Origin of the sequence: Streptomyces sp. NPDC017993, from assembly GCF_044328065.1 — a bacterium.
Taxonomy (GTDB): domain Bacteria; phylum Actinomycetota; class Actinomycetes; order Streptomycetales; family Streptomycetaceae; genus Streptomyces.
This window is the reverse complement of the sequence record NZ_JBIRGO010000023.1, coordinates 65,894-117,086: the sequence shown is the minus strand read 5'-3', so window position 1 is coordinate 117,086 and position 51,193 is coordinate 65,894. Positions and strand designations below refer to the sequence as shown.

Below are 51,193 nucleotides of genomic sequence, written 5' to 3'. Positions count from 1 at the left end.
GGGGGTTGTGGGGGGGGGGGGCCCCCCGGGGGGCCCCCGGGGGGGGGGGCGCCCCCCCCGCGCGGGGGGGGGGGGGGGGGGGGGGGGGGGGGGGGGGGGGGCCGGCGGGGGGGGGGGGGGGGGGGGGGGGGCCGCGCCCCCCCCCCGCGGCCCCCCCCCCCCCCCCCCCCGCGCCGCAACCATTCGGCGTGGCCGGATGTCTCACTCACCAAAGCCCGGTTCCTGCGCAGAAGCGTTCTTGATGGCGACAAGCCCGGTTGATGGGCTAATAACCGATTCATGCGCGCACCCGCCGGAAGCCCTGACGCGTTTTGACGCCTGAAGTTGAGGACAGCAGATGCTCCGTACCGCTTCGCGTAACGCCGCCGTCGCCGCCTGTGCCGCCGTGTTCGGCCTGACCCTGACCGCCGCTGCCGCCGCACCCGCGGCCGCCACCCCGGCCCCCGCCCACCAGCGGGCGGCTGCCGACACCGTCCGAAGCGACCCCAACGGCCGGCACACCGCCACCGAGATCCGCCGCTTCCTGACCACGTTCTACGGCCACCACGGCCCCAGCGCCTGGGCACGCGAGCACCAGATCTCGGACCACCTCAAGGAACGCATCGCCCAGACCGAGGGCTACGACCTGCTGCTCTGCGCGCAGAACACGCCGCGGGAGATCGCCATCGGCAAGGTGACCACCGCGCAGTCGGCGGGCGTCGGCTGGGCGACGGTCACCACCATCTGGGACGGTGCGAACCGCGGCACCTTCACCGCCTACGTCGACCTGGACTCGCACCCCATCGAGCTGCAGGACGTCGACTGCGGGCCGTGACCCGCACCACCGGCGCGCGCCACCCGGTGCCGGCCGCTCCCGGGGCGGCCGGCACCGGCCGCGCGTTTCATGCCGGCGACCGGCACCGACGACCCGTAACGGGCACGAAAGACCGTGCACCACCCCTTCCGGAAGGCCCGGCTCCGGACCGTATTCTCTGGCCATGACGTGGTCGCGTGCGCTGAAGCAGACGGCCCGCTCCGGGCTGACCATCGAACGGATCAAGCTCACCCCGCTGATCGCCATCCGCGGCTCGGTCGGCGTCGCCATCGTCATCGCCCTGTGCCTGTGGCTGGGCGATCCGACCCTCGCCGTCTCCTCCGCCTTCGGCGCGTTCTCCTCCGGCATCGTCACCTTCCAGCGAAGCATGCGGCCGCGCCCGGTCCTCGCGCTCGCCGCCGCCGGGGCCCTCGCCGTCTCCACCTTCTTCGGCTATCTTGCCGCCGACCATGTCCTGGCGTTCGTCCTGCTGCTGGCCGGCTGGACGCTCCTCGCCGGGATGGCCTGGGCGATCGGCCCGGTCGCCGGACTCACCGGTACCCAGACCGTCGCGGTCATGCTGATCACCGTCACCCTGCCGACCTCCACCCTCGGCGCCCTGCAGCACGCCGCCCTGATCGCGTTCGGCGGCCTCGTCCAGGCCCTCCTCATCGTCGTCTTCCCGGTCCGCCCCTGGGGGATACAGCGCGACGCGCTCGCCGACGCACTGGCCGCCGAAGCCGACTACGCCCGCCGGCTGCGCCAGGACCCCGTCGCCCCCTTCGACCCCGCCCCGCTGATGGACGCCCGGCTCGCCTCCGCCGTCACCCCACGCCAGGCCAGGCGCCGCCCCGTCCAACTCCACGGCCCCCGCGGCCTCGCCGAACAGCTCAGGCCCGTCCTCGCCTCGCTCGCCGACCCGGTCGTCGGCGCCCCCGTGCACGGCCCGCAACGCGACCGGGTCCTCGACCTCCTGCACGCCGCCGCCACCGTCCTGGACGCCGTCGCGCACGCCGTCCGGCACGGCAAGCCCGTCCGGCTGCCGCCCGAGGCCATGGCCACCCTCGAAGTCCCCGAGAGCGGGCCGATGCTGACGGGCGCCGCCCGCCGCTCCGCCTACCGCCTGATCTCCCTGCTCGCCGACGCCGTCGAACTCACCGACGAACCGGTCCAGGCCACCCGCCCCACCACCGAAGCGGAACGCGGCCACCTGCTGCGCCCCAGCGTGCCCCGACTCGTCCCCGCCGCGCTCCGCGCCCTGCACCGGGAAGCCCGCTGGTCCTCGCACATCTTCCGGCACGCCCTGCGCGTCTGTGCCGTCGCCGCGGCCGGCTACCTGCTGGGCACCGCGCTCGCGTTCGGCCACGGCTACTGGGCCCCGCTCACCTCCGTCATGGTCATGCGCCCCGACTTCGCCCAGACCTACTCCCGCGGTGTCGCCCGCTTCAGCGGCACCCTCGTCGGTGTCGCCGTCGCCGGCGGGCTGATGGCCCTGACCCACCCCGGCATCCACGTCAGCGCCGGACTCGCCGTCGTCAGCGTGGCGTTCATGTATCTGCTGATGCGCACCGGCTTCGCCGTGACGTCCGCCTGCGTGGCCGCCTATGTCATCTTCCTGCTCGGCATCGCGGGGGAGGGATGGGAGCAGACCGTTCAGGAACGCATCGTCCTCACCCTCATCGGCGGGCTCCTCGCAATGCTGTCCTACGCCCTGTTCCCCGCCTGGGAGACCCCCAGGCTGCGCGACCGCCTCGCCGAGTGGCTGGAGGCCAACGGGCGCTACGCACTGGCGGTGTACGGCCTCTACGCCCGCCCCGCGGAACGCCGCCCGCGGCAGGTCCGCGAGTCCCTGCTGGACGCCCGCGCGGCCCGCGCCGCCTGGGAGGAGACCGAGGCCCGCGCGGAGAAGGAACCCGTACGCCACCGTGGCCTCTCCCGTACCGCGGCGACCACCGCCGGCTCCGCGCTGGCCACGATGGGCCGGGTCACCATGATCCTGGAGGCGCACCTGCCCGCCAAGGACGCCGAACCTTCCCCCGGCGCCGACGCGTTCGCCGCCGCACTGCGTCCCGCGCTGGAACGCGCGGCGCACGCCGTCCGCGAGCGGGAGGAGCTGGACTGGAGCGCGCTGCGCGCCGCGTGGGAGGAGTGGAATGCCGGGAGTGACGGCCAAGGCGTCGCCCTGCGCGCCGCCGACCTGCTCCTCGACGCCCTCGACGACCTCGCCGGCGCCCTCTCCCGCGGGCCGGGCGGCCACAACCGGGCGGCGCGGGGGAGCCGGGGCAACACCTGAGGAGGTGCGACGCCCTACGCCGGCGCGGAGCGCGAACCCAGCGATCTCCACCGGCGGGGGCCCGCATGCAGGAACCATTCGGCGTCGCCAGTAGTCTAGATAATTGCCCGCAATTGCCGCCTTTCGTGACCATGGAGCCGCCCGGACGACGAGGTCCCCAACTCCCGCCCCGGAAGCCCCGGTCCGGCTGCCCACCGCCAACCCTCAACCTTGCCCACCCCACCGCCCCTCCCCGCCCGCGACACCGACCGCCCGAGACACCCACCGCCCGGGCACCCACCGACCAAGCGACCGAGAAAGCACCCAAACTCCCCATGGCGTCCAGCACTTCGTCCGGTACGTACGACATCGGCATCGACCTCGGCACGGCCAACACCCTGGTGTACGCGCGCGGCAAAGGCGTGGTGCTGAACGAGCCGTCCGTCGTCGCCGTCAACGCCGCGGGCGAAGTCATCGCCGTCGGTGCGGACGCCAAGCGCACCATCGGCCGCACCCCCTCCGGCATCACCGCCATGCGCCCGCTGCGCGAAGGCGTCATCGCCGACTTCGACGCCGCCGAACAGATGCTGCGCGCCCTGATGAAGAAGGCCCTGCCCGGCAGCCGTCGCCTGTCCCGCCCCCGGGTCGTCATCTGCGTCCCCTCCGGCATCACCGGCGTCGAACGGCGTGCCGTCGTCGAGTCCGCCCGCGGCGCCGGAGCCCGCGAGGTGCACCTCATCGAGGAACCCATGGCCGCGGCCATCGGCGCCGGCCTCCCGGTGGACGAGCCGGTCGGCTGCATGGTGGTGGACATCGGCGGCGGGACGACCGAGGTGGCCGTGGTCTCGATGGGCGGCATCGTCACCGCCCAGTCCCTGCGCGTCGCGGGTGACGCCCTCGACGCCGCGATCACCACGTACATCAAGAAAGAGCACTCGCTGGCCATCGGCGAGCGCACCGCCGAAGAGATCAAGATCGCGATCGGCTCCGCGGCCTGGACTCCCCTCGACACTGACGAGGAGGGCGTCCCCACCCGCCGCACCTCCTTCACCGTCCGGGGCCGCGACCACATCAGCGGGCTGCCGCGCATCCAGGAGATCACCGAGGAGGAGATCCGCGACGCCCTCACCGAACCGGTCGACGCGATCGTCCGCGCCGTGCACCGCACCCTCGACGCCTGCCCGCCGGAACTCTCCGGCGACATCATCGAACGCGGCATCGCGCTCACCGGCGGCGGCGCCCTGCTCCGCGGCCTGGCGGAGCGGCTGGGCGAGGAGACCGGCGTACCGGTCGTCGTGGCCGACCAGCCCCTGGACTGCGTGGTCAACGGCACGGCCAAGTGCGTCGACGAATTTGCCTCCCTGCATGGCCTGCTGACGGGAGCGAAGCAGCAGCCCCGCAAAGCGGTCCGGCTGTGAGGGCGACTCCTCAGACGGCCTCCCGCCCCCGGCAGTGGTGCGCGGGAGGCCGTCCCTCGCTGCGCTCCTCGGGGCCGCCCGCGGTGTGACGTCACACGGCCAGCGGCCGGTCCCGCGGCGAGATGGGGGCCGGGAGCGCGGTGGAGCCGGTCAGATAGCGGTGCGTGGCCGCCGCGGCGGCCCGCCCCTCCGCGATGGCCCACACGACGAGGGACTGGCCGCGTCCTGCGTCGCCCGCGACAAAAACCCCTTCCACCGGGGTACGGGCGTCCCGCCCGGCCTGCCCCGCCCTCTCGTCGCCCTCCACCCTCTCGGCCGAGAAGTCGCCGTCGCGCGCGAAGTTTCCCCGCTCGTCCAGGCCGAGCCCGAGCTGCCGCATCAGCCCCGTTCCCCGCTCCGGGCCGGAGAAGCCGAGAGCCAGCACCACCAGCTCCGCCGGGATCCACCGCTCGGTACCCGGCCGCGGGCTCCTGGCCCCGGGCTCCACCTCCGTCAGACACAGCGCGCGCACGTCGCCTGCCGCGCTCCCCACGAAGCGGAGGGTGGCCGAGGAGAAGACCCGCGGATCGCTCCCCTCCCGGCCACGGGCCTCCTCATGGGCATGGGAGATCCGGTAGACCGTCGGATACGTGGGCCAGGGCTCGGCATCCGGCCGGACGCCACCCGGCTCCGGGTTGATGTCCAGTTGCAGCACGGAGACGGCGCCCTGACGCAGGACCGTGCCCAGGCAGTCCGAGCCGGTGTCCCCGCCACCCACGATCACCACATGCTTTCCCTCGGCGGTGACAGGCGGCGAGGCGTAATCGCCCTCCGTGACCCGGTTGGCGAATGTCAGGTAGTCCATGGCCTGGTGTATGCCGCCCAGCTCGCGGCCGGGGACGGGGAGCTCGCGCCGCTCCCCGGCGCCGACGGCGACGACCACGGCGTCGTGACACCCTCTGAGCTCGGCGGCATCGAGATCCCGGCCGATGTCCGCCCCGGTGCGGAACGTGGTGCCCTCCGCCCGCATCTGTTCGAGGCGCCGGTCCAGGTGCCTCTTCTCCAGCTTGAACGCGGGGATCCCGTAGCGCAGCAGCCCGCCGATGCGGTCGGCGCGCTCGTAGACGGCGACGCGGTGTCCGATACGCGTGAGCTGTTGCGCCGCCGCCAGCCCGGCGGGCCCGGAGCCGATGACGGCAACGCTCTGCCCGCTGAGCCGCTTCGGCGGATGCGGTGACGCATACCCGCGCTCCCAGATCTGGTCGGCGATGGCCTGCTCGACGTTCTTGATCGTCACCGGGTCCGCGTTGATGGTCAGGACGCAGGCGTCCTCACACGGCGCCGGGCACAGCCGCCCGGTGAACTCGGGGAAGTTGTTCGTGGCGTGCAACCGCTCGGCCGCCGCCCGCCAGTCGCCGTGCGCCGCGTACACATTCCACTCGGGGATGAGATTCCCCAGCGGACACCCGCTGTGGCAGAACGGTATGCCGCAGTCCATACAGCGCCCCGCCTGCTCGGACACCAGCGGAAGCAGCGCCTGCCCCGCGTAGACCTCGCACCAGTCGCCCAGCCGTTCCTCCACCGGGCGCGGGGGCACGGGACGGCGCGGGCTCTTGAGAAAGCCGTGAGGATCGGCCATACGCCGCCTCCGTCGCTCACCGGCGCTGCAATGGGGCGTTCTCACCAGACTACGTCTGTCTCTTGGTGATTGTTCCTCTTGCATGGCTTTGCATGGAAACGACCATGAATCAACGAGGGCCCCGACCAAGATCGACCGCCATGCCGACCAGGCCGGCCACCTCGCCGAGTATCTCCCGGCGGGTCTCGGTCGCGGAGAGCTCGGCCATGAGTCCGCAGAGCACGGATCGGCGAGTCCGCGGCGACGGCCTGCCGCCTGCTCCAGCGGGTGTCCGCGCTGTGCGGCTACGTCAGCCTCCGGGATCCACGCGCAGAAAACTTGCGCGATGCCGGGTGACGCGGCATCACGCACCCACGTACGTCACGGAATCGGGTCGTCGCGAACTCCTCGCACGAACTACGCACCCCGCTCGCGATCAACCGCACCCTGCTTGAGGTGCAGATGTCCGACCCGGAGGTCTCTCCGGAGCTGGCTCAGTTGGGGAAAACCCTTCTGGCCACCGACGAACGCAGCGAGCAACTCGTGGAAGGACTGTTGCTTCTGGCGCGTAGCGAGAATGAGATTGCTGAACGAAAGCCTGTTGATCTGGCCGAGGTGGCCTCTCTGTCAGTCGACCAGGCCCGCATCGAGGCAGAGGCGACCGGCGTGGGGTTGCGCGGTGTACATCAATCCGCGTACGCCCAAGGCAATGGCGTTCTACTTGAGCGGGCCGCACTGAATCCGGTGCAGAACGCAGTCCGCTACAACCGGGCGCCTTGTACCTGCGTACGAGGTGGACAACCTCTTTGAACCGTTCAGGCGACTGCGTACGGAGCGCACAGGCAGTGACAAAGGCGTGGGGCTGGGCTTGTCCATCGTCCGCTCCGTGACGCGCGCACGGCGGATTCGTGAAAGCCGTACCGCGTGAGGGCGGCGGCCTGGAGGTACACGTCAGGCTGCCGCGGCGTTGAAGATTCGGTTCCTGGCCGGAATCAACATCCCTGCGTCAGCAGTGATTGAACCCACGAAAGGTCCCCCAGGAGTGCGCAAGTCACCGGCGTCGTTGCAGCACGATTTCTGAGCTTCATCGAATTCCCCCCAAGGAAGCATCTTGATCATCACATAATCGCCCTGCCGCTCCTTCAATGGATTATTTTGCCGGGGGAGTCCAAAAAGTCGTTGCGTCTCTGTTGTGTGTTCGTGCGGTGTCGTCAAATGTGCCGACTGATCAGGCGTGGGCTTTGGTCGAACCGCTGCTTCCGAGTTCGCGGATGAGCCGTCCGGCTTGGCCGGCCGGGGGCTGTGCCGAAGTGGCGCGCACCTGCCCGGCGGTGCGGACGCAGCGGCGACAGGCCAAGTGCTGCCCGCCCGGCATGGGCCTCTGCTGGGGGGCGCCGAAGCAGGCGGCAGAAGCTTCGACACGTACTCGACGCGGCCACTCGTGGAAGCCCGGCGCGAGCCGGGCACAGCCGGCCCCTCCCCGTGCTCCCCGTGATCATCAGGGGAGGGACCGGCTGCTTTGCGTGTGTGCCCGCACCTGCCCTGGCCAGCAAAAAGACCCTCCCTAAGGGAGGGTCTTGGAAAGCGCCCCCGGCAGGACTCGAACCTGCGGCCAAGTGCTTAGAAGGCACCTGCTCTATCCACTGAGCTACGGGGGCCGGGCTGTGGACGTGGATCACGGACCGCGGACAAGGATAGAGGCCCGGGTGCCTTGTCCCGGTTGCTTCACCTCCGTGGCACGTTGTGGAGGTTCCGTGAAGCGGTCCAAGAATCGCAGGCAGGTACGAATCCTGCACCGGTTTTGGCGTCCCGCGCGCCGGGTGTTGTGCACTCGTTATGCCTGCGTCTCAATTGTCGCGTACGCCTCATGCGTCACTTATCCCGTTCTGTAGGGGTTCTTGCGGGGCACACGAGGGGTTATACGCTTCAAAAAGCCAACGAAATTGGGCATTCTGCACATGTGGCGACCTTGGACGTACGACCGCGACTGATCGAGGCACTGTCCGTACTGCGCGACCGTGTCGACGCCGCACGCTTTCCGCTGCCACTACGGGGCGCCGCCCGCGCCCGGCGGAGCCGGGCCGAGCTGCTCGCCCAACTCGACGACTATGTGATTCCCCGCCTGCGCGCTCCTCAGGCGCCCCTCCTCGCGGTGATCGGCGGATCCACCGGAGCGGGCAAGTCCACACTGGTCAATTCGCTGGTGGGGCGGCGTGTCTCCGAGGCGGGGGTGCTGCGCCCGACGACGCGTACGCCGGTGCTCGTCTGTCATCCGGACGATCAGCACTGGTTCGCGGGCCGGCGGGTGCTGCCCCGCCTCACCCGGGTGTGGGTGCCGGAGCAGGAAGGCGGTGACGGCCCGGACGCCGCCGGCCCGCCCTACGGGCCCGGCGCGCAGCGGGAGCCGGCGTTCGGGGACGGGTTCGGCCACGGGACGGGCGACGGCCGCGATCACGGGTCCGGCCGGGGACTCCGGAACGACGGGGTCCGGAACGACGGGCACGGGCTGGGGCATGCCTACAGCGGATCGGGCTCCGGGTACGGCCCCCGTGACGGATACGGCGTGGGCGCAGGCGCCGACTCCGGATTGCCGACGGTGCGGATCGAGACAGATCCGGCGCTGCCCAGCGGGCTGGCGCTCCTCGACGCCCCGGACATCGACTCCCTGGTCGCCGGCAACCGGGAACTGGCCGCCGAGCTGATCTGCGCCGCGGACGTATGGGTGCTGGTCACCACCGCCGCCCGCTACGCCGACGCGGTGCCCTGGCATCTGCTGCGTACCGCCAAGGAATACGACGTCACGCTGGTGACCGTGCTGGACCGGGTGCCGCACCAGATCGCCACCGACATCTCCGGGCGGTACGCCGAACTGCTCCAGCGTGCCGGGCTCGGCCACGTGCCGCGCTTCACCATCCCCGAACTTCCCGAGTCGGCAGGCGGCGGCAGCGGACTGCTGCCCGCGACGGCCGTCGCCGCCTTGCGCGCCTGGCTGGAACAGCACGCCCAGGACCCCGTGGCCCGCGCGGCCGCCGGGGACCGCACCACCGCCGGCGTCATCGCCTCCCTGCGCAGCAGAGTGCCCGCCCTGGCCGGAGCAGCCGCCGCCCAGCACGCCGCGGCTCTGCGGCTGGCCTGCCGCGTGGAAGAGGCGTACGAGGACGCCGGGGAGCGCGTACGCCGGGAAGTCGCGGCCGGTGAGGTGCTGGCCGGCGACGCGCGCGCCCACTGGCACGACCACGAGCTGGGCGGTCGGCCCGACGAACTGCTGGACGCGCTGACCAGCGGGCTCACGTCCCTGCTGGCCTGCGCAGTCGAGGAGGCCGACGAGCGGGCCGCCGACGCCTGGCGGCGCGATCCCGCGGCGGCCGAGGTCGTGCGGTCGGCCGCCGTCGGCGCCGCGGGCGCGGGCGAACGCCTCGGTGTACTCGCCCGCCGCTGGCGCCGCTGCCTGGAGGAGTTGGCCGACGAGGAGACCCGCGAGGCACGCGGGGGCCAGGCCGGCGAACGGCCCGGCTCGGTCGAGCCCGAGGAGTCGGCTGCCCTGCTGGCCACCTCGCTGCTCGGTGGCCGCCGCGCCCGTACGGCGGGTGAGAACCTCGCCGATCTGCTGGGGGCCCAGAGCGCGCTCAGCCTGTGCGACCGGGGCAGCCACCTGCTGACGACGTATGTGGACTGCGCGTTGGACGCCGAGCGAGAGCGGCGGCTGGCACCACTGGACCAGCTGGCCGTGCCACCGGATCAGCAGGCCGAGTTGATCGCCGCGCTGTCCGTATTGCAGAAGGAGAAGGTGTCGGGGTGACCGCTTCTACGGAGCACGCGGGGCAGGCAGGGCAGGACCATCGGGCGGAGGGCGAGGGCGAGGGCGAGGGCGGTGGCGGGGAGCGCGGCAGCGGCGGCGAGCAGGTGGCGGACGGCCGCGAGCCGATCGCGCCGACGAGCGGAGGGCGTGAGGGGGGCGCGGCTGACGCTGCGGGTGGCGACGTGGCGGGTGCCGGTGTCCCGGCCGCTGCTGGGAACGCTCCGGTAGCTCCGGGCGTACCGGCTCCGACCGCTCCGACCGCTCCGACCGCTCCGACCGCTCCGACCGCTCCGACCGCTCCGACCGCTCCGACCGCTCCGACCGCTCCGACCGCTCCGGGCGTTCCGGGCGTTCCAGGGCTGGGCGGGCCCAGTGACCCGACTGCGAGTGAGCCCCTTCCGAGCGCTCCGGGGCCGCGTACCCCGGGTGACGTCGATGGTGCGGAAGGCGCGGGTATCGGGGACAGCGGACTCGGCGGTGTGGCCGATAGTGGGCCGTCGGATGGGCCGCCCGACGGGCCGTTGGCTGGGCCGTCGGATGTGCGCGGCGGGCCCTGGGACGACGGGTTGATCGCGCGCCGGGCACGGGTGGGGGAGTTCCCGCGGCCGGGAGGACGGCGGCGAGCGCTGGAGGCCGCGGGCGAGTCCCGGACGGCGGCGACGGGGGACGCGGCGGCCAAGGAGCAGCTCCTTACCGCGAGCGTGCAGTGCGCCTCCGGTGTGGGCACGTGCAGCAACACACGTGCGGGCGTCGGCGGGGATGTGGCCGTCGACCTGGCCGCGGCCATGGAGGATGCCGTGGACGAGGACCTCAGGTCGGGCGGCGGGACGGTGGGGCTCGGCGGGCAGGTGGCCCGGGGCGGCCGGGTGGCCGCGAGAAACGGATCGCCCAGGGGCAGCGGGGAGGGCGCGGCGACGGGCCGGCCCGGCCCGTACGGGCGGGGGGCGGACCGCGAACCGCGCACCGTGGGTGAGGAGCTGCGGCCTCGGCTGGACGCGTTGCGTGAGCTGATCGCGCTCTCCCGCACCCGGCTGGACGCCGAGACGCTGGAGGACGCGGGCCGGGTGCTGGAGGCGGCGAACGAGCGCTACCGGCTCTCCGGCGAGTACACCGTCGTCGCCATCGCCGGTGCGACCGGCAGCGGGAAGTCCTCGCTGTTCAACGCGCTGGCGGGGGCGAGCCGTTCGCAGGTGGGTGCACGGCGGCCGACGACCTGCCAGCCGGTGGCCTGCGTCTGGTCGGACGGCCGGCCCGGCGCGGAGGGGCTGCTGGACCGGCTGGGCGTGCCGGCGCATCGCCGCCACACCCCGGCGGACGAAGCCCCCGAGCTCCGCGGGCTCATTCTGCTCGACCTGCCCGACCACGATTCGGCGGCCACCGAGAACCGGACGCAGGTCGACCGGATGCTGGAGCTGGTGGACGCGGTGATCTGGGTCGTCGACCCCGAGAAGTACGCCGACGCGGTGCTGCACGAGCGGTATCTGCGGCCGTTGGCGGGCTACGCCGAGGTCACGTTCGTCGTGCTCAACCAGGTGGACCGGCTGCCCGGCGACGCCACGGACCAGGTGGTGGACGACCTGCGCCGGCTGCTGGACGAGGACGGACTGGCGCTCGGCGAGCACGGTGAGCCAGGAGCGGTGGTGCTGGCCCTCTCCGCCGCTACCGGTGAGGGTGTGGTGGAACTGCGCGAGACGCTGGGCCAGTTCGTCGCGGAACGGGGCGCGGCGAGCCGGCGGCTGATGGCGGACGTGGACGCGGCGGCCGAGCGGCTGCGGTCGGTGTATGTGGCGGAGCGCCGCATCGGGCTGACGGAACGGGCCCGCGAGGAGTTCGACGACCGGCTGGCCGAGGCGGTCGGCGCGGTGGCGACCGGGCGCGCGGCGGAACGCGACTGGCTGCGGCACGCCTACCGCGCCTACGGCTCCCCGTGGTCGCGGCTCAACGGCTGGCGGCGCGGACGCCGGGCGGAGGAAGGCCATACCGGGAGCGGACTGACCGGGGCCGGGCCGGCCGGGAGCGGACCGCCCGGCGCGGCTCGCACCGGGGCCGCCGGTATCGGTGCGCGCGTCGGGAACCCGCATGCCGGGCCGGCGCATGCGGGGCCCGGGGCGGTCGGCCGGCAGGGGCAGTACGGGCAGACGAGCGCGGCGACCGGCGTACCAGGGTCCGGGGGCGGCGAGGGCGCGTTGGACGTCCGGGCGGCGGCCCGTCCGGTGGTGGAGCAGGCCGTACGGGCCGTGGCAGGCGACGCCGCGCGTGGCTTGCCGGCGCCCTGGGCCCAGGCCGTGCGCGAGGCGGCGAGTCGGGGCGCGGCGGGGCTGCCGGGTGCCCTGGACAAGGTGGCGGCCGACGCCGAGGAATCCCTCAGGGGAGGGCCGGTGGTGAAGCCGCGCTGGTGGACGGTGGCTGCCGCGTTGCAGGGCCTGCTGTTCGCCCTGCAAGTGGTGGGCGTGTTGTGGCTGCTGGGGGCGATTGTGGGGCTGACCGACACAACGGCATGGCTCCCCGCACTGCTGCCCGCGGCCATCGGTTCGGTGGGCGGCCCGGTGCTGGCCTGGATCTGCCGGATCGCGGCGCGCGGCCCGGCCCGCCGGTACGGGCAGGAAGCCGAGCGGCGCCTGAGGAGCGCGGCGGCGGGCTGCGGACGGGCAAGGGTCCTGGAGCCGGTCGCGGCCGAGTTGTTGCGCTACCGCGAGGTACGCGAGCAGTACGCGGTGGCCTCGGGGGCCTGATCGGGGAGTGCGTCGTGTGCGCCGGGCGGGCGGGCCCGGCACTGCGTGCGAGGCGGGTGGGGCGGCCAGGTAATCGGCCGCCCCTTCTGCATGCCACGCTCGTCGGCCGTCCGCCAAGCCTGTCGGCCATCCGCCACGCTCGTCGGCCGTACGCCGTGCTCGTGCTTCGAGGCTCGCCCCTGCTGCCACCGTCCCTCCCGGGTGGCGGAGTTATCCCCAGCCTGGAGGTCGTCCACAGGTCTCTGCGGCGCGCGGCGATTCCGTGCAGCATCAATCGCAGGCAGATCGCAACGCGGTCACGCACCCGAGCAAGCTCGGGGAGAGCGAACGGGGGAGTGGGTTCGATGAGCGAGACGATGGTGACCTTGGTGGGAAACGCCGCGACGGCGGTGGAGCACCGGCAGACGCCAACGGGGGTGCCGGTCGCCAGGTTCCGGCTGGCGGCGACGTCCCGGCGCTGGGACAGGACCCGGGAGTGCTGGACCGACGGGGACACGAGTTTCTACACGGTGCGCTCGTGGCGAACGCTCGCCGACAACGTCGCGGCGTCGGTAGCGGTGGGCGAACCCCTGATCGTCCAGGGCAGGTTGCGGCTCAGGGAAGGGGAGAAGCCACCGGAGCAGGGCGGGCAGCGCTGGTTCTCGGCGGAAGTGGACGCCGTCGCGGTCGGCCACGACCTGTCCCGGGGCACCGCCGCTTTCCGCCGGGCTTCGAGGCCGCGTATGGACGTGGTCCCGGCGCAGCCCGGTACGCCCGGCCCCGACCCCTGGGCAGCCGGCACCGGCACCGGCCCTGGCACCGCTCCCGGCACGCGAACAACGACGGCAACAGCAACAGAGACAGCAGAAACAGCAACCGGAGCAACAGCCAGAGCGGCGACGGCGAGCGCGACAACACCTGCGCCCGGCTCAGGCGCGGCGCAGGCGGGCGAGAGAGCTTCGGCATGGGAGGTTGGCATCAAGGCCGAAGGCGACGGAACTCAAGTGGAGGGCGCGCGAGGCGAGGGAGCTCAAGTTGAGCGCGCTCCCGTCGAGGAGGCCGGCGCCCAGGCGGAGTACGTCGACGCTTCGACCTCACAGGCAGCCACCCCGCCCGAGCCTCCCAGCCGCCCTTCGCCTCCCGCCCGCCCCGTACGGCTACCACCGTCACCGACTCCGCAGCCTGCGCCGTCTCTCTTGCCGCAGGCTCAACTTCCCGCGGGCGCAGTGCGCCTGAGAAGGCGTCAGTGCCCTGAAAAGTCCCGTTGATTTGTCGATAATGCCAGGTCAGGGTGCTCGCCATCGATAACGATTGCGATTCGGATCGGTTATGGAATGCCATTCCCGGGGACCCTGATGCGCCTGCTCCATAGGATCCGTCGAGTACTCACGGGGGCTGACTTTGTTCGGCTGTTGAGTTCTTCAGATCTTTCCGGCGAGGCACCCTCCCCATTCGACCGCCTCGCCCAGAGGGGAAATCATGCTTTCGATGAAGAGGCGGGGCGCAGCCCGCCTTGCTGCCGCGGTTGTGGCCTCCGGCCTGGTCGCGGCGGGTGCGATAGCCACCGCGGGAACTGCCGCGGCGGATGAGACGACTCCCACGCACGGGGGTGCCACCGCGACGCTCGGTGGTCTGAAGACCTTCGACCAGGCGATCGTGCACGCCGACGGCCAGGACCAGCGCGTCGGCGCCGGCCTGTTCGAGATGGCGGTCGACAACGGCGGCACGCTCCAGACGTACTGCATCGACATCCACAACCCGACGCAGCAGCAGGCGAAGTACCAGGAAGTGCCCTGGAGCGCCTCGTCGCTGCACAACAACGGGGACGCGGGCAAGATCCGCTGGATTCTGCAGAACTCCTACCCGCAGGTGAACGACCTGGCGGCGCTCGCCTCCAAGGCCGACGCCGGCAACCTGACCGAGAAGACCGCCGCGGCCGGCACCCAGGTCGCGATCTGGCGCTTCTCCGACCACGTCAAGGTCGACGCGGTCGACCCGGCGGCCGAGAAGCTCGCCGACTTCCTCGAGAAGAGCGCGCAGAACCTCGCCGAGCCCAAGGCGTCGCTGACGCTGGACCCGCCGGCCGTCTCCGGCAAGTCCGGCAGCCGTCTCGGCCCGGTCACCGTGCACACCAACGCCGACAGCGTCACGGTCTCGCCGGCCGCCGACGTGCCGGCCGGTGTCAAGGTCGTGGGCAAGGACGGCAAGCCCGTCACCAGCGCCGCCGACGGCACCCAGCTCTTCTTCGACGTCCCCGCGGGTGCCGCGGACGGCAGCACCTCGCTGACCGCCCAGGCCGCGACCAAGGTCCCGGTGGGCCGTGCCTTCACCGGTATCGGCGAGCACGCCAAGAGCCAGACGCAGATCCTGGCCGGCTCCAGCGAGTCCACCGTCTCCGCGGCGGCCACGGTCTCCTGGAAGAAGCAGGGCGCCATCCCGGCGATCACCGCCGAGAAGAACTGCGCCAAGGGTGGTGTGGACGTCACCGCCAGCAACAAGGGCGATGAGGCGTTCCGCTTCCAGCTCTCCGGCAAGGAATACGAAATCGCCCCGGGCAAGTCGCAGACCGTGACGGTGCCGGTGGCCGAGGACCAGCCCTACTCGATCACGATCAAGGGTGAGGGCGGCTTCAAGAAGTCCTTCTCCGGCGTCCTGGACTGCAAGACCGCGGGTAGCGGTGGCGGCAAGCCGTCCTCGCAGCCCAGCCCGGCCACGGCCGGCGGCACCGCTGGTGGCGACACCGGCGGTGACCTCGCCGAGACGGGTTCCAGCAACGCCACCCCGATGATCGCGGGCGTCGCGGTTCTTCTCGTGCTGGTCGGCGGCGGCGCGGTGTTCTTCCTTCGCAAGAAGAAGGCCGGCACCCCCGCTCAGTGACCGCGTCACCGAGCGACCGGCCGCCCGGCCGGCCAACGGTCACCGCCCCCGGTGAAGCAACCGGACGGTGACCGAGTGGTGACAGGCCGCCGCTCGCTCGTCGACGGACGGTGAAAGACCTCGTGGCCCCGGAGTGCACCAGCGCTCCGGGGCCACGGGCGTCCTCCGCACCTTGCCCGCAGCTCCCCCGTCGCGAGCGCAAGGGGGGAGCCGTGGCGCTCTCCCGCCCGCCATACCGGGGCCTGTCCGCTGTCCGCTCAGTGGCACCCGTTTCCCCCGGGGGATGGACGTACGGCAAGATGGGGTGTATCTGCCCTCGCGCGGCCACGCCGCACCATGGCCCAGGCGGCGGAGCCGCACACAGACCTGATAGATCCAAACCTGCTGGACGGTTTCTCTTGGCTGAGTACATCTACACGATGCGCAAGACGCGCAAGGCGCACGGCGACAAGGTCATCCTCGATGACGTGACGCAGAGCTTCCTGCCTGGCGCGAAGATCGGTGTCGTGGGTCCCAACGGCGCCGGTAAGTCCACGGTGCTGAAGATCATGGCCGGTCTTGAGCAGCCGTCGAACGGTGACGCGTTCCTCTCCCCGGGCTACACCGTCGGCATGCTCCTCCAGGAGCCGCCGCTGGACGAGTCCAAGACCGTGCTGCAGAACGTGCAGGACGGCGCCTCCGAGATCATGGGCAAGCTCCACCGCTTCAACGAGGTCGCCGAACTGATGGCGACCGACTACTCCGACGCGCTGATGGAGGAGATGGGTAAGCTCCAGGAGGACCTCGACCACGCCAACGCGTGGGACCTGGACACCCAGCTGGAGCAGGCCATGGACGCCCTGGGCTGCCCGCCCGGCGACTGGCCGGTTAACAACCTCTCCGGTGGTGAGAAGCGCCGCGTCGCGCTCTGCAAGCTGCTCCTCGAGGCTCCCGACCTGCTGCTCCTCGACGAGCCCACCAACCACCTGGACGCCGAGTCCGTGCAGTGGCTGGAGCAGCACCTCGCCAAGTACCCCGGCACCGTCGTCGCCGTCACCCACGACCGGTACTTCCTCGACCACGTCGCCCAGTGGATCTGCGAGGTCGACCGCGGCCGCCTGCACGGCTACGAGGGCAACTACTCCAAGTACCTGGAGACCAAGCAGACCCGCCTCAAGGTCGAGGGCCAGAAGGACGTCAAGCGCGCGAAGCGTCTGAAGGACGAGCTGGAGTGGGTGCGCTCCAACGCCAAGGGGCGGCAGGCCAAGTCCAAGGCCCGTCTGGCGCGTTACGAGGAAATGGCCGCCGAGGCCGACAAGATGCGGAAGCTGGACTTCGAGGAGATCCAGATCCCGCCGGGCCCGCGCCTGGGCAACATCGTCGTTGAGGTCGAGAACCTCAGCAAGGCCTTCGGCGACAAGGTCCTCATCGACGACCTGTCGTTCACGCTGCCGCGCAACGGCATTGTCGGCATCATCGGCCCGAACGGCGCCGGCAAGACCACGCTGTTCAAGATGCTGCAGGGTCTGGAGACCCCGGACTCCGGCTCGATCAAGATCGGTGACACGGTCAAGGTCAGCTACGTCGACCAGAGCCGCGCCAACATCGACCCCAAGAAGACCCTGTGGGCCGTGGTGTCGGACGAGCTCGACTACATCAACGTCGGCCAGGTCGAGATGCCCTCGCGGGCGTACGTCTCGGCGTTCGGCTTCAAGGGCCCGGACCAGCAGAAGCCGGCCGGTGTGCTGTCCGGTGGTGAGCGCAACCGCCTCAACCTGGCGCTGACCCTCAAGGAGGGCGGCAACCTGCTCCTCCTCGACGAGCCCACCAACGACCTCGACGTCGAGACCCTGTCGTCGCTGGAGAACGCGCTGCTGGAGTTCCCCGGCGCGGCCGTGGTCATCTCCCACGACCGCTGGTTCCTGGACCGCGTGGCGACGCACATCCTCGCCTACGAGGGTGACTCCAAGTGGTACTGGTTCGAGGGCAACTTCGAGTCGTACGAGAAGAACAAGATCGAGCGCCTCGGCCCGGACGCGGCCCGTCCGCACCGCGCCACGTACAAGAAGCTGACCCGGGGCTGAGCAGCGTGCGACACCTCTACTCCTGCCCCCTGCGCTGGTCCGACATGGACGCCTTCGGCCATGTCAACAACGCGGTGTTCGTCCGCTACCTCGAAGAGGCGCGGATCGACTTCATGCGCCGACTGGCGCCGGGGAACGGCAGCCCGTCGTTCACGGGCGGCTCCGTCGTGGCGCGGCACGAGATCGACTACGTGCGGCCCCTGGTGCACCGGCACGCCCCGGTGTCCATCGAGCTGTGGGTGACGAAGGTCAGCGCCGCGTCCATGACGATCGCGTACGAGGTCAAGGACGAGGCGACCCTCTACCTCAGGGCCTCGACCATCGTCGTCCCGTACAACTTCACCGAGGAGCGTCCCCGCCGCATCACCGCGGAGGAGAAGTCCTTCCTGAAGGAGTACATGGACGACGCGTCGCACCAGGAGGGGGCCGTCGCCGTATGACGGCGCTGCGCCTGGCCGATGCCGGGGAGGCGGCGGACCTCGCCGCCTTCCTGGCCCGGCTGATCCACTACGACCGTGCCGCCGCGGTACGGCTCCAGGCCGGCGGCGGGGTACTCGCCGTCTTCGGCCGCCCGCCGTCCTTCGAGGTCCTGGCGATCCGTACGGCCCGCCTCGCCGACGACGACCTCACCCTGGACGTCACCGTCTCGGCGGGCGAACTCCTCGAAGGCGTCGAGGAGTCGGCGGACACCGTCACCGTGCCCGCCGCGGTCACCGGGCCGCCGTGGGCCGGGCTGCTGCCGCCGCGCGGCGGCTGGCGACGGGTGCCGGGCCTGCCCACCCCCGACGCCCTCGTCCGCGCCGTGGCCGGCGCGGTCGCCGAATTCCGCGCCCGCGACGAGGCGTTGCCGCCGCAGCACCGCACCCGCACCGAACGGGACCGTATCGGCCGGGACATCTGGTCGCGCACCCTCGGCGACACCCACCTCCCGCTGCGCGCCGCACACGCCGCCCACTCGCTGGGCTTCCTGCGCCCCGCGCGCGCCAACGCCCTCGCGGTCGGCGGCACTTCACCCGCTGCCGCCGAGAACGCCACCCCCGGCGCCATGGACGGCGCCGAGGCGAGTGCCGCCCATCCCGGTTCCGCACCTCAGCCGCAGGCGCCGACACTGCTCGCCGCGGGCGGCTGGCTACGGTTGAGCACCGCCTACGGCTCGATCGCGGTACGGACGGGCGGCCCGGCGGGACTCAAGGGACTCTCGGGCCTGTCGGTCACACCGACGTGACGACAGGGCGGCCGTGACGACGGGCAGGTAGTAGCCGTTATCGACGACGGTCGGGACGTCGGCTCCTGGGGCGTCGGTGGTCTGCTGAGGTCGCTCTGACGGGCGGCCTTCGGCTGCGGGCCGCCTCAACGCCCGGCCGTCTTCCGGCGTCCGTCTCCAGGCTGTGCAGTCGTCGGTCCGGCGGTCCGGCGGGCCTGCTCACCCCTTGCGGCGCCCCTCTGTGGCGTCCCATGCCCGCACGAGCCGCCACAGGCGCAGACGGCCTGTTGCCTCGCCGGAGCTTCTCAGCGTCGCTGGACGTCTCAGGCCCCTGCTGTGTTCTCTGCGGTCTCTGCGGTCTTCTGTGTTCTCTGCGTTCTCGCTCCGCCGCGGCGGAGTAGGCGCTTGTGGTGCCTGTGGGATACGCCCGGCCCGCGTGGGAGCCGCCGGCCGCTTCGTTCGTCCCGCGCCGGTCGCCGGTCGCCGGTCGCCGGTCGCTGCTCGCAGTTCCGCAGGCGGCCTGGCGGGGCGGGACGGGGCGCGGCAGGGCTCTCAGTCCGCGGTGTTGACCATCGACGCGGCCGCGTACGTCAGGTAGTTCCACAGGGTCGTCTCGTGTTCCTCGGACAGTTCGAGGGAGTCCACGGCGTCCCGCATGTGCCGCAGCCACGCGTCGTGCGCCGCACGGTCGACGGTGAACGGGGCATGGCGCATCCGGAGCCGGGGGTGCCCGCGGCCGTCGCTGTACGTACGGGGGCCGCCCCAGTACTGCATGAGGAAGAGCGCGAGCCGCTCCTCGGCCGGACCCAGGTCCTCCTCCGGGTACATCGGCCGCAGCAGCGGGTCCTCGGCGACTCCCTGGTAGAAGCGGTGCACCAGGCGGCGGAAGGTCTCCTCGCCACCGACCTGTTCGTAGAAGGTCTGCTCCTGAAGCGTGCCGCGCGGAATCTTGTTCACCCGTCCATGGTGTCAGACGCACAGTCCTAGGTCTTCGGGCGGAGGACGGAGACGGGGACCGGCGGGAGGGACCTCTGGGAGAGAGTCGCGGGGAGAGCGCCGGGGGACGCTCGGGCCATAACGGCGTTCGGGGCGTGATCGGTTGATCACGCCCCGAACATGGGTCGCTTCCGTTCGGAGGGCCCGCCGCTCTTGAGGGCGGGGCTCCGGGCGCGGACCTCCCCGGTGTCAGCCTCGGCGGACGGTCAGCGTCGTCCAGGCGCCGACGTGCACCCGGTCACCCTCGTGGAGCGGCACCGGCACGTAGGGCTGGATCGGGTCCTCGGCGAGGTTGATCGTCGTGCCGTTGGTGGAGTTCTGGTCGACCACCGCCCAGCTGCCGTCCTGCTGCTGCACCAGCAGCGCGTGCTGGTGCGAGACGCCCGGGTCCTCCGGCGAGCGGCCCAGGTCGACGTCCGGGGCCTCGCCGGTGCTGTTCCGGCGGCGGCCGACGGCGATCTGACCGTTGGCGAGCGGAAGCACCTGCTCGGGGGAGTACGCGGGGAGGTTGAGCCCCGCTGCCTCCGGCCCGCTGCGGCCCATCATCGCCATGAAGTACTCGCGGTCCGGTGCTATGGCCACCACCCAGCCCGCGCCGACGACCGGCGGCGGGCCCTGCGGCGGGGCGGCAGGGCCCTGGCCGGGTCCGCCGTTCCACTGCTGGTCGGGCTGCTGCTGCGGGGGGCCCTGCTGTTGCGGGGGCCCCTGCTGCTGGTGGTGCTGGGAGTCGTACGGGCCGGGCTGCTGCTGCTCGTACGGCGCCGGAGGCTGCTGCTCGTACATGCCGGGCTGCTGCTGCGGCTGCTGCTCGTAGGGGCCGGGCTGCTGCGGCGGGAACGGCGCGGGTGGCTGCTGCTGCTCGAACGGGGCCTGTGGGCCCGGCTGCGCGGGGGCCATCGGCGGCGCGGCACTCTGCGCGCCCGGCGGATTCAGGGTCCAGTCATCGCCCTGCTGCTGGTGCTGCTGGTGCTGCTGAGGCGGCGGGCCGGGCATGCCGGGGCCGGGCATGCCGGGCGGCGGGCCGGGCTGACCGGGATAGCCGCCGGGGCCGGGCTGGCCGGGGGGCGGGCCCTGCTGCGGCTGCTGAGGTTGTTGGTGCTGTTGCTGCGGCGGCGGGAATCCGTAGCCGCCCTGGCTGTCCTGGGGGCCCGGACCGGGCGCGGGGGGCGCCGGAAAGCCGTAGCCGCCTTGGCCGCCGGGGGGCGGGCCGGGCTGCTGGCCGGGCGGCGGGGCGTAGGACGTGGGGGAGTGCGTGAGGAAGTTGTAGCGGCACCCCTCACAGAACGGAGCCATCGCCTGACGCGGCGTACCGCACTGCGGGCACAGCTCGGCCTGCGCGGACGGATCGGGGCCGGGCGCAGGGGCGGGCGGGGGAAAGCCGTAGCCACCCTGATCGCCCTGGGGGCCGGGGCCGGGCGCGGGGGGCGGGAAGCCATAGCCACCCTGACCACCCTGACCGCCTTGGGTGCCGGGGCCTGGGCCTCCGGGCGGCGGTCCGGGCTGGCCGGTCGGCTGGCTGGGCGGCGCGTTCAGGAACCCCGCAGGCAGGGAGGGCGGCGGGGGGACAGCACCCGCCATCCGGTGGCCGCACACCTCGCACCAGTCTTCGGCCACCGACTGGTGGCCGTTCGGGCAGGTCGGCATGTCGGTTCTTCCCCCTCCGTACCGTTTCTTCGGTGGTACTTCTCGTCGTTACTTCTTCACGCGAACGGTCTTCGTCGAGCGCGTTTCGAGCGTCATCTCGTCCGCCTCGGCGACCTTCGCCTTGAGTCGCACAGTACCGGTCGCCGCATCGACGACGTCCACCACCTTCGCAAGCAGTTTCGCAGTGTCCACGTTCCCCGAGGCGTTCGCCAACTGCACCGCCCGGCCCAGTTTCGCGGTGGCGTCGTCCACCTTGCCCGACTTGCGGGCATCGAGCCCCTGCTGGATGGCTTGTGCCAGTTCCGCCTGTCCTGTGTAGTGCGCGACCTGTGGGTTGATCGATGTGGAAGCGGCCGTGTCATCGGTCCACACCGCCCGTACGAGCCCCTGCGCAAGGGGCCGCGCGGGGGAGCCGTCCGGCGCCGAGATGATCAATGAGACGCGCGCGGCCAGCATCTCCTGGCCGACACCTGCGTCCGGCACGCGTACGCAGAGGTGATAGTCGCGGGACTCATCGCCCCAGGAGCCGGTCGGATAGTCCCCCGACCGCGGACTGGACGTGGTGCGCCGGCCGGTCAGATCGGCCACGGTGGGCGCCACTTGTTTGACGAAGGTGACCTCCGCGCCCAGCGGCGTCCACAGCCGCAGGCCGACATCGGCGACCTCCTTGCCCATCGCCGCCTCCATCATCCGCGTGAAGTCGGCGGTCAATTCGGCTGGATCGGCGACGATATCGGCACTGCCGAGCAGCGCCGCGGCGATGCCGGTGACCTCCTTGACCTCCCAGTCCGTTCCCACGCCGCGGGCATCGCAGGTGAAGCGCCCGGCGCAGGCGTCCAGCGTGGCCCGCAGATCCTGCGGCGATTCGTGCTCGTTGCGGCCGTCGGTCAGCAGGATGCCGTGCCGGATGTCCACCTCGGCGGACGACAGCAGCCGGTCGGCCAGCCGCAGCCAGGTGCCGATGGCGGTGCCCCCGCCCGCGCTCAGCTTCCGCAGGGCGTCCCTGGCCTCGGCGCGGGTGGCCGGGGCGGCGACGGCCAGCCGGCCGCCGCCGGGGTAGACCTCGGTTGCCTGGTGGGTGCCGGCCACCACCGCGAAGGCGACGCCGTCGCGCACCGTGTCGATGGCGGCTGCGGTCGCCTCGCGGGCCCCGCGCATCTTCGTGGGCGGGTAGTCCATCGACCCGGAGCAGTCGACCATGATCACCACGCCCGCGTCCGGGACGTCGGACAGGCCGGCGAACACCGGCCGGCCACCGGTCGTGCCGCCGCCTGTCGCGGTGACCGTGACGATGGCGTTCACCTCGCGCCCGCCCTCGGGGAGGTAGGGGTTCTGATACACCTCGGCGGAGAAGCGCGGCACACGCGACTTGGCGAAATTGGCCATCAGTTCCGCTCCTTGAGACTCCGTGCCGGTCGATCGGCAAGAGGGGCAAAGGGGGCGGACGGAAGTCCTGCTGTACTTCCCCCCGTCGGCGCGGCCCGCGCCGTACTCGTCGCTCGGTGGTGCGGGCGTGCCTGTGTGTGCGTGCCTGTGTGTGCGTGGCTCGTCGGTCTGTGGCGGGTGGCGGGTGGCGGGTGGCGGGTGTGGCTGTGTGGGTGCGGTCCCGCTTCCCCTGCTTTCCCGCGCCCCTTCCCCCGGTTCCCGTCCCCCTTCTCCCCTCGACCGTTCTCCGTTCCCCGATCCCCTTTTCCGGCCCCCGGTTCGGGGCCCGTCCCCGAACCCCCACTGCCATCCGGCCCGCCGGCCCCCGTCCCCACCGTCTCCCTGCCCCACCGGCTCTCAGCGGCCGAGGCCGGGGCGGGAGGTCATGGAGTCATAGGGGCAGGGGGGTCAGGGGGCCAGGGTTGACCGTGTCCGGCGTGTTCGTTTTTCGGCCGGTCAGGCCGATCCTGCCCCTATTAGTGGTGCGGGGAACGGGACCAGCGCCACTGTTACGTTGTCGTGGCCCCCGCTGTCGAGGGCGTGGCTGACCAGCGTCCGGGCGGCGTTCAGCGGCCGCGTGGGCGCGTCGAAGGGCAGGACCGCGGCCATGCGGTCCGCGGACTCCGCGTAATTCCACAGGCCGTCCGTGCACACCACCACGACACCCGGGCCGTCCGGTTTGAACGTTGCGGTGTGCGGCTCGACTTCGTACGCGTCCGCCCCGAGCCAGCCCGTGATGGCGTGCGCGCGCTCGTCGGCGTTGGCTTCGGCTTCCGTCATCAGGTTGTTGGCGACCATCTGGGCCGCCCAGGAGTCGTCCTCGGTGAGCCGGGCGGGCGGCGCCGTGCGGTCGTTGGGGATCCAGTACGCCCGGCTGTCGCCGACCCAGCCGACGGTCAGCAGCCCGCCACCCACCACAGCACCGACGAACGTGCAGGCGGGAGCGTTCTGCTGGCGGTGTTCGTCGTGCGCCGCGCCGGGCTCGTCGGCCAGCGCGTCGACGGCCGACGAGGCCGCCATGATCGCGTCGTGCATGGCCTGCTGCGGATGCGTGCCCTGCGGCAGGGCGGCCAGCAGTGCCGCGCCCGCGGCCTCGGACGCCGCTTGGGAAGCCTCGTCCGGCCGGGTCGCCGAGGAGACGCCGTCGCAGACCACTGCCACGACGGCGGGCGTGCCGTCCGGCAGGGCGGCTGCCCGGAGGGCGAAGAAGTCCTCGTTGCGGTGGTGTCGGTGGCCACGGTCGCTGACCGCCGCGATACCGGCCAACTCACGCTCCATGTGGTCCCGTTCCCGCGGCTGGGCGTGGCCGCACTGCTCGCAGTAGCCGTCGGAGTCGACGGCGCCCGCCCGGCAGGCCCCGCAGACGCGGGTGCCCTGCGCGGGAGTGGGGTGCGGGCCGGCGGCCCCGTCATGGGGGCCGGTCTCGGCGGGCGTGCCGCCATCGGTTACCGGCCCGGGGCCCGCTTCGCTGCCGGCTGCCGTGGGCGCGGCGGCTGCCGGCGTCCCGGCCGGGGCACCGGCAGCCCGTCCAGCAGTGCTCGGGGCTTGCGGCGCCGCGCCCGCTCCCGCCGCTGCGGCGTCGGCGACGACCTCGTAACCGGCGACGCGAGGGTCGGCGACCGGGGGGCCGAGGCCCTCCCCTGCCGGGTGCGGCTCGTCGGCCGCCTGAGTGCCTGCGTGCTCTGCTGCTACGCCGATGCCCGCCGTCGGCGCGTGGCCGGGCATCGGCGGGGCGTTGACAGCGCCGTACGGGAGGCGGGCCTGCGGGTCGGGAGGAGGCGGGCCGGCCGGAGCCTGGGGCGAGGGGGCTTGCTGAGGTACGCGCCCCTGCGGCGAAGGCGGCGTCTCGGGTGCGCGCGACGCCTCGGGCCAGGGCGACGCCTGCGGGGCGCGGGGCGCCTGTGCGGCCTGTGGCGCGTGCGGCCCCTCCGGCGGGAGCGGCGCGTGCGAGCCCTGCGGTGCCTGTGCGCCCTGGAGCGTGTGCGAGCCCTGCGGTGTCTGCGTGCCCTGCGAGCCATGGGGTGGCTGCGGTACCTGCGTTGCCTGCTGCGCGTCCGTGACGTGTGCGGGCCGCGGCGCGGGCGCCGGCGGACCCACCGGCGGTTTCAGCGGAGATGCGGGCCGCGGAGGCGCCGACGCCTCGGGGGCGTACGCGGGTGGCGGAGGGGGGCCGTACGCAGGGGCGCCGGCCGCGCCGTTCACCGTGGGCGTCGGTTGCCCGCCCGGCCGCTCGGCAGGCGCCACGAGGCCGGCGCCGCACCGCCCGCAGAAATTGTCTCCCGCGTCGAGCGGCTCATCGCAGCTCGGACACCGGGACAGCCCAGTCACACCCATGTCACACCCACGTCCTGGGGCGGAAGCGGTTGGCCCGTTCCACCAGTTCGATCCTTTCCTCGCCACGCTGCGCCAACCGCGCGAGCATGCGGTACGACCGTTCCAGCCCGAACCGCAGGCCCCGCTCGTCCAGCGCGCTGCCGAGCAGCGACGGCCGCCCGTGCGTGGTCCGCCCGCCGTCCGGTCCGCCACCGTGGCTCCCGGAGAGTACCCAGTCCAGGGCGCTGCCCAATACTTCGGTGGCGAGTTGTTCCCGGCGTTCGGCGTCCAGGCCGAAGTCCGCGAGGGCTTCGACCTGTTCGGCGGCGGCGCGCAGGTCCGGCAGCAGCGCGTCGCGGGCGGAACGCTGCCGCAGCCGGGCGCGGGTCGCAGCGATGCGCGCCGCGGTGAAATGAATGGATGACTCCGGTACGGATTCCAGCGTTTCGACCGCGCCCGTCCGGTCGCCGGTCGCCAGCCGCACCCGGGCGAGGCCGAACGCGGCACTGACATAGCTGTGGTCGGTCGTCCACACCATGCGGTAGTACTCCGCGGCGTTGTCCAACTGCCCCAACAGCTCAGCGCAGATGCCCAGGGCCAGCTTCGGTGCGGGCTCCCCGGGGAAGGCGTCGTAGATCGCGTCAAACGCCAGCGCGGCGGTCTCGCGGTCCTGCGTCGCCAGCGACACCAGGCCGCGGTTCCACACCACCCGCCAGTCGGCGTTCCACTCCCCGGCCGGATCCGACTCGATCGCCTCCAGGGCCTCAAGCGCCGCGGCACCCTCGCCCATCTCCAGGCGCGCCCGCAGGCCCCGCAGCCGCCCCTCCAGGGAATCGGCGGGTGCCGAGCGCAGCGCGGCGATCAGCTCGGCGGGCGCGGCGGCCATCAGCCCCGCGAGGAAACCGGCGTTGGGATCGGCCGGGTCCACCCGCGGCACCGGCAGCGCGAGCACCGCGACACCGGGGTCCAAGGGCCGCAGAACGGGTCCCGCGGCGGAAACTCCGCCCGGCGCGGTCGACTGGGGGGCCGCCCCGCCGCCCGCGCCACTCGTTACCCCGCTCGCCCGGCCGCCCGTCGCGGCTGTACCGGCTGCGCCGTCCGCAGCGGCCGTACTGCTCATCGGGCCGCTGCCGTCCGGCGGTTCGATCTCGTACGCCGTCTGCGCCGGGATCACCGGCGGGCCGGCCGCCGAAGCCGCCCGCCCCGCCTTCCTGCCCGCCCGCCGGCCGCGGCCAGGCGCCACCTCGCGCGCGCCCAGCAGTGAACTGTCGCCCCGCGGCGCCGCCATCAACTCCGTGTCCACCACTCGCAGTTCCGGCCCGAACTGCTTCGACACCGACGGCCGCTGCTCGCCCGACTGGAGCGCCACGACCTCCCGCAGCACACCCGTCAGCTGCTCGGCCATCTCCTCCGCCGAAGCGAACCTGCGGGCCCGCTCCGGGTCCGTGGCGCGCACCAGCAGCCGGTAGAAGGACTCGTACGTCCGGAAGACGTCGATGTGCTCCGGATCCGGCAGGGAGTCGACGAAGACATTCGTATAGCCCTGGAAGTCGAAGGTGAGGACGGCGAGGCTGCGCGCGACGGTGTAGAGATCGGAGGCGACCGAAGGACCCAGCGCGGCCACCTCCGGCGCCTGATAGCCGATCGTGCCGTAGATGGGGCTCTCGTCGTCGTCCATCCGGCGCACCGCGCCCATGTCGATCAGCTTGAGCTGGTCGTTCTGCTGGATGGCGTTGTCGACCTTGAAATCGCAGTACAACAGGTTGCGGCTGTGCAGATGGCCGAGCGCCTCCAGCGCCTCGATGCCGTACGCACATGCCTGCTCCACCGGCAGCGGATCGCGCCGCCCGTTGGCGGCACGCCGGTCGTTGGCGATGTCCTTGAGGGACTTCCCGCCGACGTACTCCATCACGATGTAGCCGTCGAGACTGCCCGCGGACCGGTCGAGATGCTCCACGAAGTTGTAGATGCGCACGATGTTGGCGTGCTCGATCTCGGCGAGGAACCGCCGCTCGGACACCGCCACCGCCAGCGCCTCCTCGTCGCCGGTGTCCAGCAGGCCCTTGAGCACCACCCACCGGTCGGAGACCGCCCGGTCGACCGCGAGATAGATCCAGCCCAGCCCGCCGTGCGCCAGGCACCCCACGACCTCGTACTGGCCGTGCACGACCTCACCGGCCCGCAGCTTGGGCACAAAGCTGTAAGGGTGCCCGCACTTCGTGCAGAACCCCTCCGTACGCCCCTCATGCTCACCGCGCGACCGGCCCACCGGCGCCCCGCAGTCACCACGACTGCAAAACCGCTTCCGCTCAGGAACCTCGGGGTTCTCCAGCACCGCCGTCCGCGGATCGGGCCGCGGCACCTGCGGCACCGAGACCAGCCCCGCACCCAGCCGCCCGCGCGCCGACCCCGCCCCCGAGCCACTGCCCGCGCTGTGCACCGACACCGACACCGACACCGGCGCCGACATCCCTTGCGTCGGCTCACCACCGGACATCGCACGCGACAGCCGGCCCGACACCGAACGCCGCGACCCCGCCGAACGCCCCGACGACGACCGCCCCGACACCGAACGCTTCGACCCGGCGGAAGCCACCGACGCCGACGACCCCGCCGAACCGCCCTCAGGAGCCCTCGCCGCGGTAGCGACATGGGTCCCCGCCGCACCGGCGACCGTCCCCGCCATGCGCGCCGACCCCGACCGCTCCGAATCGCCGCTCCACGCCACACCCGCCGGCGCCCGGCCCGTCAGACCCGTCGGCGGCGACGACAGCCGGCCACCAGGCGAGACCACCGGCGCCAGGCCACAGACGTCGCAGTACAGCTCGCCGTCACCGACGTCCTCGTAACTGCCCGCGCAGCCCCGCCGCTGGCACTCCGCGCCGGCCCGCTCCGTCACGACTCCCCCTTACGCTCCACCTGCGACGGCACACACGCCTCCGCCGCCGCCTGCTGATAGCGCCACACCGCCTGCTCGGCCGCCCGCAGATCACACGGAGCGCTCCACAACATCCGGCGCGCCACGTCATACCGCTCCACCAGCAGCGGATCCTCCGCCATCCCGTGCCGCGCGACCTTCGCCCGGTACGCATCGAGCCTGCCCCGCAGCTCCGCCCGCACCGCGAGCGGCGCCGTCACCGCGGTCAACGACTCCCGCGCCCGATGAAGTTCGTCCTCCGCGCGCTCCTCCAGACTGTCCAGCAACGGCGACAGCCGATGCCACTGCGAACGCCGCCGGTAGTTCGCCGCCGCCGACAACTGCTCGTGCAACGCCGTCGAAGGACCACTGACCGCCGGCACCTCCGACGCCGCGATCTTCGCCAGCACCTCACCGCGCGCCTGCCGCGCCTCGGTCAGCGTGCGGTCCGCACGCGAAAGAATGTCCCGCAGCTGCATCAACCGCTGCTCCGCGTCCTGCCGGACATCCAACACCGCCTCGACCTCACGCCGGATGTCCTCCAGCGCCCGCGCCGCACGGTCGTACCGCTCCGTATCGGGACGCCCCCCACCCGGCGCGGAACTCCCCGTCGACGACGACACCCAGAACGCCAGCGGATCCGCGATCACCTCGGCGCGCAACCGCGACAACTCATCAGTGATCCACTCCAGATCGTCACCCGCCGGATGCTCACCCGGACGCACCCCCACCGAATGCGCCAGCGACCGCGTACGCCGCAGCTCCGCCGACAGCAGATCGATCCGCGCCGGCAACGCCGACCACACCGCGTCCGCCGCGACGATCACATCCAGCGACCGCGCGTACAGCCCGTTCATCCGCGCGACCAGCTGCTCCAGGCTGAACCGCTCGCTCAGCCGGGCAGGCCCGCTTTCCGCATCGCCACCCGACGCCGCAGCGCCCGGGACCGTCACCCCGCTGCCACGCAACAGCTCCGTCAGCTCCACGAGATCCTCCGCCGAAGGCCAGCGCCGCCGCTCCCGCAGCACACGCGCCTCCTCCAGCGCATCCGTGTAAGCGTCGAAAAGCGACCACAGAACCGTGATGGACCGTTCCGTCGCAGCCCAGCGCTCCTTGGTGACGCCCGACAGATCAGCGCCCTCCAACAGCCGCCGACCCGCATGGTCCTGCAACGCCAGCAGCGACGTCTCGATCGCCTCGTACTCGGCACTCAGCCGCGCCAGGGCACGATCCACCTCCTCCCGGTCGAGCACCGGGGCATCGGGCCTCCCCGCGGAACCGGGGAAGGGTCCAGGGACCCCCATCGATCACCTCTCCAATACGCGTACGGTGCACGGCGGTTGCTGCGCTACGGCTCCCGGCCCCCCAACTCCCTCAATACTGACGGCTTCGCCCTCTACGACAAGGACAAGGACACCTTCCGTGCCCATAGTGACGGCAACAAGCCCGCCCCGTGACCCGATCAGTCGCTGTACTCCGGCGACGGTGGCCCCGAGACCCCCGGCAGATCCGCCTCCAGCCACTTGCGATACGCCCGCATCCAGTCACTGTCGTCCCCACCACCCCGGTAGGCGTCCAGCACCTTGTTGACCCGCCGCACCAGATCCGTGTCGTCCTTGTTCATCGCCACGCCGTACGGCTCGTCCGTGAACGGTTCGCCCTTCAGCTCCACCGTCGGATCCTGCGCCGCCTGCGCCGCGGCCAGCGCATTGTCCGTGACCACCGCATCCGCTTCACCGAGCTGCAGCCGCACCAGGCAATCCAGCTGATTGGGCACCGTCAGCACCCGCGCACCATGCCGCTGCGCCGCCAGCTCCGACTCACCCGTCGAGCCCGCGGCCGTGCACACCCGCTTCCCCCGCAACGAACCGTCGAACGCCTTGATCTTCGAGGCCTTCGGCGCCAACACCTGCTGCCCGCCCTGGAAATACGCCGTCGAGAACGCCACCTGCTCCTTGCGCGCACAATTGATCGTCATCGTCCGCACCACCATGTCGACCGTGCGCGTCCGCACCGCGGGCACCCGCTGATTCGTCGGCACCGCCTGGAAGACGACCTTGGCGTCCGGCCCCAGGATGTCCTCGGCGATCGCCCGCGCCAGATCGATGTCAAAACCCTCCAGCTCCCGGGTGTACGGATTGCGATACCCCCACCGGTAGGTGTTCTGGTCCACACCCACCACCAGCTGGCCCTTCTCCTTGATCCGGTCCACCGCCGCACCACCACCCGACGACGGCCGCAGACTCTCCGCCACGTTCTCCGACGTGCACTCCGCCGCAGCGGGCGCCGCATGCGCAGCCCCCGGACGGTGCGCACGATGCGCAGATGCAGACGCCGAGCCGGTCCCTCCGGCCACCGCGACCTCACGACCCAACGCAGGCCCCAACAGCACAGCGGCCACCGCCATCACACCCAGCCCGGCCACCACCGGCGACGCCGGCGCGGCACGCAGCTCCCGCACCCCTCGCGCGCACACCCTCACGTCCCCACCACCACGCCCATCACCGGTACTCCGACAACCTGCGCCCGATACCCAACACCGCCCCGACGGCCGCCAGCACCCCCAACACCGCCGCACCCACCGCCAGCCCACGAAACGCCCCCCGCCCGCCATCCGCCGCCGACCGGAACTCCCCCTGCTCATGCACCAACGCCCGCTGCAACTCGGCATCCACCCGGTCGAACGACTCACGCGTCGGCCGATCCGTACCGATCACCTTCGCCACCGCCTGCTCGTAATCACCCCGGTCATCCGCCGCACGCGCCTGCGCATGACGCTCCTGCCACTCCCGGACATGCGACAACGCCTCCCGCACCGGCCGCCGCCCCGCCTCATCGTCCGCGAGCGCCGCCGCCACCCCCAGCCGACTGCCCGCCGCCGCGCCACCACGTCCGGCCCCCGCCAGATCCGTCATCCCCGAAACGAACCCGACCTCATAGAAATCCTTCTGGTCCTTCGTCAGCACCGCGCCACGCGCCACCAACGTCAAGTTCTCGTCCCCACGCGCCTGCAACGCATCGATCCGCGCCTCATTCAGCACCCGCAACGACCGCGCACCATGCTCGTACGATTCACTCAACCCCGAGCGCGCCATCGCATGCCCCGCCACCAACCACACCAACACAGCCGCCGAAGCCGCCGACGCAGCCACCAGCCCCCTGTTGAGGACCCGGTTCGTCCGACGGTAATGACGACGCTGCGCCCAACCGAGCACCCCCAGCGCCACCACCCCGGAAGCCAACGCCCACCACGGCCACGCCTTCGCCGCGCCGTAATCCGCCGACAGCCGGCCCGTCTCCGCGTCATACAGCGCCCGCGCCGCCGGAAGCAGCTCCGTACGCATCTGCTCGTTGGCATACCGCAGGTACGCGCCACCCAACGGCAGCCCCTGACGGTTGTTCGTCCGCGCCGTCTCCACCAGGCCCGCGTATCGCGGCAACTGGCGACTGAGCCGGGAGATCAGCCGGCCCGCCGCATCCGAACCCCGCGTGTTCGCCGACGCCTTGACCAACAGCTCCGATGCCGTCGCGATATCCGCCGCGTAGCGCTCGCGCGTCGTCCTGCGCTCCTCGCCACCGGCCAGAAAACCCCCGGCAGCGGTCGTATCGGCGTCCGCCAGCGAGCGGTAGATACTCGCCGCATCCGCACTCAACGGCTGACTGCGCTCCACGACATCGTCGGCGGCCGCCGCCCGATCGGACACCTGCCAGGCGGTGACCGCCCCGAACACCACCACCAGCAGAGCCAGCACCGCACCGATCACCCGCAGCCTGCCGGGTTCGGTCGTCGCCGCCGCACGCAGCTCGTCCAGCCCTTCGGCCCACGCGGTACGGCGCCCCGGCACGGGCGGTGACACGCTGCTGGTCGGCACGGACGACACAGAACCTCCCCCTGGCTCACTCACCGGCCCGGCCCCCGCGTCCGGACGAGAGCGCTCACGAGAACTGGTGCACGGGCAGCAGTATGTCCGCAGCCACTGACAACCACACCGCAAATGCCCCGATCTTGTTCCGATCGCGACCCACGGCAGGGACGCCGCCGGGACGGACGGTGGGCGGGGAGGGAGATGCGGACCGGGCAGGCAGTGGGCCCGTGACCGGGTCGGGGGCGGGGCGGGGCGGTGGCCCGACGGTGGTGCCTGGAGGCGACGGCCTGCGTTACGCGACCGTCCGAGGCCGTGTGCGAGGTGACAGTCTGGGCCCCCTTACGCGACCGTCCGTGGCGGTGCCCGAGATGACGGCCCGAACCGCTTCGCGACCGACCCGATCCGCACTACAGTTGCCAGACATCAGGCGACCTGCCGAAGGGGAAGTGATCGAGTGGAGATGGTCCGCAAGGGCAGAGTGTCGCTGGTGGAGACCGCGACCGACGAGATCCGCGGCCAGATCGTGAACGGCACCTGGCCGGTCGGCAGCCGCATCCCGCCCGAAAGCGCGCTGTCCGAGACCCTCGGCGTCAGCCGTGCCTCGGTCCGCGAAGCCGTCCGCTCCCTCGTCCACTCCGGCCTGCTGGAGCCCCGCCAGGGCGACGGCACGTTCGTGATCTCCGACGACGACAGTGCGGTCGCCCTCCGACGCCGCCTCGAACGCGCCGAGCTCACCCACGTCACCCAGGTCCGCCAGGGCCTCGACGTCGTCGCCGCGCGCCAGGCCGCCAAGCACCGTACGGACGGGCAACTCGCCGGCATCGAAGCCGCCCTGGCGCGCCGCCACGCCGCCCTCACCGCCCAGGACGCCGACGCCTTCACGGCCGCCGACGCCGACTTCCACATTCTCGTGGCAGAGGCCGGCGCCAACCCCGTCCTCGCCGATATCTACCGCTCGCTCAGCACCGCCCTGCGCGCCGAACTCCGCCGCGCCGCCTGCCTCGACACCGCGACCGCGGCCCCCACCGACCCGCACTCACGGCTCACCGACGCCATCCGCGCGCAGGACCCCCAGGCGGCCGTGGATGCCGCGGTCCTGCTGCTCGCCGGCCATGTAAGGGACCTGGCGCTGCCGCTGGAGGACTGAGGGCCGACGACCGGGAGCCCCGGCACAGGGGCTGCTTGCGATCGGGGCGCCAGGCGCCCGGCCTTCCGCTCACTCTTCTCTGTATTCCGACGGCCCTCTCCGACCGCCGTCTCTGACCGCTCTCTCCGACCGCGGTTTCCGACCGGCGCGTGCGGCGCATCACCCGCCCCCTTCTTCGCCTCCGCGCGCCGGTGGTCAACACCCCCACCCCCGACTACTGTGAGTGACGACATCAAGCCTTGAGGCAGTGATCGACGCGAGTCCCACCCGCGTCCCGGTGCATCGGAGGTACCCACGTGAGACGCATGGCCAGACTCCTCGAACCCCTCGCCGCCGCCACGACCGCGTACTGGTCCGTACCCGACCGTGGGCCGGTGGCCAGCGGTTTCCTCACCGTCGGGCGGACCACTTATGTCGACCCCGCCGGGTGCTACCCGATCGACCACCACCGGGCCGACGGATCCGCCACCGTCGTCATCAACGACACCAACCGACACGTCATCATCGTCACGGAACGCGACCGAGGCGGGCGGGCAGGGATGCGTGCGGGGGGACGTGGTGGTGGGGCGAGCGCCGGAGCGGGGGCGGGGGGCCGAAGAGGGCCCGGTGTCGACATCGTGGTCGCCGACGGTGATGTCGACGTTGTGCTCGCCCCGGGAGAGCGCGTTGAAACGTGGCGCGGAAGCTGCGTACAGATCAACTGAGGGGGCCGGACGAACCCTTCACAAGTGACGTGCCGTGGACCGCGTGAACGACGTAAGCGCCGCTGCCACGCCGCGCAGCCCAACAATCGCAAACTTCGGGGGAGGGGTGGGGTGGGGGGAGGGCCCCCGGGGGAGTGAAGGAGGCGGCCGGGGAGAGAAGGAGGCGGATGCCCTACCCCCCCTACCCCCTACCCCTACCCCCCTACCCCCACCGCCCCCGCACCCGCTCGTAAGCCCCCGTCGCCGCCCCCGCCCGGTCGAGGGCGTGTAGGGCCGCGCCGAGGACGGGTGGGGCGGTCACCACGAGGGGGATCGCCTTCGGGGCGCGTTCGGCGAGGAGTTGGGCCACCCGGTCGTGGAGCAGAGGGTGCCGGGCGGCCAGCACGCCGCCGCCCAGGACGACGGGTACCGGTTCGCCGAGCAGGTCGAGGCGCTCCAGGGCGACGGACGCCAGCAGTACGACCTCCTCCGCCTGCCGCGCGACGATCCTCCGGGCGATCGGGTCGCCGGCCGCGGCGACCTCGAAGAGCACCGGCGTCAGCTCGTGCCGCCGCAGGTCGGGGAGGTGCCGCAGGTGCAGCGCCTCGATGAGTTCGAGCATGGTGCTCAGGCCGAAGTGGGCGGGCAGCGCGCGGGCCAGTTCGCTGCGCTCGCCCCGCCCGTCCTCGGCGCGCGCCGCGCACCACAGGGCCTCGTCGGCCAGGTGCCCGCCGCCGCCCCAGTCGCCGGAGATCCGGCCGACGGCCGGGAAACGCGCCGTGGCCCCCTCGCGTCCCAGCCCGACGGCGTTGATGCCCGCCCCGCACACCACGGCGACCCCGACGGGCTCGCCGTGGTCCGGCAGCCCGGCTCGCAGCAGCGCGAAGGTGTCGTTTCCCACGGTCACCGTCTGCGCCCAACCGCGGGCGGTGATCTCCGCGGTCAGGGCGTCCTCCTCGGCGGGCAGGTCGGCGTTGGCGAGATACGCGGAGACATCGTCGACCGGCCCCTGCGCCCCGGCCTGTTCCAGCGCCGAGGCCACCAGCGGCGCGAGGACGTCCACGGCCGGCCCGGCGCCCACCACCGGTGGCTGGAAGCCGCCCCCGCGAGCGGTGCCGAGGACGTTGCCGTCCGTGTCCACCACGGCCACGTCCGTCTTGCTGTTGCCCGCGTCGATGGCGAGCGCCGTGCCGGTCAGGCCCACGTGAGGTGCTCCCGGTTGTGCGCGATCAGCTCGTCCGTGAGCCGGTCCGCGTAGTCGATCTGGCCGATGAGGGGGTGGGAGAGCAGCGCGTGGAACACGCGGTCCCGGCTGCCCTTCAACGCCGTTTCCAGCGCGAGGTGTTCATAGGCTGTGACGTTGGCGACCAGCCCGGCGAAGAGCGGTTCCAGCGGCCGTACGGGCAGCGGCGCGGCCCCCGCGGCGCCCACCGTGGCGGGCACCTCGATCACGGCGTCGTCCGGCAGGAAGGGCAGCGTGCCGTTGTTCAGGGCGTTGACCACCTGGACATCTCCGGTGTCACGCAGCAGGGAGGACGTCAGCGCCACCGCCGCCTCCGAGTAGTACGCCCCGCCGCGCTTGCCGAGCAGTTCCGGTTTCTCGTCCAGTGCCGGGTCGGCGTACATGTCGAGCAGTCGCTTCTCGATGGCGGCGACCTCGGCCGCTCGGGACGGCTTGCTGCGCAGCTCCCGGACGACCTCGTCGTGTTGGTAGTAGTAGCGCAGGTAGTAGGAGGGGACGACGCCGAGCCGGTCGATCAGCGAGCGCGGCATGTGCAGGTCGTCGGCGACGGCGTCGCCGTGTGTGGCGAGGAGTTGGGGCAGGACGTTCTCGCCGTCGACGCGTACGGCGCGTTCCCAGGTGAGGTGGTTGAGGCCGATGTGCTCCAACTCGACCTGGTCGGGGCGCACACCGAGGAGTCCGGCGAATTTCCGCTGGAAGCCGATTGCCACGTTGCACAGTCCGACGGCCTTGTGGCCATGGGTGAGCAGGGCGCGGGTGACGATGCCGACGGGATTGGTGAAGTCGACGATCCAGGCGTCCGGGTTGCGACGGCGTACCCGTTCGGCGATGTCGAGGACGACGGGGACGGTGCGCAGCGCTTTGGCGAGGCCGCCGGCGCCGGTGGTCTCCTGGCCGACGCAGCCGCACTCCAGGGGCCAGGTCTCGTCCTGGTTGCGGGCGGCCTGGCCGCCGATGCGCAGTTGCAGCAGGACGGCGTCGGCGCCGTCGACGCCGGCGTCGAGGTCGTGGGTCCAGGTGATCCGTCCGGGGTGGCCCTGTGCGGCGAAGATCCGTCGGGCGAGCCGGCCGATCAGTTCCAGCCGGTCGGCGGCCGGGTCGATGAGGACGAGTTCTGTCAGGGGAAGGGCGTCACGCAGCCGTGCGAAGCCGTCGATGAGTTCGGGGGTGTAGGTCGATCCTCCGCCGACCACTGCGAGCTTCATTCTTGATCAGCCCTTCACTCCGGTGAGTGTGACGCCTTCGACGAAGGCCTTCTGTGCGAAGAAGAAAACGATGATGACGGGGGCCATGACCAGGAGCGTCGCGGCCATGGTGAGGTTCCAGTTGACGCTGTGGGCGCTCTTGAAGGACTCCAGGCCGTAGGAGAGCGTCCAGGAGGCGGGGTTCTGTGCGGCGTAGATCTGCGGGCCGAAGTAGTCGTTCCAGCAGTAGAAGAACTGGAAGAGGGCGATGGCGGCGATGCCGGGCTTCGCCATCGGCACGACGATCTTGAGCAGGGTGCGGAGGTCGCCGCAGCCGTCGACCTTGGCCGATTCGATGTACTCCTGCGGGATGGTCAGCAGGAACTGCCGGAGCAGGAAGATGGAGTACGCGTCGCCGAACGCCATCGGGATGATCAGTGGCCACAGGGATCCGGCCAGGTGCAGCTGCTGTGCCCAGACCAGGTACATCGGGATCACGATCACCTGCGGCGGCAGCATCATCGTGGAGATGACGAGGATCATGGCCGTGCGGCGTCCGCGGAAGCGGAACTTGGCGAGCGCGTAGGCGACGGGGACGGCCGAGCAGACGGTGAAGAGGGTGCCCAGGCCCGCGTACATCAGGGAGTTCTTCCACCAGTCGAGGAAGCCGGGGGTGTGGAAGACGGTGACGTAGTTGGACCAGTTCCACTGGTGGGGCCACAGTTCGCCGCTCATCGCCTGGTCGTCGCTCATGACGGACGTCAGGAACACGAATACGAAGGGCAGGACGAAGAACAGGGCGACGGCGATGGCGACGGCGTGCACGGCGATCCAGTGCAGCAGACGTCTGCGGCGGGCGCGTGCCGCCGGGGCGCCGGTGGCGCCGGTGGGGGCCGTGGTCCGGCGGGCGGTGAGGGTGGTGGTGGTCATGTCGGATCAGTCCTCCGCCGGGAGCAGGCCGGCGCGCTTGCGCATCAGCAGGGTGGTGACGGCCATGGCGATGACGAAGAGCACGAGGGAGAGCACGCACGCCGCGCCGGTGTTGAAGTTCTGGAAGCCCAGGGAGTAGACGAGCTGGGGCACGGTGAGGGTGGCGTGGTCGGGGTAGCCGGGCTGGATGACGGTGCCCGGCCCGATGGAGATGCCGGAGGCGAGCTTCCCGGCGACGAGCGCCTGTGTGTAGTACTGCATGGTCTGGACGACGCCGGTGACGACGGCGAACATCACGATCGGGGTGATCGCGGGCCAGGTGACGTAGCGGAACTTTCCCCAGGCGCCCGCTCCGTCGAGTTCCGCCGCCTCGTACTGCTCCTTCGGTACGTCCAGCAGCGCCGCCATGAAGATCACCATGAGGTCGCCGATGCCCCACAGGGACAGCATGACCAGTGAGGGTTTGGCCCAGTCGGGGTCGTTGAACCAGGAGGGCGCGGGGATGCCGATCGCGCCGAGGATTTCGTTGACGGGGCCGGTGCCGGGGTTGAGGAGGAAGACGAACGCGACGGTCGCGGCGACCGGCGGTGCGAGATACGGCAGGTAGAAGGCGGTCCGGAAGAATCCGGTGCCCGTTTTGATCTTCGTGACGAGCATGCCGATGCCCAGCCCGAAGACGACGCGCAGCGCGACCATCACCACGACCAGCCACAGCGTGTTCAGAAGTGCGGGGCCGAACAGCGGCATCTGGGTGAGGACATAGGTCCAGTTCCGCAGGCCCACGAAATCCGGTTCCTGGATCTGGTTGTAGTGCATGAACGAGAAATAGACGGTGGCGATCAGCGGGTAGCCGAAGAAGACGGAGAAGCCGACCAGCCAGGGGGAGAGGAAACCGAGGGTGCGCAGTCGTTCACGGGTGTGCTTGCGCCGTAGCGCGGGTGCGGTGGTCGTTGCCATGGCGGGGTCTCCGTCAGTTCCGGGACTGAAGGTTGTCGGCGTCTATCTGCGCGTCGAGGCCGCGTAGGCCCATTCCGAGGTCCGGGATCTTTCCGGATTCGACGTCGTAGGAGAAGTCCTGCAGTGCGGTGACGTACTGCCCGCCGTTGATGGAGGGTGGCAGGGCGGTGCTGTGCGGGTTCTGCGCGATGTCGAGGAAGGTGCGGAACGTCGGATCGGTGTCCAGCTGCGGCGACTTCAGGGCCGCTTTCGTCGACGGCACGTTATGGATGGCGTTGGCGAACCGGACCACCTGTTCGGTGTTGACGGTCAGGAATTTCACCAGTTCCCATGCCGCGTTCTGATGCCGGCTGCTGTGGGCGATGCCGGCGACCGTGCCGGTGAGGTAGCCACGGCCGTAGGTGTCGGCCTGGTCGTCGGGTACGGGCATCGGTGCGGTGTCCCAACGGAACTTCGCCTTTGCGTCGTTGAGCATCAGCCCGCGCCATTCGCCGTCCATGTGCATGGCGACCTTCTGTGTCAGGAAGGCGTTCTGCGAGGACATCTCATCGCCGAAGGTGGTCCGGAATTTCTCCAGGGGGCCGTAGCCGCCCTGGGCGTCGATCAGGTGGCGCTGGGTGGCGAAGAAGTCCTTGGTGTGCGGGTCGTCGGCGAGTTGCGCTGCGCCGTGGCGGTCGAAATACGCCGGTCCCCACTGGGCGAACAGGCGGTCCGGGCTGTTCTGGTAGAGGCGGAAATTGGGCATGAAGCCCACCTGCTCGTACGACCCGTTCTTCGCGCGCCGGGTGAGTTTCGCCGCGTCACGCTTCAGCTCGGACATGGTGCGCGGTGGCCGTTCGATACCGGCCTTTTCGAAGGCGTCCTTGTTGTAGTACAAGCCGAAGGAGTCGGCGAGGAGCGGCAGTGCGCACTGTGCCCCCTCGTAACTGGTGTATTCCAGAAGTGTTTTCGGGAAGACCTTGGCCTTGTCCACCCCGGTCTTCTTCATGAACGGGTCGAGGTTCGCCCACATCCCCGAAGAGCAGTACTGGCCGACGTTGTTGGTGGTGAAGGAGGACACGACGTCAGGTGCGTCGTCGCCGCCGGCCCGCAGCGCCTGGTTCATGGTCTCGTCGGTGACGTTGCCGATCGCCTTGACCGTGATGTTGGGGTGCAGCTTCTCGAAACGGGCGATGCTGTCGTCGATGGCCTTGACCTCGCCCTGGTTGGACCAGCCGTGCCAGAACGTCAACGTCACCGGTTCGGTCGGATCGTCGCGGTCACTTCCGACGCTCGGATTGGCGCAGCCCGAAACGAGCAGTCCGGCGCCGGCCAGTGCGGCTGACAGGCGGATGCGCATGCGCGTGCGCGGCATGGCGGACTTCCTTTACGGCAGGGGATGTTGAGAGAGCGCTGGTCGGTGGGGCGGGCTCTTTCCGACGGGCAATTTCCGACGCGCAATTTCCGAAGGGAATTTCGGCGGGGGTTTCGGCGGGAATCATTCCGACGGGGATTTCCGGCGGGAAGCTTCTCGCATGGGGGCCGGCGGCAGGTTCCTGGTGGAAGCAAGGGCGCCCCGCCTCCCGGCTCCCCCGTCCGTCCTGCCGCGTGTCAGGTGGTGTCGAAGACGGCGTCGCGCGCTTCGGCGAGGGCGGTCTGGAGCGCGCCGATGAGAATGGGGTTGCCGGCGATATCGCTGATGCGCAGCTCCGGGCGTGGCAGGGCCAGCCCGGTGAACTCCTCCTCGACCAGGGCCCGCAGCGCCTCCCCGCCGGCCTGGGCGACCTCACCGGACAGCACCACCAGCCGCGGGTCGACGACGGCGACGACCGCGGCGAGCCCGGTCGCCATCCGGCGTGCCACCTCGGCACGCACCTCGTCGTGCGCCAGCGCCTCCTCGACGGTACGGACCTCGGGTGCGCCGTGCTCGTGCGCCAGCTCGACCACGCTCGGCGATCCGACCAGCCGCTGGAAGCCGCCTCCGGCGTCCGGCCGGGCCGCGCTGCGGTCGCCGCCCCGGGCCAGGGGCGCGCCGGGCAGCGGCATGTAGCCGATCTCGCCGGCGCCGCCGGTCGCCCCGCGCAGCAGCTGTCCGCCCAGCACGATGGCGGCGCCGACGCCTTCGTCGGCCCACACCAGAACGAAGTCGTCGAAGTCCTGGGCCGCGCCGTCGTGCTGTTCTGCGAGCGCCGCAAGGTTGACGTCGTTCTCGATCACGAGGGGCGTGCCCAGCACCTCGCCCAGCTCTTCCTTCAGTGCCCGCGAGTGCCAGCCCGGCAGATGCGGGGCGTAGCGCAGTTCACCGGTGTGCGGGTCCAGGGCGCCGGGCGTGCCGATCACCGCGCCGTGCAGCTGCTCGCGCCCGAGTCCGGCCTTGGCGAGTGCGCCGTCCACGGCGGCCGCGACCAGCTGGGCGGTGCGGTGCGGCACGTCCTCGTCCACCGCGTCGGTCTCGACGCGTTCCTCGCCGAGGACCTGTCCGGTGATGTCGGCGACCGCGGCGGTGATGCCGAGTTGGTCCACGGCCAGGGCGGCGATGTGCGCGACGACCGGGTTGATCTCGTAGAGCTGGGCGCTCGGTCCGGGGCGTCCGGTGACGTTCCCGGTGGTCCGTACCAGCCCGGCTGTCTCCAGTCGTGCCAGCAGCTGTGAGGCGGTCGGCTTCGACAGCCCGGTGAGTTCGCCGATCTGGGTACGGGTCAGGGGGCCCTGGGATACGAGGAGGTCCAGCGCGGCCCGGTCGTTCATGGCGCGCAGTACCCGGGGCGTTCCGGGCGTTCCGTGCGGACCCTGCGTTCCGGCCATGCCTGTCACCCCGTCCGTCGGCTGCCGCTGCCGCGTCCATCCGACCGTCTGTTAGTAAACCTTCCAATTGATGAACAGGAAGGTAGGTCGGCTCTCAGGGCGCCGTCAATGGGTTCTGCCGGGTGACTTTCCGGGAGGCCGCGGGCGCACGGCGGAGGCGGGGCGCGGGCGGCGGTGCGTACGGCGAAGGGGCGCACCGGTGGTCAGTCGGTGCGCCCCTTCTGGGTGCTGTGGGAGGCGGGCTTTCGGCCGTTGCCCGGTTCGGTGGGCCGCCGGCCGTCAGTCGCGTCCCTCAGCTGCGGCCCTCAGCCCTCCTGCCAGTTGACGCTGCCGACGCCGGTGCCGCCGCTGCAGGTGGCGGCGGAGGTGTCGCGGGCGCCCGGGTTGAGGGTCTTCCAGGGGCCGGTCTGGTCCGGCCACCAGCCGCAGACCACCGTCGCGCGGAAGGCGATCGTGCGGTTGGTGTTGTTGGTGCAGTCCGCGGTGCCTGTGCGGCCGTCCGACCTCGTGGTGCAGCTGAGGTCGCCCGCGAGGCGGGCGACGGTCGCCGCGGGTGCGGCCGGTGCGGCGGAAGCGGGGGCCGCGGCGGCCAGGGCCGCCGCGCTGCCGAGCATCAGAACCGAAGCGACGGCCCCCGTGGCCATGCGATTGCGGATCTTCATGGTGAAGTCTCCTTCTCCGTCGTACGTGTCGTTGGTGCTGACACCTGGGACACGGTTCGAGGGAGAGGGATGTATGACACCGGTCGATGTGATCTGGGTCACATCGATGAGCCGCCTCTGCGGAGGGCGGCTCGATTCGCCGCCGGCCCGCAGGGGCTGTGGGCGGGCCTACTTGCTCAGGTTCGGGGTCGATATCGGGTTCGAGGCCACCGACTGGGGCGAGAGCGGGTTGTTGAGGGCCGACGGGGCGGCGACACCGGCGGCGGGGTCGACGGCCTCCTCCGCGGCTTCCTCGGGGGCCGGGCGCGGGGCCAGGTGGATGCCGGCCGAGTCCAGGGCGCGCTTGAGGCGCCAGCGCAGCTCACGCTCCACGCCGGGCGCCTTGCCCGGCATCGTCTTGGCCGAGACGCTGATGGTGACCGTGTCGAGGTGCACCTCGCTGAGGCCGAGCACCTCCACCGGCTCCCACAGCTGCTCGTTCCAGGGCTCGGCCTTGGACATCTCCTCGCCGGTGGCGGTGATGGTCTCGCGGGCGCGTTCGAGGTCCTGGTCGGCCGCGATCAGGACGTCGACGAAGGCCGTCGACCAGCCCTGGCTGAGGTTGCCGATCCGCTTGACCTCGCCGTTGCGGATGTACCAGATGGCGCCGTTGGGGCCGCGCAGCTTGGTGACGCGCAGGCCGACCTCGATGACCGTGCCGGTGGCCACGCCCGCGTCGATCTCGTCGCCGACGCCGTACTGGTCCTCAAGGATCATGAAGACGCCGGAGAGGAAGTCCGTGACGAGGTTGCGGGCGCCGAAGCCGATGGCGACACCGGCCACTCCCGCGCTCGCCAGCAGGGGCGCGAGGTTGATCTTGAGGACGGAGAGCACCGTCAGGGCCGCGGTGCCCATGATCACGAAGGAGGCGACGCTGCGCAGCACGGAGCCGATGGCCTCGGAGCGCTGCCGGCGTCTCTCTGCGTTGGCGAGGAGGCCGCCCAGCGCGGTGCCCTGGGCGGCGGCCGCGGTGCGGTTCATCCGCTCGATGAACTTGGTGATCGTGCGGCGTATCACATGCCGAAGGACCACCGCGATCACGATGATCAGCAAAATCTGCAGGCCGGACGTGAGCCACGTCCCCCAGTTCGCCTCCACCCAGCCGGCGGCGTTGGTGGCCTTCTCCGTGGCCTCGTCCAGCGAGGTCGCACCGTTGGAGCCGGGTGACGTGGCGCCCAGGGGCGCGGCAACGGCCGGCGAAGCGGACCAGTACACAGCAGAACCTTCCGTGTGGGACAGCAGACCCGGGCCCTGGTGGGACACCGGTGGACCGGGCAGACCAACCACACTAACGGGGCAACGGGGGCGGTCCGCGCCCGTGTTCGTGGGGACAGCTCCCACGACGGCCTGAAAGAGCGGGTGTGGAGGGAAGTGAGGCGGTGTGGTGGAAAACACCTCCGGGCCGTTACCCGGTCATGCTGGCGCTCCGACCAGGCACCGGGGGACACTGTGGAGAGATCGTCCCGGCGCGAGCCACGCGCCGCCGGCGTACAAGGAGGCACCCGTGCCGCATGTCCTGGTCCTCAATGCGTCGTACGAGCCGCTCGGCGTCGTACCGCTCCGCCGCGCGCTCATCCTCGTCCTCAATGAGAAGGCCGTAAGCCTCGAGGAATCCGGCGCCCTGATGCACAGCGCGACCCACGTGATACCGGCTCCGAGCGTGGTCCGCCTGAAGCGGTTCGTGCGGGTGCCCTTTCGAGGCCCCGTCCCACTGACCCGCCGGGCCCTTTTCGCCCGGGACGGCGGGCGCTGTATGTACTGCGGTGGCGTCGCAACCAGCGTCGACCACGTCATCCCCCGCAGCCGCGGAGGTCAGCACACCTGGGAGAACGTCGTCGCCGCCTGCCGGCGCTGCAATCACGTCAAGGCCGACCGCCATGTCGCCGAGATCGGCTGGCGGCTGCGGCACCAACCCGCCCCGCCGTCAGGACTGGCGTGGCGCATCATCGGTACGGGACACCGGGATCCGCGCTGGCTGCCCTACTTGCAGCCGTACGGCGCGGATGACGCCCTGGCCCGGATCGACGCCGTATCGGCGTAGGTCCGGGTTTCTTCGTCCGGGGACGGGTGCGCCGCCCCCGGACGGAGCTCACCGGCCCCGGCCCCGGCCGGGGCTCTCGGGCTTCTTCGGCGTGTCCTCGGAGGGCTTCCCGGTCACCGCGTACGCCTCCACCGACCAGAGCGAGTAGCCGAAACGGGTGCCCCGCCGGTCGCCCTGGACACGCACGTACCGGGTGTCCTCGGCGTCCATCCGGACCGATTCGCGTCCCCCCTTGCCGTCGCGGACGGTGGCCGCCGTGCGCCAGCTGCGGCCGTCCGCGGAGACCTGCACGCGGTAGCCGGCGGCGTAGGCGTCCTGCCAGTGCAGGACGACCTGGCCGAGCCGGGTCGGGCGGGGGAGCGGGAACTGCAGCCAGGCGTCGTCCTCCAGGCGGGAGGACCACCGCGTCGAGGACTTGCCGTCGGTCGCGGCGGAGGCCGGGAAGTCCGGCGTCTCGTCGCCGGAGGAGGTGACCCGGGCGCCCCGCGCCAGGTCGTGTCCGCCGGTGGGGGGATAGGCCCGCACCGTCAGCGTCTGCTTCTGCCCGGCGAAGGTGACGGGGATCTCGTACGTACCCGAGGGGGTGTCCTCGGGGAGGTCGACGGTGACACGGACGGTCGCGGTGCCGCCACGAGGCGCGGTGACCCGGTCCGGCGCGTGCACGGTGAAGCCCTTGGGCGCCTTGACGTCGAGTTTTTCGCGGACGTCGGCGGGGCGGCGGGAGAAAATCCGGGCGTCCACGCTCGTGCTGCCGCCGGTCTCCGCGTCAACCTCGGTGCGGGACAGCTCCAGCCCGGCGGGCGCGGTGTCGTCGAACCAGGGGGTGAGCGCGTGCACGGACGGGGCGTCCGCGCCCCTGGGCCACGCCAGGCGTACCGCGTCGGCACGCAGGCCGGCCGTCCGCTTCTCGGTCCAGCCGGTGGCCGACGCGGCACCGAGGCGGCGCCAGCCCTGGCCGGGGACGTGCGCCTCCAGGAAGACGGCGTCCGCGGACGGGCCCGGCTCGGTGAGCGCGGTGACCGCCGCGAGCGGGCGGACCCGGCCGAACGGGACGGTCAGGGCCGTGGGGTCGGCGCCCTCGTTGGGCCGCGGGGAGTCCTTGTGCGCGCCCGTCCACGCGTCGGCCTCGATCATCGCGCGCTCCAGGAACGGCGCGAGGACCCCCTTGCCGACGGTCACCGAACTGCGCTCCGTCTCGCGGCGCTCCTTCTGCGCGGCACGCTGCGCGGTCCAGGCGGCACCCCCGTCGCCCCGGGCCTGGGCCGTCAAGGTGTCCACGGCGTGCTCGCCGGCCCGGCCGTGGCGGGCCAACTGCTCGGCCCACGGGCGCACTTCGGCGGCCAGGTCCGAATGCAGGTCACGCGGCGCGGTGCTCATGGCGTGGAAGGCGGCCCGCAGTGCCTTGGCCGCCTTGGCGAAGTCCGCGTCCTCGCCGGGCCTGCCGTGGTTGGTCGCCGCCTCGCGGGCCTTCCAGAAGCGGGCGATCAGCGGCCGCAGATACGCCGACTCCTCGGCGCCCAGCACGGAGGACGCGTCGTTGCCGGCGAGGGCGCGCAGCGCCGTACGGGCCCGCGCATCGCCGCCCGCCAGGTCCTCGATGGCGGCGTTCCAGGACTCCGCCGGGCGGTAGTCCCGCGGGTTCCAGGCGTAGTCGGCGGCGGTGAACAGCGGGATGCGGGAGGCCAGGGGCTGTTCCATGGCGTTGGCGAGCAGCGCGGCGGAGCCGGTGGCCACGGCCGGCTCGCGGCCGGTGTACGGGCCGAGGAAGAGCCGGTCCTGGGCGTAGTCGTTGACCGGGTAGTTGTCCATGGTGACCAGCGGGTGGCCGAAGGCCCGGCGGGCGGTGGACAGCTCACCGCCGGTGATGGTGCGCGGGACGACGCCCACGCCGGTCCATGCCACCTCGACCCGGTTGTCCAGGGCGTCGGAGAGCGCGCCGCGGTACGCCGTCGCGCCGTTCTGGTAGTACTCGGTCGGCATCACGGACAGCGGCACTGCGCCCGGATGGCGCTCCGCGAGGTGCCCGGCGAGCGCGTTGGCGACCCTGGCCTGGGCCTCGGCCGCCGCCCGCGGCCCGGACCCGAAGATCTCCTCGTCGGCTCCGCAGTGCCACTCGCTGTAGCTGACGTCCTGGAACTGGAGCTGGAAGGAGCGCACGCCCAGCGCCCACATCGCGTCGACCTTGCGCCGCAGCGCCCGCATGTCCTCCTCGGACGACAGGCACATCGCCTGGCCGGGCGCCAGCGCCCAGCCCAGGGTGACGTGGTTGGCGCGGGCCCGCTCGGCCAGCGCCCGGAAGTCGGCGCGCTGCGCGGCCGGGTACGGGTCGCGCCACTGCGCCTGGCGGTACGGGTCGTCGCCCGGCGCGTACAGGAAGCGGTTCTGCTTGGTGCGGCCCATGAAGTCCAGCTGGGCGAGCCGCTGCGACTGGCTCCAGGGCTGGCCGTAGAAGCCTTCGGTGGTGCCACGCACCGAGGTCACCGGCCAGTCCCGCACCGTCACCGACGCCAGCTCCCGGCCACCGCCCGCACGGCCGGTGACGAGCTGGCGCAGGGTCTGCGCGGCGTGGAAGAGGCCGTCCGTGCCGACGCCGTCCAGGGCGACCGTGTCGCGGCCGGCGACCTGGCCGACGGCGAGGCGGTAGCCGCCGGCCGGCAGATCCGCGCGGGCGGGGGCGCGCAGCGCCCGCAGGGCGTCCTCGGCCCCCTGACCGCCGACGAGGATCAGCGGGCCCGCCTGGGGCGGCCGCGCGCCGGGCGCCGCCTCGCGGACCGTGCCCACCCCGGCGTCGCGCAGCAGGCCGCGCAGGACGTCCAAGGCGTACGGGTCGGTATCCGGTGCGGCGACCAGCGTGGCCTCACCCCCGAGCGGCACGGCGGCGCCCAGTTCACGCATCGACTGGGGGCGCGGCCAGACCGCGGGTGGCTGCCCCGCGCCGGCCGGCCGGTCGGGCTGGTCGGGGGCGCCCACGGACGGGTCCGCGGGTGCCGCCTGGGCGCTTGGCGCGCCGCCGAGCAGACCTCCGATGACCGCTGCGGCCAGCGCGGTGGTCCCCGCCACCCGCGCGCGTGTGCCCCTGCCGCTCCTACCGATTTTTCCGACGCTCCATCCGCCCCGGACTCGCACGGCTGCTCCTCGTCCCCGTCACAGTGCATGCCGGCTCACGCCGGCGCCCCGTTACCCCGTTGTCCCGATACCCCGTTACCCCAGCAGCCCGGCCGTCTCACGGCCTGGCTGTGCTCGAAGATTCGTCCGCCGGACCCGCGCCGCCGTGCAAAGCCGTGGTCGTGGTGCGCGCGGCGTGGAACCGGTGGTGTCGCGATCCCCGGTGCCCGTTCGGACAGACCTTCGGCTGTGAGCCCACCATTGTGGCGGTGAGGTGTCAACTGTGCGATGTGGGACGTCCCGGGCAGGCGCCGAAGTGCCGGATTTGCCCCGCGGTGGCCGTTCGCCGGAGGTGCCCGGTGGCCCGCAGAAATTCCGTCCCGGGGTGCCTTCAGCCGGTGATCCCTGTGCCCCTGGGCGGTCCGCGCAGTGAAATCGCCTGCGGACGGTAGAATGTGAACTGACTCACGTTTGCAGGCCGGATACGTCTGCGAACGTGTTCCGTGGGTAGAGCAGAACCTGTCCCATTACCGATGAACGGGAGGCCCCCAGTGGCCGCATCCGCTCAGCTCCTGCTCGATGCCCTGTCGTACAAACAGGGAGGTGCGTCGATGGAGCACGACCTCTTCGACGGGGTCTCCGACCCCGACTCGGGCCTCGACGGCTCGGGCACCCTCAGCTTCGCCGAGCCGCCCCTGACCAGCGAGCCGCCGCTCGCCGACATCGCGCCGCTCACCAGCGAGGTCCCGATCTCCGCGGAACTGCCGCTGACCAGCGAGCCGACAGCCACCGGCCTGGGTACGGAGTCCATGGAGGTCTGAGGACCCATGGGCCGCAAGCGGCTCGCTCAGCTGCACGGCATCGCCGTGTCGTATGAACCTTCTCCCGGGCAGACCGTCCACATCGGGGACGACACCGTCGTCGCCGTCCTGGCCGCGCTGGGTGTCGACGCCTCGACCCCGCAGGCCGTACGCGCCGCCCTGGACGCTTTCCCCGACGGCCCCGGGCACCCCGGTCGGGCCCTGCTGCCCCGCACCGTCGTCGCGCGCCCCGGCCGCCCACCGGACCTCGCGGACCTCCCCGAAGGCACCGGCCTTCGGGTGGAGACCGAGGACGGGCAGGTGCTGGAGGGGCGCGCCCGCGACGACGGCGCGCGGGGCCCCTGGGCGCCGGACCGGCTGCCGCTCGGCATCCACTCCCTGCACGCACAGGCCCCCGACGGCCGGACCGCCCACGCCCGCCTGATCGTCGCCCCCGACCGGGTGCCGGCGCCGCCCGGCCGCAGCCACGGCCTGATGGTGCAGCTCTACTCCCTCCTCTCCCGCCGCTCCTGGGGCATGGGTGACCTGGGTGACCTCGCGGACCTCGCGGCCTGGTCCGGGCGCTCCCTCGGCACCGGCTTCGTCCAGCTCAACCCGCTGCACGCGGCCGTCCCCGGCCCGCCGACCGACCCCTCGCCCTACCGCCCCTCCTCCCGCCGCTTCCCCGACCCCGTCCACCTGCGCATCGAGCACGTCCCCGAGTACGCCCACCTGGCAGGCGCCGCCCGCTTACGTGCCCACGACCTGGCCGGCCGGGCGTCGGCGCTGCGCGCGGACGTCCTCGACCGAGGTGCGCTGATCGACCGGGACGCGGTCTGGGAGCTGAAGAAGGAAGCCCTGGAGCTGCTGGGGGAGGTTCCCCTGACGCCCGGCCGCCGCGCCGCGTACTGCGACTTCCTGGCCGAACAGGGCCAGGCCCTGGACGACCACGCCACCTGGTGCGCCTTCGCCGAGGTGCACGGCCCCGACTGGCGCTCCTGGCCGGCCGCGCTGCGCGACCCGCGCTCCGCGGCCACCGCGCGGCTGCGCACGCAGCTGCTGCACCGCGTCGACTTCCACTGCCGGCTCGCCTGGCTCACCGACCAGCAGCTGGCCGCCGCGCAGCGGGCCGCGCGGGAGAGCGGGATGGGCGTCGGGCTGGTGCACGACCTCGCCGTCGGTGTGCACCCCTCCGGAGCGGACACCTGGGCCCAGCAGGACGCCTTCGCCGCCGGCATGTCCATCGGCGCGCCGCCGGACGCCTTCAACGCGCGCGGCCAGGACTGGGGCCTGCCGCCGTGGCGCCCCGACGCGCTGGCCGCCGCCGGGTACGCCCCGTACCGCGAGCTGCTGCGCGGGCTGCTGCGGCATGCCGGGGCGCTGCGCATCGACCATGTGATGGGGCTGTTCCGCCTCTGGTGGGTCCCGGAGGGCCGGCCGCCGACGGACGGCGCGTATGTCCGCTACGACGGCGAGGCGATGCTTTCCGTGCTGGCGCTGGAGGCGCACCGCGCGGGCGCGTCGGTGATCGGCGAGGACCTGGGGACCGTCGAGCCGGGTGTGCGGGACGCGCTCGCCGAGCGGGGCGTGCTCGGCACCTCGGTCCTGTGGTTCGAGCGGGACTACGGCGGCGGGGCGGACGGCGGGGCGGACGGCGCGGAGTCCGCGGCGCGGCCGGCGCCCGACGGCGAGGCCCGCATCCTGGCCCCCGAGGAGTGGCGCGGCGACTGCCTGGCCACCGTCACCACCCACGATCTGCCCACCACCGCCGCGCGGCTGACCGGCGAGGATGTCGCGCTGCGTGAGCGGCTGGGGCTGCTCGCCGGGCCCGCGGAGCGGGAGCGGTCCCGCGCGAAGTACGAACTGGCGGAGTGGCTGCGCGAGTTGGCGCACCGCGGGCTGCTGCCCGAGGGGGCGGGCGACGAGGAGGCGGCGGTCAAGGCCGTGCATCGCTTTCTGCTGCGGACGCCCGCGCGGATGGTCGGGGTGTGGCTGCCGGATGCGGTGGGGGACCGCAGGCCGCAGAACCTCCCCGGTACATGGGATGAATACCCGAACTGGCGGCTGCCGATCGCCGGCCCGGACGGGCGGCCGCAGACCCTCGAAGAACTCGCCGCGTCGCCCCGACTGCATGCCCTGATGCGGGAATTGGCGGACGGTCACCCTCAGCGCCGTTCTTGACGCGCACCCTTCCGGTACGTCGTCCCGTCCGGCACCATGCCGTGGACACCATCCAGACATCCGACCATTCATGGCCGGCGAGTTGGAGGGCACCATGGCATCCCGCACGGAACGGACTCCCGGAAGCCGCAGGGCCCGCAGCGCCCCAGGCGCTCCCCGCACGCCCGGATCTCCGGCTCGGCGCCCCACCCGGCGGACCCTCTGCGCGCTGGCGCTCGCCGCGGCCGCCGCGCTTCTTCCCGTCCCCGCCTCCCAGGCGGCGCCCGCGCAGCTCTCACCGCACCCGGGCGCCTGCGACGGGCCGGTCCGCCCGGCCTCCCAGATGGCGATCGAGCCCTGCGACAGCCCGGACCGGATCATCGACAAGGCCGCCCACATCGTCCCCACGAAAGGGCAACTCGCCTGGCAGGGACGGGAGGTGACCGCCTTCACGCACTTCGGCATGAACACCTTCACCGACCGGGAGTGGGGCTCGGGAGCCGAGGACGAAAAGCTCTTCCGCCCCGGCAGTATCGACGTCGACCAGTGGATGCGGGCCTACAAGGCGGCCGGCGCCGAGCAGGTGATGCTCACCGCCAAGCACCACGACGGCTTCGTGCTCTACCCCAGCCGCTACACCCCGCACTCGGTGGCCAAGAGCCCCGGCAGCCCCGACGTCGTCGGCGCCTACGTCAAGGCGGCCCGCAAGGCAGGGCTGAAGGTCGGCATCTACCTCTCGCCGTCCGACGGCGCCGAACTTCCGCACGCCTGGCACGCCGGATGGGTCGAGGAGATCCGCAAGAAGCAGGCGGAGGGCAAGCCGCTCAGCCTGCCCGAACGGGTCGCGCTGGAGGACGGCGACCAGGCGCCCCGCGGCCTTGGCCGGTTCGGCAACGGCAGCAAGGTCACCGAACGCACCATCCCCACCCTCGTCCCCGGCGACGACCGCGCCGCCGCGGTCCGCAGCGGCGAGCTGCCCACCTTCACCGTCCGGGCGGACGACTACGACGCCTACTACCTCAACCAGGTCTACGAGCTGTTCACCCGCTACGGGCCCCTGGACGAGCTGTGGCTGGACGGCGCGAACCCGTGGACGGACTCCGGCATCACCCAGAAGTACAACGTCGCGCAGTGGTTCAGGATGATCCATCAGCTCTCCCCGGACACCGTGGTCTTCGCCGGCCCCCAAGGCGCCCGCTGGGTCGGGAACGAGCAGGGCATCGCGCGGGAGACGGAGTGGAGCGTCACCCCCTCCACCGCCGACCCCTGGACCGTGATGGCAGGCGGCCTGCCCAACGACTCCACCGACGCCGACATCGGCTCCCGCGCCAAGCTCCTCGCGCCCACCACCAAGTACCTCCAGTGGTATCCGGCGGAAGCCGACGTCTCGCTGCGTCCCGGCTGGTTCCACCACCCGCAGGAGCGGCCCAAGACGCCAGGCGCGCTGCTGGACCTCTACGAGAAGAGCGTCGGGCGCAACGCCTCGCTGCTGCTGAACGTGCCGCCGGCCCGGGACGGCCGGATCGCCGCCGAGGACGTCGCCTCGCTCACCGCCTTCGGCAC

General features: G+C 72.1%; 34 protein-coding genes, 1 tRNA gene and 1 pseudogene (1 of these 36 only partly in view). 17 read left to right on the top strand and 19 right to left on the bottom strand.

Translation table 11 applies throughout. The features are described from left to right. Positions 1 to 337: 337 nt before the first annotated feature. The 3 genes from ACH4FH_RS32585 to ACH4FH_RS32575 all read left to right on the top strand — a co-directional run bounded on the left by ACH4FH_RS32585 (position 338) and on the right by ACH4FH_RS32575 (position 4,483). On the top strand, positions 338 to 814 hold the full coding sequence (locus ACH4FH_RS32585; protein ID WP_398559547.1) for a hypothetical protein: 477 nt from the start codon (positions 338 to 340) through the stop codon (positions 812 to 814). Positions 815 to 977: 163 nt separating this feature from the next. After that, the gene (locus ACH4FH_RS32580) at positions 978 to 3,086 is read left to right on the top strand and encodes an FUSC family protein (protein ID WP_398559546.1); all 2,109 of its coding nucleotides are present in this window, start codon (positions 978 to 980) and stop codon (positions 3,084 to 3,086) included. Positions 3,087 to 3,400: 314 nt separating this feature from the next. Continuing rightward, positions 3,401 to 4,483, top strand: a complete 1,083-nt coding sequence (locus ACH4FH_RS32575) for a rod shape-determining protein (RefSeq protein ID WP_398559545.1) — start codon at positions 3,401 to 3,403, stop codon at positions 4,481 to 4,483. A 91-nt stretch (positions 4,484 to 4,574) separates the two neighbouring features. On the opposite strand, the gene ACH4FH_RS32570 is transcribed toward ACH4FH_RS32575, so the two are convergent. After that, positions 4,575 to 6,101 (bottom strand): glutamate synthase subunit beta, encoded by a 1,527-nt coding sequence (locus ACH4FH_RS32570; protein WP_398559544.1) that lies wholly within the window; start codon positions 6,099 to 6,101, stop codon positions 4,575 to 4,577. Positions 6,102 to 6,458: 357 nt separating this feature from the next. On the opposite strand from ACH4FH_RS32570, the pseudogene ACH4FH_RS32565 reads away from it, so the two are divergent. Next, positions 6,459 to 7,051 (top strand): annotated as a pseudogene (locus ACH4FH_RS32565) (sensor histidine kinase); the annotation flags it as partial. Positions 7,052 to 7,665: 614 nt separating this feature from the next. Here the strand turns inward: ACH4FH_RS32565 and ACH4FH_RS32560 are convergent. Beyond that, positions 7,666 to 7,738 (bottom strand) — tRNA-Arg (locus tag ACH4FH_RS32560). A gap of 311 nt (positions 7,739 to 8,049) precedes the next feature. Between ACH4FH_RS32560 and ACH4FH_RS32555 the strand changes: the two genes are divergently transcribed. From ACH4FH_RS32555 to ACH4FH_RS32525, 7 genes are all read left to right on the top strand, one after another. Beyond that, positions 8,050 to 9,879 carry an ATP-binding protein gene (locus tag ACH4FH_RS32555; RefSeq protein WP_398559553.1) on the top strand — a complete coding sequence of 610 codons (1,830 nt, stop codon included), beginning with the start codon at positions 8,050 to 8,052 and terminating at the stop codon, positions 9,877 to 9,879. Between the two features lie 566 nt (positions 9,880 to 10,445). Then, positions 10,446 to 12,611, top strand: a complete 2,166-nt coding sequence (locus ACH4FH_RS32550) for a GTPase (protein WP_398559543.1) — start codon at positions 10,446 to 10,448, stop codon at positions 12,609 to 12,611. 344 nt (positions 12,612 to 12,955) lie between these two features. Next, on the top strand, positions 12,956 to 13,858 hold the full coding sequence (locus ACH4FH_RS32545; RefSeq protein ID WP_398559542.1) for a single-stranded DNA-binding protein: 903 nt from the start codon (positions 12,956 to 12,958) through the stop codon (positions 13,856 to 13,858). 211 nt (positions 13,859 to 14,069) lie between these two features. Continuing rightward, positions 14,070 to 15,467 carry an LAETG motif-containing sortase-dependent surface protein gene (locus ACH4FH_RS32540; RefSeq protein ID WP_398559541.1) on the top strand — a complete coding sequence of 466 codons (1,398 nt, stop codon included), beginning with the start codon at positions 14,070 to 14,072 and terminating at the stop codon, positions 15,465 to 15,467. Between the two features lie 398 nt (positions 15,468 to 15,865). Next, a complete protein-coding gene (ettA, locus tag ACH4FH_RS32535; protein ID WP_398559540.1) occupies positions 15,866 to 17,530 on the top strand; it encodes an energy-dependent translational throttle protein EttA in 1,665 nt (554 codons plus the stop codon). A gap of 5 nt (positions 17,531 to 17,535) precedes the next feature. After that, positions 17,536 to 17,970 carry an acyl-CoA thioesterase gene (locus ACH4FH_RS32530; protein WP_398559539.1) on the top strand — a complete coding sequence of 145 codons (435 nt, stop codon included), beginning with the start codon at positions 17,536 to 17,538 and terminating at the stop codon, positions 17,968 to 17,970. Beyond that, entirely contained in the window at positions 17,967 to 18,755 is a 789-nt protein-coding gene (locus tag ACH4FH_RS32525; RefSeq protein WP_398559538.1) for a hypothetical protein, read from the top strand. Before ACH4FH_RS32530 ends, ACH4FH_RS32525 begins: the two co-directional genes overlap by 4 nt. Before the next feature lie 531 nt (positions 18,756 to 19,286). Here ACH4FH_RS32525 and ACH4FH_RS32520 read toward each other — a convergent pair. The 8 genes from ACH4FH_RS32520 to ACH4FH_RS32485 all read right to left on the bottom strand — a co-directional run bounded on the left by ACH4FH_RS32520 (position 19,287) and on the right by ACH4FH_RS32485 (position 31,901). Continuing rightward, complete coding sequence (locus ACH4FH_RS32520) at positions 19,287 to 19,691, bottom strand: globin (RefSeq protein ID WP_393895495.1); 405 nt, start codon at positions 19,689 to 19,691, stop codon at positions 19,287 to 19,289. 228 nt (positions 19,692 to 19,919) lie between these two features. Beyond that, complete coding sequence (locus ACH4FH_RS32515) at positions 19,920 to 21,374, bottom strand: FHA domain-containing protein (protein WP_398559537.1); 1,455 nt, start codon at positions 21,372 to 21,374, stop codon at positions 19,920 to 19,922. Positions 21,375 to 21,422: 48 nt separating this feature from the next. Next, positions 21,423 to 22,760 carry a VWA domain-containing protein gene (locus ACH4FH_RS32510; RefSeq protein ID WP_398559536.1) on the bottom strand — a complete coding sequence of 446 codons (1,338 nt, stop codon included), beginning with the start codon at positions 22,758 to 22,760 and terminating at the stop codon, positions 21,423 to 21,425. 495 nt (positions 22,761 to 23,255) lie between these two features. Beyond that, positions 23,256 to 24,524, bottom strand: coding sequence for a PP2C family protein-serine/threonine phosphatase (locus tag ACH4FH_RS32505; protein ID WP_398559535.1), 1,269 nt, complete (start codon positions 24,522 to 24,524; stop codon positions 23,256 to 23,258). Between the two features lie 610 nt (positions 24,525 to 25,134). Beyond that, on the bottom strand, positions 25,135 to 28,011 hold the full coding sequence (locus ACH4FH_RS32500) for a tetratricopeptide repeat protein (RefSeq protein ID WP_398559534.1): 2,877 nt from the start codon (positions 28,009 to 28,011) through the stop codon (positions 25,135 to 25,137). After that, positions 28,008 to 29,333 carry a hypothetical protein gene (locus tag ACH4FH_RS32495; protein ID WP_398559533.1) on the bottom strand — a complete coding sequence of 442 codons (1,326 nt, stop codon included), beginning with the start codon at positions 29,331 to 29,333 and terminating at the stop codon, positions 28,008 to 28,010. The genes ACH4FH_RS32500 and ACH4FH_RS32495 overlap by 4 nt, the downstream gene beginning before the upstream one ends. Before the next feature lie 158 nt (positions 29,334 to 29,491). Next, complete coding sequence (locus tag ACH4FH_RS32490; RefSeq protein ID WP_398559532.1) at positions 29,492 to 30,490, bottom strand: glutamate ABC transporter substrate-binding protein; 999 nt, start codon at positions 30,488 to 30,490, stop codon at positions 29,492 to 29,494. A gap of 40 nt (positions 30,491 to 30,530) precedes the next feature. Then, positions 30,531 to 31,901: a hypothetical protein gene (locus ACH4FH_RS32485; protein ID WP_398559531.1), complete on the bottom strand. Its 1,371-nt coding sequence runs from the start codon at positions 31,899 to 31,901 to the stop codon at positions 30,531 to 30,533. 454 nt (positions 31,902 to 32,355) lie between these two features. Between ACH4FH_RS32485 and ACH4FH_RS32480 the strand changes: the two genes are divergently transcribed. Further along, positions 32,356 to 33,042 (top strand): FadR/GntR family transcriptional regulator, encoded by a 687-nt coding sequence (locus ACH4FH_RS32480; RefSeq protein ID WP_398559552.1) that lies wholly within the window; start codon positions 32,356 to 32,358, stop codon positions 33,040 to 33,042. A gap of 305 nt (positions 33,043 to 33,347) precedes the next feature. Continuing rightward, positions 33,348 to 33,746, top strand: a complete 399-nt coding sequence (locus ACH4FH_RS32475) for a hypothetical protein (RefSeq protein ID WP_398559551.1) — start codon at positions 33,348 to 33,350, stop codon at positions 33,744 to 33,746. A gap of 202 nt (positions 33,747 to 33,948) precedes the next feature. On the opposite strand, the gene ACH4FH_RS32470 is transcribed toward ACH4FH_RS32475, so the two are convergent. The 8 genes from ACH4FH_RS32470 to ACH4FH_RS32435 form a co-directional block, all read right to left on the bottom strand. Further along, entirely contained in the window at positions 33,949 to 34,929 is a 981-nt protein-coding gene (locus ACH4FH_RS32470; RefSeq protein ID WP_398559530.1) for an N-acetylglucosamine kinase, read from the bottom strand. Then, positions 34,920 to 36,173, bottom strand: coding sequence for a 6-phospho-beta-glucosidase (locus ACH4FH_RS32465; RefSeq protein WP_398559529.1), 1,254 nt, complete (start codon positions 36,171 to 36,173; stop codon positions 34,920 to 34,922). Before ACH4FH_RS32465 ends, ACH4FH_RS32470 begins: the two co-directional genes overlap by 10 nt. Positions 36,174 to 36,179: 6 nt before the next feature. Then, positions 36,180 to 37,082 (bottom strand): carbohydrate ABC transporter permease, encoded by a 903-nt coding sequence (locus tag ACH4FH_RS32460; protein WP_398559528.1) that lies wholly within the window; start codon positions 37,080 to 37,082, stop codon positions 36,180 to 36,182. Positions 37,083 to 37,088: 6 nt separating this feature from the next. Beyond that, positions 37,089 to 38,039: a carbohydrate ABC transporter permease gene (locus ACH4FH_RS32455; RefSeq protein WP_398559527.1), complete on the bottom strand. Its 951-nt coding sequence runs from the start codon at positions 38,037 to 38,039 to the stop codon at positions 37,089 to 37,091. 13 nt (positions 38,040 to 38,052) lie between these two features. Further along, positions 38,053 to 39,393, bottom strand: coding sequence for an ABC transporter substrate-binding protein (locus ACH4FH_RS32450; protein WP_398559526.1), 1,341 nt, complete (start codon positions 39,391 to 39,393; stop codon positions 38,053 to 38,055). 236 nt (positions 39,394 to 39,629) lie between these two features. Beyond that, positions 39,630 to 40,823, bottom strand: coding sequence for an ROK family transcriptional regulator (locus tag ACH4FH_RS32445; RefSeq protein ID WP_398559525.1), 1,194 nt, complete (start codon positions 40,821 to 40,823; stop codon positions 39,630 to 39,632). Positions 40,824 to 41,128: 305 nt separating this feature from the next. Continuing rightward, entirely contained in the window at positions 41,129 to 41,485 is a 357-nt protein-coding gene (locus tag ACH4FH_RS32440) for a hypothetical protein (RefSeq protein ID WP_398559524.1), read from the bottom strand. Positions 41,486 to 41,653: 168 nt separating this feature from the next. Then, complete coding sequence (locus ACH4FH_RS32435; RefSeq protein WP_398559523.1) at positions 41,654 to 42,739, bottom strand: mechanosensitive ion channel family protein; 1,086 nt, start codon at positions 42,737 to 42,739, stop codon at positions 41,654 to 41,656. A 289-nt stretch (positions 42,740 to 43,028) separates the two neighbouring features. On the opposite strand from ACH4FH_RS32435, the gene ACH4FH_RS32430 reads away from it, so the two are divergent. Next, positions 43,029 to 43,565 carry an HNH endonuclease gene (locus tag ACH4FH_RS32430; protein ID WP_006605595.1) on the top strand — a complete coding sequence of 179 codons (537 nt, stop codon included), beginning with the start codon at positions 43,029 to 43,031 and terminating at the stop codon, positions 43,563 to 43,565. 48 nt (positions 43,566 to 43,613) lie between these two features. Here the strand turns inward: ACH4FH_RS32430 and ACH4FH_RS32425 are convergent, their stop codons facing one another. Then, positions 43,614 to 46,625 (bottom strand): beta-N-acetylglucosaminidase domain-containing protein, encoded by a 3,012-nt coding sequence (locus tag ACH4FH_RS32425; RefSeq protein ID WP_398559522.1) that lies wholly within the window; start codon positions 46,623 to 46,625, stop codon positions 43,614 to 43,616. Between the two features lie 596 nt (positions 46,626 to 47,221). Here ACH4FH_RS32425 and ACH4FH_RS32420 point away from each other — a divergent pair. The 3 genes from ACH4FH_RS32420 to ACH4FH_RS32410 form a co-directional block, all read left to right on the top strand. Next, positions 47,222 to 47,491: a hypothetical protein gene (locus ACH4FH_RS32420; protein ID WP_398559521.1), complete on the top strand. Its 270-nt coding sequence runs from the start codon at positions 47,222 to 47,224 to the stop codon at positions 47,489 to 47,491. A gap of 6 nt (positions 47,492 to 47,497) precedes the next feature. Continuing rightward, positions 47,498 to 49,651 (top strand): 4-alpha-glucanotransferase, encoded by a 2,154-nt coding sequence (malQ, locus tag ACH4FH_RS32415; RefSeq protein WP_398559520.1) that lies wholly within the window; start codon positions 47,498 to 47,500, stop codon positions 49,649 to 49,651. A 94-nt stretch (positions 49,652 to 49,745) separates the two neighbouring features. Next, positions 49,746 to 51,193, top strand: the 5' portion of a protein-coding gene (locus ACH4FH_RS32410) for an alpha-L-fucosidase (protein WP_398559519.1). The gene runs 301 nt beyond the window's last position; only the first 1,448 of its 1,749 coding nucleotides appear in the window; it begins with the start codon at positions 49,746 to 49,748; its stop codon lies off the right edge, out of view.

Coding starts and splice junctions, on each gene's coding strand:
- ACH4FH_RS32585 (WP_398559547.1), top strand. CDS start 338: ATGCTCCGTACCGCTTCGCGTAACGCCGCCGTCGCCGCCTGTGCCGCC.
- ACH4FH_RS32580 (WP_398559546.1), top strand. CDS start 978: ATGACGTGGTCGCGTGCGCTGAAGCAGACGGCCCGCTCCGGGCTGACC.
- ACH4FH_RS32575 (WP_398559545.1), top strand. CDS start 3,401: ATGGCGTCCAGCACTTCGTCCGGTACGTACGACATCGGCATCGACCTC.
- ACH4FH_RS32570 (WP_398559544.1), bottom strand. CDS start 6,101: ATGGCCGATCCTCACGGCTTTCTCAAGAGCCCGCGCCGTCCCGTGCCC.
- ACH4FH_RS32545 (WP_398559542.1), top strand. CDS start 12,956: ATGAGCGAGACGATGGTGACCTTGGTGGGAAACGCCGCGACGGCGGTG.
- ACH4FH_RS32540 (WP_398559541.1), top strand. CDS start 14,070: ATGCTTTCGATGAAGAGGCGGGGCGCAGCCCGCCTTGCTGCCGCGGTT.
- ACH4FH_RS32525 (WP_398559538.1), top strand. CDS start 17,967: ATGACGGCGCTGCGCCTGGCCGATGCCGGGGAGGCGGCGGACCTCGCC.
- ACH4FH_RS32515 (WP_398559537.1), bottom strand. CDS start 21,374: ATGCCGACCTGCCCGAACGGCCACCAGTCGGTGGCCGAAGACTGGTGC.
- ACH4FH_RS32510 (WP_398559536.1), bottom strand. CDS start 22,760: ATGGCCAATTTCGCCAAGTCGCGTGTGCCGCGCTTCTCCGCCGAGGTG.
- ACH4FH_RS32505 (WP_398559535.1), bottom strand. CDS start 24,524: ATGCCCGGCCACGCGCCGACGGCGGGCATCGGCGTAGCAGCAGAGCAC.
- ACH4FH_RS32495 (WP_398559533.1), bottom strand. CDS start 29,333: ATGGGGGTCCCTGGACCCTTCCCCGGTTCCGCGGGGAGGCCCGATGCC.
- ACH4FH_RS32480 (WP_398559552.1), top strand. CDS start 32,356: ATGGTCCGCAAGGGCAGAGTGTCGCTGGTGGAGACCGCGACCGACGAG.
- ACH4FH_RS32475 (WP_398559551.1), top strand. CDS start 33,348: ATGGCCAGACTCCTCGAACCCCTCGCCGCCGCCACGACCGCGTACTGG.
- ACH4FH_RS32465 (WP_398559529.1), bottom strand. CDS start 36,173: ATGAAGCTCGCAGTGGTCGGCGGAGGATCGACCTACACCCCCGAACTC.
- ACH4FH_RS32460 (WP_398559528.1), bottom strand. CDS start 37,082: ATGACCACCACCACCCTCACCGCCCGCCGGACCACGGCCCCCACCGGC.
- ACH4FH_RS32455 (WP_398559527.1), bottom strand. CDS start 38,039: ATGGCAACGACCACCGCACCCGCGCTACGGCGCAAGCACACCCGTGAA.
- ACH4FH_RS32450 (WP_398559526.1), bottom strand. CDS start 39,393: ATGCCGCGCACGCGCATGCGCATCCGCCTGTCAGCCGCACTGGCCGGC.
- ACH4FH_RS32445 (WP_398559525.1), bottom strand. CDS start 40,823: ATGGCCGGAACGCAGGGTCCGCACGGAACGCCCGGAACGCCCCGGGTA.
- ACH4FH_RS32440 (WP_398559524.1), bottom strand. CDS start 41,485: ATGAAGATCCGCAATCGCATGGCCACGGGGGCCGTCGCTTCGGTTCTG.
- malQ (WP_398559520.1), top strand. CDS start 47,498: ATGGGCCGCAAGCGGCTCGCTCAGCTGCACGGCATCGCCGTGTCGTAT.